This is a genomic window from Paenibacillus sp. PastM-3 (genome assembly GCF_029893965.1).
Lineage (GTDB): Bacteria > Bacillota > Bacilli > Paenibacillales > Paenibacillaceae > Paenibacillus_AQ.
Map to the genome: position 1 here is coordinate 1 of NZ_JARXXP010000028.1, position 57,671 is coordinate 57,671.

Genomic DNA, 57,671 nt, shown 5'->3' on the forward strand with positions numbered 1-57,671 from the left:
TTCTTACATGACTATTCCAACTCCCAATCTGTCAATGGATGAAAACCAGTGAACGAGTGAGCAAACAAGAGAAAATATTAATTTATAGTGGGAGGCACCTTACATGAATTGGAGCAACCTATTCAGCAGCAGCTACCAGAAGCAGCCGGGCCTCTCCGCTGCGGAGCTGGAGTCTTTTACAGCCGGCTGGCATCAACCGCTGACAGAGAGCGAGCTGAGCGAGATTGTCAGCAGGCAGCGCAATCCCTTCCCGGCAGCGCATCCGCTGTATGCGCAGTATACCCCGTTTGACCCGGAACTCTGGTCGATCCCGCAACATCCGCTGCCTGCAAGCTACCTCGACTTTCTGCGTTATTCCGATGGCGGCGAGTTCGGGAACGGTGACCGGTATTTTCAATTCTTCAGTGCAGGAGAGCTGCGTTCCATGATGCTGGCCTATGAATTTCCGGAATATATGCCGGGAGCTGTGCCGTTTGCGATGGACGGAAGCGGCAATCATTATATCTGGGATATGCGCAGCCCCGCAAACAGCGAAGGGGAGTATCCGGTTCTGGTGTCCCATTCCGGCAGTCTCGGCTATGAAGACTCTATTGTTATCGCACAATCTTTCCTTGAGCTGTGCAGCGGAACGACTGCGGTGGATGATGAGCTGAACGGTTAAATGAAGCGGCTGGCAAGTTGGACACTGGACAATCAAAAGGCCTGAAACTGCCCGGCATTATGCCAATACAGTCTCAGGCCTGATTCTTGCTCTAAACTACCGGTTTCAGACTGCCGCCTGCCCCTTGCGGATCACAATAAAGCAGGTGCTGTCCGGCAGCGGCACCGCTGTTCCGTCTTCGTCCATCACGCTAATCCGGCCGCGCAGAGCCTCGGTGTAACCCTCCTGTAGATAGTGACGGAACACCTCAATTTGCGCCCGGCCGCCTAATTGCTCGCGGATAAAATCTTCATACTGCGAAGGAGTGAAGTAGCCGAACTGCTCCTGCACCTCATGAACGTAAGCTTCCGCTCCCCAGGTATAAGTGTATAAAAATTCCATCGCATCATTCACCGGCATCAGCACTTCATGCTGTCCGGTAATCTGGTACTGAATTTCACGTCCGGCAAAATCCTCCGCATACCGCTTCAGCCACTCCAGTCCGTTCTCCTCCAGGAAGCGGATTCTCCGCTGCTGCGTCTCCGGCTCCGTCATAATCCCGTCACGGATAATAATCACTCCGCCTTCGGCCAGCACCTCAAAAGCGCTCACCAGCGCTGCGGCAACGGTCCGGTGATTAAACTTCCGGCCGTCCATCGGGACATAAGAGTACAGCTCATGCAGAATCGACGAGAATATAACCGTGTCTACCCTGCCCGCGTCCATATACTCCTTCAGATTCAGCGCATCGCCCTGCAGCACCTCCCAGCGCCGTCCTTCCCGCGCCTTGCGCTGCTGCAATGCCTCGATCACATTGCTGGAGATATCAATGCCGACCGGTGTAACCCCGGGCATCCGTTCTTCGATCAAATCGAGCAGCACACCACCGCCGGGTCCGATATCCAGTACAGTGTTGCCGGTAATATAATCAAGAATAACGGACTTATAATCGGCCGTGTCATTCATCTGGCTCAGATAGCTGTCCTCATTATGGAACCGGTCGAAGGCATCCCTCCGCAGCTCAAACAGATCGAACAGCATCAGCACCGCCCGCTCATACAGCACCGACTTCTCGGCTTCCATACAGAATTCAATCAGCTTCTCGGCGGCAGGCGAGAACTCGAAGTCGAAAAACACCGTATCCGGCAGATGCCCCTGCCGCCGCAGCCGGTGCACCAGATGCGGATTGCCCGGCTCAAGCATGCCCTCCGCAATATCCTGCCAGGTCAGCCCGGACAGATATTTTTCGATAATCCGCTTCTTATATACGTTAATCTTCTTGGTGCCCTTGTAATCGTAATAAATCGAATTCATCACCGCTTCAAAGCTGAGATGACCTAAGCCCCCGCCGTTGCTGTTGCCGCCGTTGCCGTTGCCGCCACTGCTGCCGCGGGCAGCCAGCGCCAGCACCTTCAGAAACTGCTCCAGCGAGAAGGTCTGCAGTGCCGATTCCGCATACCAGAAGGTGGCCGGCTGCAGCGCTTCAAGCCATTCTGCAGGTAGTCCCTCCTGCTCCAGACGGCTCCATTCCGCTGCAAAATCCTCCCCACGGAGAATCGGGCCGGACCGCATGCGCCGCAGCCGCTCCTTCATCGGCAGCGGCTCAGCCGGCTCGCCGGAGGCGACGGCTGCGATCAGCTCCATGATCTCTGTGCGCACATCCTGCCACAGCACCGGCGAGACTGCACCGATGATGCAGTGGTTCAGCGCAAACAGCAGCCTTTCCAGCTCATCTGCGGTCAGCAGCCCTTCTTCGGCAATGGCTGCCAGCGGCTGGTTGACCTCCGGCGGAACCTCGCCGCGGATCTGCTGGCCGAGCAGTCCGTGCGTCTCGATCAGCCGGTGCACAATGACCAGCGTTTCCGCATGAGGTGCACCCGCCGCCCTGAGAGCAGATGCCTGCGGCCTTCCGGTGACATCAAACGTCTCCCCTGCGGTGTGCTGCCAGTATAACTGGGCAGAGCCTATGTTATGGGCAAAGCAGTTTATACCTTCCTCCTGCCACTTCCTGCGCTGGCGCGGCGTTCCTCCTTTGGCCGTTTCCGACCAGATCAGCGTCTCCTCGGCCAGCTCCTTAATCCAGTAAGACAGCTGCAGGCTGTCGAGCAGCCTGAGACTCCGTTCCACATAGTCCAGCACGGGATTGCGCTGATCCAGCTCCTGCAGTGATTCCACCCGTTCCAGGTTAACGATCGGCATTTCGGCAGACACAATAAGATTAAGCCATGCCGGCCCGGCCGAAGGCTGCAGCCGGCCTTCGCGGTAAGCTTCAATGGCTTGCAATGATTTCAGCATGGGAGGCCCCCTATGTAAGATATAAGTTAGTACTTACTATACCATAGCCCCGCTTCCCGCCGTTTGAATCAGACGCAGCCAAAGGTCTTACCCCGTCCCCGTTACAGAACCCCTGTACCGCATCATCTGCCTCTCTTCCGTTTTCCTCTTTTACCCCAGTAGATCCCGGCCGCTGCCAGGACAACCAATCCTGTTATGAGCACTATTGTTACCGTTAGCCTGCTGCCGCTCCCCGGCTCAGAACCGGCTTCCTCTCCGGCAGGTGAAAGTGCGGAAACCGCCGGCTCCTCCGGTTCGGCAGAAAGCTGCGGAGCCTCTGACGGCTGTCCTGTCTCCTGTACTGCCTCCTCTGCCAATGCATCCTCAGCAGACACCCCAATAATGGAGAAACCCTCCTTGGTTATCGTATAAGGAACGATTTCCCCGCTGCGGAAATGCATCCGCAGCTGCATCTCCCCGTCCTTCACCCCGCTCCAGAAGGCATCCGTGAACTTGATTTCACCGGTCTTGTAGTCCGGATAGAAATGGCGGATGTATTCTTTATACGGCGTCCACTCATCAGGACCGGCATTGCCGCCGCCGGTATAGACCGCTTCCAGCGTAGCCAGACTGTCCCCGTTGAACAAGACCGGCAGGGAATAGATTCCTTGCGGTCCCTGCGAGCTTCGCAGAACAGGAGTATCGTAGCGGATCAGCTTAATGGGCCAGTCAGCTCCGCCACTGAATTTCGCGGTCAATACCGCGTTCACCCCATACTCCTCCGTGAGCAGTCTCTCCATCAGTGAGGAGGTGAGTATTAACCGCTCACCCTCCAGCCTGTAGTCCGTGCCCTCCGTAAGTACCTTGTCACCGGCCCGCAGCTCGCTGAAGGTATTGCCGTTCATGTTCAACTCCAGTGCCGTATCCTGAATCGGCGAGTCTTTTCTAATGTAGAGCGAATCGCTCTGCGCATTGGAGGAACGCCCCTTCCAGCCCTGCACCATTACCTGGTGCAGCTCCTCATCCACCCATTTGAAGGTGCGCCTGTCGAAGTGCTGTCCGTTGTCCCAGAGCAGCAGCGGCATTTTTTTCTCCCGGGCATAGTAACCGATGTACTCAAAAAACTTCAGAATCTCGCCATGCTGCACCGTCTCCAGTGATTTATCAAAACCCAGCAGGCCGTATTCGCCGACGATAACCGGAATGCCCTTCGATGTAAAGATGTCGTAGGCCCGGTCGAAGGCCTGAATCAAATCCTGCCTGGCGGTATCATCAAAGGTTATAGCGCCGGCTGTGTTCACACTGAACGCATAATATCCGTAGTAATGGAACGTTGCAATCAGCCGCTTGTCCTGGAGCTTCGTTATAGTCTTGGACAGCTCCAGCAGTCTGGCTTCAGTTGGAGCAGCAGTCAGTGTAGAGAGCACAAGCGGACGCTTGCCGTTATTGCCGCCGGAGCTGCGGACGATGCTGTGGAACGAAACGTTCAGCTCATCCAGCATCGTGAAATATTCCGGCTCATCCTTGCTCCAGTCATCCGAGTAACGCGGTTCGTTGACACTCTCGAACATCAGCGTATCCGGATAATCCTTGAAATACCCGGCAATCTGCGTCCAGGCGGCATTAAATCTGGCCATCACTTCATCATGCTCTGCGGCCATGTTCATAATCCAGTTAGAATCGTGGTGAAGGTTAATCATCACATGCATTTTCGCCTCCAGCGACCAGTCGACTACCTCCTGAATGCGTGCCATGAAGGCCGGATCAATGGTATAGTCCGGGGCATCCCCCATCCGGTGCCTCCAAGTAATCGGAAGACGGATCGTCTTGTAGCCCTCGGCGGCAAGCTGGTCAATAAAAGCCCTGGTCACAGGCGGGTTGCCCCAGGAGGTCTCATCTCCGCTGGCTTCAAAGGTGTTGCCCATATTCCAGCCGGGACCCAAAGCTTCCACATAAGCCTGCATCGGAGTATTCCCTGCCTTGGCGTGAACAAACGGAGCTGGCCAGGCCAGGGCAGCAGCCAGCAGCAGGATGATCAGGCTGAACGGAGGTTTATTTTTCATTGTACGCACCCTTTCCTGCAAAGCAGTGTTATCCGATAATACCGCTCCGCTCCACGCTCTCCACGAAATACCGCTGCACAACCAGATACAGCAGAATCAGCGGAATAATAGCCAGCAGGATGCCGGTGTCGATAATCATCGCTACGTGGTTCGGATCAGCCTTAACCGCAGACCCGCCCCCGCCTGCCCCCAGCATACCCGGAATCAGGGCATTGGCCTGAGCCGCCAGCGAGCTGACCTTGGTAGGCATCAGCGCCATTTCACTCATAAAGAGTGAAGTAAAGAAGGTATCGTTATACTGCCACACGAAGCAGAATAGGATGACGGTAATCATCGGCGAGACCGCATTGGGCAGCATGATCCGCAGGAACGTTTTTACGCCGCCCGCGCCGTCGATCAGGGCTGCTTCTTCAATCTCCTTCGGCATCCCCTTGAAAAACTGGCGGAAGATATAGATAAAGAGGCCGGCCTTCAGACCGATCGCGGTTGCCGAGGTAATAATGGAAGGCCAGTACGTATTAAGCAGATTAAGCCCGGACTTGCCGGTGATCAGATGAATGATCCCAAGAATGTCGAAGCTTCTGAAATGCAGGTACATCGGCACCATCAGTGTACTGGTCGGCACCAGCAATGTCAGAATGACAAGTGCAAACAGAAGGTTGCTTCCCGGAAAGTTAAACCGGGCAAAGCCGTACCCCGCCAGGGCACAGGAGGCCGTGGTCAGCAGTGTCGTCACGACGACGAACAGCAGCGTGTTGCCGAGCAGCGGGAAGTAATCCAGAATCTGCATCGCCATTCGGATATTGTCCATCGTGAAATGAACGGGAATCATATAAATCGTCGGATTGTAAATATCCGCCTTATCCTTGAAGGCAATGGAGAACTTCATCAGCAGCGGATAAATAATGATGAAGGATATCCCTGTGACAAGCGCATAACGGAACACTGCGTACAGGATATCGACTGCCCTGCCTCTCACCTTCTGGATTCTGTAGTGCTGGGCTTCTTTACGGACAGCTTGCGGGGACTGCATGCCGTATCCTCCTTTGCATAAATCAGTTGTAATGCACCCGTTTGGACAGCACGTAGCCCACAATGACCAGGATAATGCTGATAATCAGCGTGTAAATCCAGGACATCGCCGCACTCAGCCCGAAGTTCTGGGTGGTGAACGCCGTGGTGAAGATCATTTTTGTTACCGCGCTGCCTGAGAAGGAGTCGATTATCGTATAGATTACGTTAGTCAGAATGAGCGGGCTTACGAGCGGGAAGGTGATTTTCCAAAAGGATTCATAGGCGGTCGCCCCTTCAATCTTCGCCACCTCATACATCGCTCCGGGAACAGACTGCAGGGCGGCAAGGAAAATCAGAATCTGCACACCTGAGCTGGTTATAATCTCATAAATCCGCAGAATGGCATCCACAATGTAGTCCACGAACGACAACGGCAGACCGATGTCGCTCAGAATCATCACCATGGACATAACGTTGTACTGGGAGCCCGATTGCCCCAATTCATTCACTGCGGTCGCATCCCCGACCAGATTGATCAGCCCCGAGGCTTCTGCAGCCGATATGGCATTGGAGGCCAGAATAACCGGCAGGAAAAAGATGGCCCGGGCAACGATTCTCCCCCTGAACTTCTGGTTCAGCAGCGTTGCCGAGAACAGGCTGAAGAACAGGATCATCGGCACATTCAGCACCATATCCCAGACCGATTCGGTCAGGACGCGGTTGAAGGTTGCATCGACAAACAAAGCATTGTTGAAATTGGCCCAGCCCACTCCGTCCAGCGTAAACCCCGCAGGATCAACGGTTAATTTGCTGAAGCTGAATTGGATCGACCGGAGCAGCGGGGCTGCGAACAGGAATATAAATCCGAGCAGCCACGGTGCTATAAAAGCAATGCCCAGCAAGGAGCGCTTATGCTGCAGGCTCAGCTTGTTTCCGTTCATGACGGTTCACCTTCAATCACATATTGTCCGGCACCGACAGCTATTCCCTGTACGGAGACATCCTTGCCGGTGTAGTTGACATAGATAGATATACCGTTGCTGTACTGCACCTCCACAACACCCTCCTGATGGCGTGTATGGTTTACAATCTGCGCATGCTGTACCGGAGAAAGCACCTCATTCACTTCCTTGTACATGGAAACCGCCTGCTCATACCAGTCCAGATAGGAGGTTGCATACATGCTGTCAAAATGCGTGAATTTCAGCTTCGAGGACGGCTCATACGACCATGAAAAATAAGGCGCTGACCCTAGCTCGATGGAATGGAGCAGCTGAGTGTGCATATCCTGCTCATCGCTCAAATTGACCGGTGCTCCGGTGTAGCTGATGAAGCCGTGAACCACCATCTGGTAAAAGGGCACCGTTTCATCCGTAAGCGCAAACCCGCTGGAGGATTCAGGAACATGAATCAGATGGTCGGCATAAGGCCAGGCGTAGGCATTGCCGCCAGAAACCATGGTCTGGTCCACATCCTGGCTGATTCTGTCCAGCTGCTCCATCACAATGGCTTTGGCTGTCTCCCGCTGGATCACCCGGCTGGCCCGGAAGTCGGAGCTCAGCACATTGCCTAGATCCCGCAGAGACACGCCTTCCATTCCAAAGCCGGCATACTTATCCATAAAAGAATCCACATAATAGGGCAGCTTGGCTGGTGATAACAGGTAGTAGCCTCCAAGTGTCATATCCATCCGGTTCAGCGCCCGGTTATAAGGATACAGCTGTGCTTCTTCCCGCGTGACAAACCTTGCCGCATCGGAGGAGGGGGTGAACCCGCCGTCATTGTGATAAATCTGCTGGAAGGCTACATCCGGGAACAGCGTTCCGCCGTCCTGTGCCAGCTGGTCCCGCAGCGCGGTCAGCTCCGACCTGCTGCCAAGCACGCTTTCCGTCTTCAGCTTATCCGGCGTGGAGTGATTCACGCCTTTGCCGGACCAGCCGGTGTACCGCATCAGCAGGCGGCCGATGCCGTCCTGCTTCAATTGCCCGGCAATCAGCGCAGCCTGCCGGAAGGAGGTCATCGAAATCTCGGAGCGGTAAGGCACGCCGAGCAGCGATTTCTGCTTGTCGACAGCGCCCAGCATATCCAGGTAGAACGGAATGCTCTGCTCTTCGGCCAGAGGCGTGAGCGCCTTCTCCGCAACCAGCTTATCCCGGTACAGCTCAGCCATCCCGGAGTAGCTGGCCTTATCCCCGCTCAGGAAGCTGTAGCGGACCTGAATATCGCCTTTGTAGATTTCTTCGCTAAGCAGCTGTATTTCCTGGATGGTCGCTCCGGTATACAGCTCAAGCTCATCCTCGCCTCGCAGGGAGTAGCTGCTGTGGATGAAATTGTAGGAATTCTTTTTGCCGCTGATATCGGCGGCAATGCTGGCGATGGCATCGCCCTTCTCAATGACGGCGAACCATGCGCCATCCCCCGCCTTCATGCCGAAGACCGGCATCCGGGCATTCTGGCTGACCTGTCCGCGACGGTAGCTGTTGTCATTGGGGTCCGGCCCGTACACGCGCTGCACATACTGCTCTTCCTTCACCTTGCCGTTGTTCAGACGGATCAGGCTGCCGGAGCCGTCAGGAACCAGCATATAGCCGTCCGTCAGCCGGTCTGCAGCGCCGAACATGTTAAGCAGCTCCAGGCTGCGGATCTGATATTGCCCGCTCTCCTTGACCTGGTTCACAGGAACGGTTACGACCAGCGAGCCTTCCTCCAGCCGGTATTCCAGCGGAACAACAAAATTGGGCTTGGACGTTCCCGATCCCCCGCCGATTCCGTTCTCCGCATTGTCCTGCGCCAGATCCTCGGCAGAATAGCCCGCCAGCACAAAGGCGGCGGTCATTTTTTTGAGCACCAGCGGTTTAGAGACCTGGGCATCGATCCGCTCCATGATGTCCGGGCTGCCTTCTTTGGGATAATAGCGGGTTGCAACATATTTGGCAGTCGATGCATCCAGCTTGGACAGCACCTTCTCCTCCAGCCGGGCCTGGCTGATATATCGGGGCAGCGCATCAATACCTGCCGAGGTGTCACCGATGGTATAAGTGATCCGCAGCCCGTTCTTCAGACTCTCGGCTGTGAACTGCTTGCTGCTGATGCTCTGGGCAAAGTTGGTGTAGGACTCCAGAGTCCCTACAGCGTCACGGAACAATACGGTCAGCTGCGAGGACAGCAGCTCCTTCTCAAAGCCCGAGGCCAGCGTATCCTCATTGCGGCCTTCCGGATTGCTGTACCAGATCTGACCCGTCCGCTTATCCTTCACCGCTATCTCAGTCGTTTCAGCGTTATAGTACAGGGACAGCTCTGCATCGTCCGCTGCCAGGATCATGCCGGGCACACCGCCGGTGGAATCGGGCAGCGCAGCCAGCTCGCTTCCGGCCTCAAGCTCAGCCGTCACTTCCATATAGGCGGAGGCTTCAACGGCTTCCGCTCCGCGGGAGCTGAAGTACAGTACAGCCGCGGCAAGGACACAGAGGACTGCGGCACAGGCCAGCACCGCAGCCGGTAATTTTCGGTTTTTCACAGATGCGGCCTCCTTCATGTGCGGAAAATCAATTCACGGTAAATGTTGATAAAGAACTCGATAATCTGCTGAAGCATGCTAAGGACAAGGGTTCCGAGGAAGACTACGATGCCCATAACCACTACCGTCAGCACCATCGTGACAACCGTTTTGAGCACAGTGTACTGGTGAACGGTCATAATGCCGACGAACAGCAGCGCGATGAACCAGATGGAGGCCACCGACATCATCAGATAGTAGAAGGCCGTTTCTTCCTCCGCCATGAACCGGCTGGCCACCACCATCGGAGTATAAATAATGACAATGGGAACCAGCGCATAGCCTGTAGCCATCATGATTTCTTTGAATTTTCCCTCACCGTCCATCAGCGTTGTAATGGCCCAGTTGGACAGGCACCACAGGAAAAACGGAAAAACAACGGTAAACAGCTGTGTAATGCTGTTTAGATGGCGCGGGTCATTGTAATTGACCAGAAAGCCTGCGAACTGATTCTTCAGGATCATGGAGATCACCACAAGCAGCAGAATAGTCAGTGTTACCCGCAGCTTTCCTTTACCCTCATATTTCATATCCCAAAAGCTGTCAAACGGATGCACAATGAGGTGCAGCGGGAATTTAATGAAATCCTGCCTCATGGGCGTTCCCCTCCTTAAGGTTGTTCGGAGCCTGCCTGGAAGCCCGGGAGTCCCGCTTTCTTCTCCAGAAGCTGAATATCCGGTAGGCGATCCATACGGCAGCCAGCAGCATTACTGATGTCAGGAAGGTTCCGAAGTGCTCCTGCATCACCTCTCTGCGGTACCGTTTGAAGGCTACGGAATAACCGTCCCGGTCCATCCCGAGCTTGAAATATTTCATCGCTTCCTTGTTGTTCTTCTCCATCAGCAGCGACTTGCCTATGCCGATATACGCGATATCATAGTTGGCATTCAGCTTCAGGACTTCCTTCCAGACGGGAACCGCCTGTGCATCCTCGCCGTTGTAATGATAGCCGACCGCCTCATTGACAATGCTGCCGAACCGGGTCGGCTTGAAGATCACGATATTGCCCTTTCCCCGGTCCAGCACGAGCTGGCTGCCGCCGGCGTACTCGATGGCTGCCGGTATTTTGAACGTCCCGGCCTGGTTGCCCTTGCCGCCGTATACATACAGAAGATCCCCTTCATCGTTATAGGTGAACACCTTGCCCTGATTGGCATCAAGCGCGCTGTACATACCGTCCGGAAGCACCTTGATATCGGTGAACTTGGACGGTCCAACCGATATCCGGTAACGGATATCCCCCAGCACATCGAAGTAGCCGAACCGCTTCAGCACATCCTCACCGGAGGGATTAAGCCGCTTGACCGGCTCCTTCGAGCCTGGATCAATATTGGTCGCATACAGGAAGCCTTTGTCATCCACATCAATATTGGAGAATTCCGTAGGGACGAACAGCGCCATCTGCGCCTTCTGCGCCTTGGTGGAGAACATCCGCCAGATGTATTCGGTATAGTCGCGCTTGACCTTATTCGTGCCGACGTAGCCGATGAACACCCCGTTCTCGTCAAACTGCATGATCCCCTCGAAAATACCCTTGGCGATAACATAGACCCGTTCCGCCTGGTCCACCGTTACCTTGACCGGGATAAACTTGAAGTCCGCCGGCAGAATATCCGACTCCGGCCGCTCAATCATCCGCAGCAGCTCCCCGTCCGGGGACAGAACGACAATGCGCCCGTTGTCCGTATCCGCCACGAACAGATTGCCCTCGTCATTAACATACAGGCCCGACGGATTCTTGAAGGTTTCTTCCTTTCCTCCGTTGTCAAAGCCGGTGATGACCTTATCGACCTTCCAGCTGCTGTCCAGGCAGATAATCCTGGCATTCCCGGTGTCCACGATATAGATCAGCCCGCTGTCCGCAACGACCATGTCTGCGGGGTCAAGGAAATCCCCCACCCCGAGATCCTTGCCTGTAAGGGTGCGGTCGGGGATGTATGCTGCCGGAGCAGGCACGGCTTCCTCCCAGTAATTATAGTTATAGCTCTCATATGGCACGGCCTCGGCATACACCGGCGCGGGAGCCGCACAACTTAGCAGCAGGGATGCCACTGTCCCCGCAAGCAGCCACTTTTTTGCAATCAACTGCCTTCCCCCCTAGTCCTTCATTCCCGAAGTAGCCATTGTCTCAATAATCCGGCTCTGTGAAAAAACAAACAAAGTAATCGGCACGCTCATCAGGATCAGCGCCACCGCCGCCGCAGCACCGGAACGGGCAATACCACCCGCTACCACCTGGCCTGCCGCGAAATGAAGCGATTTCAGCTGTTCGCTGTAGATGAAGCCGTTGCCGTCGCTGCCCCACAGAATCTGAAACAGCAGAATAATCAGTGTCAGCCAGGCCGGCTTGACGTTAGGCATAACGATCGTCCAGAAGATGCGGTATTCGCTGGCACCGTCGATTTTGGCGGCCTCCAGCAGCACATCCGGAATCTGCTCCATGAACTGCTTCATCAGATACAGGCCCAGAGAATAGGCGAATGCCGGTATAATGACTGCCCAGTACGTGTCGATCAGCCCCAGCCAGGACATAATCATATAGTTGGGCATGGCCGTTACGGCCGGCGTGAACATCAGCGATAGAACGACGATGGTGAACAGCACTTTTTTGCCGGGAAAATGATGCTTGGCCAGCGGATAGGCCGCTGCCGAGGCGAATATGACGTGTCCGATAATGCCTGCGCCTGTAATAAACACCGTGTTAAAAATATACCGGGAGAACGGCACCCACGAATTGCCGAGCAGGTTAAACAGGTCAACAAAGTTGTTCAGCGTGGGATTGCGGACAAACAGGGTCGGCGGGAAAATAAAAATCTCATCCAGCGGCTTGAACGCATTATTAATGGCATAAACGAGCGGCAGAATCATAAAGGCCCCGAAAAGTGTAAGTAGGGCGAATAACGAAAACGTGCCCCAGGCTGAACGATTCACCCGTTTTTGGGGCATCCGGACTGCGCGTCCGAGCCGCCTTCTGGCATTAACCTGAAAGGGGATATTCATGATTATTCACCCACCTTTCTAAGAAGCTTTTGGATGACAAGGTTCGAGGCGACCATGATCAGGAACAGGACGGTAGCAATTGCTGACGCGTACCCCATTTCAAATCTTGTGGTGCCAAAATCAATCAGATGCGTGACGATCGTCTCCGCCGCATAGTTCACACTCGGGAACCCGGCCAGGGCAATCGAGACATCGGCTACGGCAAAAGCGGTCGTAATCTGGATTACCGCGCCGAACATCAATTGCGGCCGCATCGACGGAAGTGTGATGTACCACAGCTCCTGCCAGCGGTTTTTGATTCCGTCCACAGCTCCGGCCTCATATAAGGTTCCATCCACCGTCTGCAGCCCGGCAATAAAAGCCAGGAAGCCGGTTCCCAGACTGAGCCACAGCTGCACCAGGATGATAATCGGCATAATATAGCCTTCCGTCTTCAGCCACAGAATCGGCTCCAGAATGAAGCCGAACCGCAGCAGCAGGCCGTTCATAATCCCGTACCGGTCACCGGAGAAGATCATCAGCCATATAAAATAGACGTTTCCTGAAATGGAAGGCGCATAGAAGACAAGCGTCATTACCGCCCTAAGCTTGGGTGACAGCTCATTGATGATCCACGCGAACACAAAACAGGCAATGTAGCTGATGGGCCCTGTAATCACTGCGAACAGCAGCGTATTTTTGAGGGCGATCAGGAAGACGTCATCCTCCAGGAACAGGCGGGTATAGTTCTGCCAGCCGATAAACTTCGGAAACTCTAACATATTGAAATATGTGAAGCTGAGCACAATCGACACCAGGACAGGCAACACCGTAAATACGGCGAACAGGATCATGTACGGTGCCATTAAAAAATAGGAATGCTTATTGGCTCTTATCTCATGCCATTTCAGGCTCCACCAATTCTGCACGGCTTGCTCCTCCCCCTTGCTGCTATAGGCCAAACTCTTTGCGCTTGGTGCTGATCTCATCCTGGATATATTGAACGTAGTCCATGATGGATTCCCGTGCCTCCACATTGCCGACTACCGTCTTGTAGAAGGCATTAAATAAATGCCTTCCCGTAAAATATCCGCCCGGCACCTCAGGCACACCCTCGGCCCACTCAAACTGGGCTTTCAGATTATCGTAATCGGCAACCGGCCAGGGCAGACTGTCCAGCGCCTTGATGTTGGCGGTCGGATAACGCGCGGCGGCTCCCATGAGGCCTTCCATTTCGCGCCCGAACACGGTCTGCGTCTCCTCACTCGTCCACCATTTCATGAACGCCCAGGAGGCATCCTTGTCTTTGGCCTTCTCCATCATAATGACGCCGCTCCCCCCGCTGGAGACCGTCCGGTCGATCGTGTCGTCCTCCTTCAAGGTGCCGGGTATCGGTACAAAGCCCCACATACCCCGGATCTCAGGAGCGAAAACAGACAGCTGGTTGTATACGGTGTAATCCGCTATACCGAAAGGCATTTCCCCCGTGCGGAACCGGTTCGCAAAGTCATATTCGCGCTCAAGCTTGTAGTCGGTGTAAAACTCCGTCCACTGCTTGAAGGTCTCGATACCGGTCCGGGAATCCAGATCCGACTCCTGTCCGCCATCACGGTAGAACTGCCCGCCGTTCTGAAACAGCAGTGCCGCGTACATGGAGTTGGGCGGAATATTCTGCCCCTGAATCGCGGACTGGGCGACTACCGGAAGCCCGAACTGCATATGATTTTTGCTGAGCACAGCCAGCAGAGTCGATACATCCTGCCAGGTCTGCGGCACCTCCAGGTGGAGCTCCTCGAGAATATCCTTGCGGTAGAACAGCATGTTGAAGGTCTGCGTCTCGGGCAGGGCATAGGCCCCGCCATCATACCGGAAAGGCACCATCGCGCTGTCGCGGAAACGGCTCTCTACTTCGCTGTAGTCTGCGAACTGCGTCAGATCCGCCGCCGCATTGCGCATGGCAAAGTTAACAGGAAGGTCGGTACCGATCTGCATCGCCACATCCGGCCCTTGCCCGGCCAGCGTCGCCGGCAGCAGCGTGGACATGTTCACCAGCTTCAGATTCACGTTAATGCCGGTCTCCGGCGTAAAGGTCTCGTCGATCATCGCCTTCATCGTATTGGCCTGATCCCGTCCGCTTCCGATCCATACCGTGACAGACTTCTGGTCAGCTTCCTCGGAGACGTTGCCAATCTGGTTATAATCGGTGAAGAAGGAAGCAAGGAACGTTGCCGCCTCGTGCTTGATCTTTGAGCCGATGCCCATTCCCTTCTTGGGCAGCTTCATATCCGGCGAGGCCACATACAGCGCATCAATCTCCAGCGGCTGCTCTCTGGCCTGCTGAACCCATGTGCCAAGGCCGCCGGTATTCGTCTTGTAGGCGGTAAGTCTTCTCGGGATCGTATCCGGGTCCTCGATCAGCTCACTGAGCTGCTGCGCCATCGTCTTAAGCAGCGCTTCCTGGTCGCTGGACTGTCCCGACAGCTCTACCAGACGTTTGGCGACACCCCTCAGCCGGTCATGCTCGGTCCCGAATACCTCCAGCATATCCGGCACCTTTTTATCCAGCTGGTAATCGCGGTATTCATCCGGCTTCGTGCCGGTAATCATCAGAATTTTGCGGTACATCGAATTGAGGTTGTACAGGCTTTCCTCTACCTCACGGATCAGCGGAGCGAACTCGCCCAGGCTGACCTCAAGCCGCACCACATGCTTGCCTTTTTCAAGATGGTACAGATAGGGTTCATCTCCACCCATCACATCAATCCGGTAGCCGCTTTTATAGCGGAAAGGAACCATGGCCATTTCGGCAAACGGCACCACACCATCAATGGTCAGTTTGCGGGTGGAGTAAATCCCCCTCACAAAATTTTGCTGTGTTTTAAAGGCCATCTTGTATAGTCCTGTCTCAGGAATAGCGATTTCCCATTCGATCCACTGGCCGGGTATCCGCCAGTTAAATCCGCCAATGGTGTTGATTCTGATCTTGGAGGAGCTGTAAGGGTGAACCGCAGAGCTAGAGCGCTCACTGAGCGGATACAGGGTCGGCGATGATTTCGCTGCCGCTGCCTCTCCCTCAATGACCAGCAGCTGATGATTTGCAGGCTGTGCACCGGCGGCATCCAGCTGCTGTTTCAGCTCCTCATAGGACTGCGGCTCCGGCTGCTTGTACAGCTTCAGCTGCCTGATAATAACCGGCTCTCTGGAAGACTCCAGTGCCAGCGTATGGGTCCCCTTGGAAAAGTAAAATAAAAAGGGCTCATTCTCATACCCGTCAGAATCCTGAAACGGCTTCTCGCTCCAGCGCGGCTGCTCAAGCTGTCTGGGTCTCAGGTCATTGCCCTGATTATCTCTTTTCAGCTGATCCAGCTGATTCACCCAGATGCGGTCAAACTGCAGAAAAGCAGCCTCACGAAACGGCAGCTCTCCGTCAATGTACAGTGCGCGCTCGATTGCCGAGCTTTTGCCTGCTACCGGATAATACAGCATGGACAGATTGTAGAGCCCGGCTTCAGCGACGCTGACCGTCCATTCCACCTTGCCCGACTCACCGGTGAGCAGGGACTCTCCGGCCATTCCCTCGTAATCAGACAGCTTGCTGATCCCGCTGTCCTCAGCCAGGCTATAATCCGCAGCCTCAATAATAATTTCCTGCTCCGGTCTGGCAGCATCCTTATGCCCGGCCAGATAAGCTGCGTACTTATCCTGGTTAAAGGCTGCTGTTCCTTCTGCAGCGGCTGCATCATCCGGAATTTGTCCGGCTGCGGATGCTGCCTGCGCATTCTTTGTTGCCGGTACTGACTGATCACTCGCATTTGCCTGTACGATCAAGCCTGCCGGAAGCATAAGTAACAAGGCTAAAGCGGCAAGCGTTATATTCTTGGCCAGTTGAAAACGGCTAGTTTTACCGGTCACCAGAAGTCCTCCTTACAGCAGAAGCCGCAGTTCCCCTTGTACGGAAAGGCTGGCATGCTGTGGTGAAATCTTACCTGTATGCAGCAGGGGGAGCCCGCAGGCTCCCCCGCCGCAAATGCGGCCCAGGCCGCTTCTGTTACTTGCCCAGCTTGGCAATGGAAGCCTCTGCTTCCGGTTTATACTTCTCGGCAGTCGCAGTAACCGACTGATTATCTACGATAATATCCTTCATAAAGCCGTAGGTCGGGAATTCAGGATAAGCGGTTTCCAGCAGAATCTGGCCTGTGTTGTTGATATGGTCATGCAGCATTGCTACATCTTCTTCATGGGCATAGATGCTTTCCAGCCATTCCTGGCTCGGGAAATCGCCGGTTTGGGTAATGTCATACGTTTCCTCGAACGCCTGGTACACAGCCGACGGATCTTTTACACCTTTAGGAATAAAGAAGGCATTTTTTCCGTTATCCGCATACGTCACCTCAGGAGATCCTGACGGGCCGTTAGGGAACGGAACGACACCGAAATCAAAGGTCAGGTCGCCCAGATTCCATACCGGAGCCGGGAACATCGCCACATCGCCGTCTTTGAAGGTGTTGAACTCGTCATAGCCGATTTTGTCGGTGCCTTTGACCTTCATGACATTCTCCACATTGTAGAGCCGGTTGATGAATTCAGCGGTTTCAATCACCTTCGGATCGGTCAGGCCTTGGGTGCCTGTGGCTTCGTCAACAATTTTGCCTCCGTTGGCCGCAGAGAAATTGCGGAGGATGTCGATAGCCCAGCCCGAGAACCCGTAGGTGTCAATTTTGCCGTCATTATCGGTATCCTTGGTAGCCTGCTTGGCGATTTCGATGAACTTATCCCAGTTCCATTGTCCGCTCGCGTATACCTCCTGCAGGTCAGGCAGGCCCAGCTTCTTGAACAAGTCACGGTTGTAATGCAGGCCCGCGCCCCCTGTTCCCGGCTCCGCAAAAGCGTAGTATTCATTGTCGATCTGCGGGGCTTTAACCAGCAGAGTAGCTTCGTTGTTAATATTGGATTCGGCAGTTGTATACTCGCTGACCTTCATCAGCTGCCCCTTAAGAATGGCCGGCCATGCCGAGTTGTACTCCATAATCACGATGTCGGCAAAGGGCTCTCCCGTAAGCGCAGTTGCTGTAAACTTCGGCATATATTCTTCAAACGGCACATTCACGAATTCAAATTTGCAGTTGTATTTCTGCTCCACTTCGGCAATCTTGGCCAGCCGTTCCTTCTCGGAAGCGGAATTTCCCGCCGGCTTGAGGTCCCACCAGGCAGCTACCTTAATAACGCGTCCGCCCATATCCACCGGTGCTGCTGTAGGCTCTGCCGTTGCTTCTGCAACCGCCTCGGTTGCAGCCGGCTCTGCAGTCGGATTATTTTTGGGATTGTTCGCCGCATTATTCCCGCCGCTGCAGGCTGTAAGCAGAAAAACCAGGCACAGCAACAAAACGGAATACCCCTTTACTCTTTTCATTCGTATAACCTCCCATAATTAAATTAAAGCGCTTACAGACATGTATAAAAAAATAACAACATTCCAGAAGCATCGTTCTTTTCGGCATACCACCTTTTCTTTTGTTATTATTTTTGTTTTTATTTTGCATAACAAATATTACCACCCGTTAGGCAAACGGTCAATCCTATTTTGACGTCTTTTTAGATTTAACACGCTTTCATTTTCTAATTTATGTATCTAAACCTAATTTAATGAATGATCTTACTCCTTTTTATTAATTTAACAATAACAAAAATAACATACAACAAAACATAACCATCAAACAAATCTCTATCGCTATTCATTTAAATCTGTTCGTTTTTATTTTTATCCCCCAAAAAAAAGATGTGTGAGTCCGGCCTTCTTCATGTAGAATTGTTAATACGGCTCCCTTTTGACAAGCTGACTAATCTGACTAGAGTGGGATGATTTTATGCGACGCAAAGTAACGATACAATCTATAGCGGATTTCACAGGACTCTCCAAATTTGCAGTTTCACGGGCCTTATCGAACAAACCCGGAGTCAGCTCCCAGACCCGGGATACGATACTCAAAGCCGCCGGCCAGCTTGGCTATTTCAAGGACTCTCTGCCGGCAAAGGCTCCTGGCGGACCGGTGGATCTGGATATGCGCAAATGGTCCGGGACCATTGTCATTCTGTTCCCTAACGTCCGCTACCAGAATCCGAAATCCTTATACTGGGGTCCGGTGTTTAACGGTATCTCCTCCAGGCTGGACCAGCGGGGCATCAACGTGGTGACATTAACCGAACCCAAGGGAGACTCCCTGTTCTCCCTGCTGCATCCCGAGGCCATAATGGGTGTGATCACAGTCGGTTCGATTTCAACCCCAATCCTGCTGGAGATCCGCAGTCTCGGAATTCCTGTGATGATGGTGGATCACGCTGATCCCGGCTTCAAGAGTGATTCTATTTTTACCGATAACATGACTGTCATGAAGGAGCTGATGAGCCTGGCCATCGGCAAAGGATATACCAACTTCCAGTTTATCGGCAACATCCGCGATGCTGAAAGCTTCTACGAACGCTTCCTTGTCTTCCGTGCGGCACTGGAGGATAAGGGAATCAGACTCAGCCAGATTCCTGCGCTGATCGGTCCTGAGATTGACCAGTTCAGGGAGACTTTCGCCGCCGCAGTTACCGAGCATGGCCTGCCTGACATCTTCATATGCGCCAACGACACCTACGCGTTGTTCGCGATCGAAACCATGGAATACATGGGCCTGCCTGTTCCCGCCAATCTGACCTTCACCGGCTTTGATAACACCTATCCTTCACTGCCTCTGCTGGCTACCGTTGATGTCAATAAGGGACAGCTTGGTATGCGGGCTGTCGACCAGATGCTGTGGAGAATCCTTAATCCCGGCACAAGCTTTGAAAAAATCCTGATCCAGGCCGATCTGATTATCAAAGGCTGACACTCGGATCAGGATTCCTGTCCGCAATCAACACCAAAAAACCTCTCTTCAGCGGAATGGATGGTCAAACTCCATTTCACCAAGAGAGGTTTTGTTGTAGACAGACAAAATAAATTGAACTGGTGATATTTTATAGCATTGGGCCTTACGATATATGTATCCGCCTACTCTGCAGTTCAAAAGGTTAGCGTATCATGAACAGGCCACTGAACCACCGCTTCTTCCCCTACCCGCAGATCAAGCTCTTTTCTCGTATTCTGCAGCCGGACAATAAATTGCTCATCGAGAGATTCGATGGCAACTCCGATGAGATAGGAAGAACCGGAATAGTTAATGAAAGTCACTTCACCGGCCACCGCATTGAACCCCGCCTCCGGTACCGGCTGATCATCCACACCTTTACGCCGGACAGAAACGGCCTCCGGCCGGACCATAACATAAGTGGGCGCGCTACCATTCCCGGTTTTCTCCGCAGAAATAATGTTTCCCTTCGACAGCTCAAAGCGCCAGAAGCCTTCCGAAGCCGTGACATTCGTGATCGGGTACAAGTTTGATTCGCCCACAAAATCAGCCACAAATGGGTCGACGGGGTGCATATAAATCTGCTGCGGCGTTCCGATCTGCACAATGTTCCCGCCATTCATGACCGCAATACGGTCAGAGATGACCATTGCTTCCTCCTGGTCATGGGTAACAAAGATACCCGTAAAGCCAAACTTCCGCTGCAATACGCGGATTTCAATTCCCAGCGCCTGGCGCAGCTTGGCATCCAGATTGCTCAGCGGCTCATCAAACAGTACAAGCGGCGGCTTAAGCACAAGGGTCCGCGCCAGCGCAACCCGTTGCTGCTGTCCGCCGGACATTTGCGCGGGGAACCGTTCTGCAAATTCATTCAGCCGCACAGAATGCAGAGCCGCTTCCACCCGTTCTCTGATTTCCGATTTGGGCACACCGTGACGTTTCAGTCCAAAGGCCACATTCTCAAAAACATTTAGATGAGGGAACAAGGCATAATTCTGAAAAACAAGCCCGATGTTCCGCTTATGCGGGGCAATCCGTGTCAACTCCTTGCCGTCCAGCCGGATGGAGCCCGAGGTTGGATCATGCATGCCGGCAATCATCCGCAGGGTCGTTGTTTTCCCGCACCCGCTCGGTCCGAGCAGCGACAACATCTCACCGCTCTCCACAGTAATATTCAGTTGGTTCACTACAGGCTTTTGCCCGTAATTTTTCACTAGATTTTCGATGATTAATTGGCTCATGGTTGCGCCTCCCTGCTATGTCTTTTTGCCCCACCGTGTAAAGCCGATACCCAGCAGTCCGATCAGAATCGTACCTGCAATAATAATCGAAGATACCGCCGCCAGCGAGGGAGACAGGTTAAACTGAATGTCCGAATAAATGGTCATCGGCAGAGTCTTAATGCCTGGACCGGTAAGGAATAAAGCAATAACCAGTTCATCAAAGGAAAGCACCAGACTGAGGAAAGCACTGGCCAGCAGCGACGGTCTGGCAAACGGCAGCGTCACGAGGAAAAAGGTCTTGATCGGCGAAGCGCCCAGAATAATTGATGCCTCTTCCACCGACCGCTCCATCCGCGAAAATCCGGCCAGCATGGTCCGCACAACATAAGGAATAATCAATATGATATGGGCCAGCAGCAGTCTCAGGAAGAACATCCGTACCCCAAGATAACTGAAGAAAATCAGCAGCCCGATGCCAAACAGCAGTGTCGGAATAACCAGCGGCGACAGAAACAATCCCTGCAGCGCATTTTTCAATCGAAATTCAAACCGGGCTATAGCGTAGGCAATCATTGTCCCCAGCGGGAGTGCGAAGACAGTGGTTAATACAGCCAGCTTGATACTGGTCAGAAACGGCTCCGAATACCTTCCGCCTGTAAGTACCTCCTCATACCATCTCAATGAGAAGCCCTGGGGAGGAAACACCAGAAACTCACCGGAATTAAAGGATGAGATCAGGATGACAAGCAGCGGCGCCATAATAAACAGATAAATCAGCGTATTCACTATAGTAAGCAGAGGGAATTTCCTTCTCATATCAAACGACTCCTCCCGGCTTCCTGCCGCTTAGCATCCGTCTGTAGAGACTGGTTATCCCAAGCATGGTCAGCAGCAAAATGACGCCCATAGCAGAAGCATAAGGCCAGTTAAGCAAGTTGATTGTCTGATTATAGATTTCTGTGGCCATCAGCTTCACCTTGGCTCCGCCGATCAAGGAAGGGGTGACGAAGAAGCTTAGTGTAATCGAGAAAACAAGCAGTGTACCGGCAATAATCCCCTGTTTGGACAGCGGCAGGGTGACGAACCAGAATACCTTTGTTCTCGAAGCCCCCAGGTTGGCGGCTGCACTTTCAAGATTGCGGTCCATACCCTCTAATACGGAATACAGGACGAGCACCATATAAGGGAGCATGACATGCACCAAAGCGATAATTACACCGACAGGGGTATACAATAATTCAAGCGGCTCACGAATCAGCCCTATTTCGAGAAGAAGCTGATTCAGAATTCCTTTGCGGCCCAGTATAATAATCCATCCGAAATTGCGGATCACGGCGCTTGTCAAAAGAGGGAGCGCGATCAAAATGAGCAGCAGAAAACGGTGCTTGGGCTGAGCCCGGGATACGCCATAAGCCAGGCTGTACCCCAGAATCAGACAGATAAAGCTTACAGCGATACCGATATACACCGAACGCCAGAGCATTTGCAGATAATACGGATCTGTGAAGAATCTTGCGTATTGCTCCCAGACGAATGCCGCTTCCATGGCCCCGGACGGGTCCGTACGATAAAAGCTGAGTACCAGCAGCCGGACGAGCGGAAGAACAAAGATCAGCAGAAAAATAATCAGCCCGGGAGCCAGCAGGATCCAGTAAGGGGGAATGCGTTTCAGCACGGCATTGCAGCTCCCTTCAATAGTATTGTTACAGTGCTACTGTGAAATCAGTTTGCTCCACTTCTCCATCCAATCCGCCTTGTTGTTGTTCACCAGCTCCAAATCAAGCCGGATCAGGCTGTTAAACGTTTCTTCACCATTCGGAAGGATGGCCTTCAGTTCGTCAGACAATTCGGTTTCAGTATTGGTCGGGGAATAACCTCCGCCCTCAGCGGTCAGCTGCTGTATCTCCGGACGCAGCAGGAAGTCGATATACTTCTGGGCCAATTCCGGATTCTGACTACCTTTCACAACTTGTGCCGTGATATAAATACCAACGGCTCCTTCAGCAGGAATTGCGAAGCCGATCGGAATTCCCTGCTTGCCGAACGTATAGGCATAGCCGGAATCGAACGGCGCAATGACCGCCTCATCCTGGGCGAATAAATTCCCGACCTCGGGACTGGATTTGACGATGGCCGCGGTACTTGGCAGCAAAGTCTCGACAGCATCGAGTCCCGGCTGGATGTTATCCTCTCCGCCGCCGTTCATCTTGGCGAGAGCTACCAGGAACTGGTTTCCATAAGTGTTCGAGATATCAACCAGGCCGACTTGTCCCTTATACTCATCTTTCCATAAATCATTCCACGAGGCTGGAGGGGTGGGGATCGCGTCGTAATTATAAATCATGCCAAGAGCTTCATAACCAAATGTAGGCCCGTAGCCGTCTGCACTGAGCGCTTCAGGGTAGAGATTATCCAGGTTCTCCATCTGCTGCGGATCAAGCTTCATAATCAGATCCTCTTTGGCTGCAATCTGCTCCTGACCGCCGGAGAACAGCACCACATCAATGGTTTGATTGTTTTTCTCCGCACGAATCTTGGCCAGCGCATCTGCCGAATACAGGGTAACGACTTCAACCTCGGCATTGTATTCCTCTTCAAATTGTTCGATGTAGGCACGCTGGGTTTCTTCAATCGCCCCACCGAAAGAGGTGACTACCAGCTTACCGCCGGAAGGCTTGTCTGTGGCTGCCGCCGTTGTAGCCTCATTACCTGAACTGCACGCTGTCGCCGTCATCAGAAGTGTCAGTATACCTGCCGCAGCTTTTCCATAGAACCATTTCCGCATCATACATATCCCCTTCTCGTTTGAGAGTATGGTAACTTCCCCGTTATTTAACCGTTTGATCGTTCATTCCAGTTACGGATATACAAATTACGCGCATTTTCCGATAAAACCATACCTGCCGCTGTATACGCGTATTCTTCATCAATAATTCCTTCTGTCACCAGATCCGTCAGCATTGTACCGAGCTCTTTCTTGATCATCCGGCCGCCCAGCCAGCTGACTTCGGGAATCGTAAAGCCGTCGGAGCCGTACATTACCTTTGTAAAAGGGGCCATCTCAAAGATTTGCCGGAGCTTCGGCTGCACTCCTATGCTGCTGAAGGGGATCATGGAAGACAAATCGAGATACACATTATGATATTGATTGACCAGATAACCGGCTTCCTCGACAAACGGATACGCGGTATGAATAAAAATAATTTTCACAGCCTGATAGTGCGGATCGCTGACAATATTGTGCATCAGCAGCGGACTCGCGAGCTTCACATCCAGTAGCGGGGCATCGCCTGCACCCGAATGCATCTGAATCGGAATGTCATATTCCATGCACAGCTCGAACGCGAGCAGCACCAGATAGTCACGGACATCTTTTTCAGCTTCGGTGTTGTCAGGCGATTTCAGGAACTCACTGTAGCTGTCTGCAGCCTGAGTCTTGCTGATCTTATTTATTTTCAGTCCGGTATGGTAAGCAATCACAGTCTTAAAAGCAATCGTTCCCTGATTCTCCACCTCGTCCCTCAACTCCCGGATGTAGGTCTCTTCCAATTCCTCGAAGGGAACCTTCTCCTCGAACAGCCGATGGTATGTAGCTTCCACCCGGTGAATGCGGCGGGTCGGAATCGACGACGAAGTCTGGTGGAACCAGTCAAGCTCCTCCTGGGCTAAGCGGGATCCCATAACCGGGAAACCGTAGTCCACCAGCAGTGATTCCAGGCCTATATCCTTGAAAAGCATATCAACATATTCTTTGGGATTAGCCTTATAACGCTGATTGCGCTGCAGGATCAGTTCATCATCTGACACGCGGGGATCAAGCCCCAGCAGCTGAATCATCTCTTTACGGACTATTTTGAATAACAGGGTGTTTCGGGTATCGCGGCTCTTAGGGGGTATCAAGGAGAGGGTGAAGCAATTATCGAAGCTCTTCTTCTCCCGGGTCGGCATGAATGGATGACAGTGGTCGTCAATAATGGGCAAGCGGCTGATATCAATCGTCATGTGGTAATCCCCCTTAATCTTCTGCAAACAAATTGTTTTTGTTATTGTATACAATAATACGTACACGGAGATCTCTTGTCAACAAAAGTTACACATGGGATGTGAAAAGATATTTTTATCAGATATCAAGTGAGATAACATGACATAAAATAAAAAAACCATTCATTCCCCTCCCCGGCGGGAGCGTAACAAATGGCTTGTTTATATGATACCTATGCCGTAAGCATTTAAATGAATCTTTATAGATACCTACAACGTATCTTTGTACCCATATTTAACCAGATCATTTCTGGCTCTGTTCCAATTTTGCTGTGTGTAATACCTGGCTTTCTCGGAGTCTCTGGCAATGATTGCCTCGAGTATAAGTTGATGCTCCTCTGTTGCTTTATCCAAATTGACTCCCGCCACAAACTGTGTCTGGATCTGGTAGGTTTTGTGGAACAGTTTTTCTACATGGTAATTAAGCAGCTTATTCGGACACATACGGTGCATGGTACGATGAAATTCGATGTCATGCTCCTTCCACTGATGGAAATTGGACAGGCTTTTCTGCTCATTCATCCTGCCTACCAGCTCCGTAAGCTGGCGAATTTGCTCAGAAGAGGGCTGTCGTGCGGCTAAGTAGGCGATCATCCCCTCAACGGCCTCCATCATCTCGTAACATTCCCTTACATCTTCTGCAGTAAGCACACTAACGTACGCACCTTTCCGGGGATAGACGGTCACAAAGCCTTCCACAGACAATAGTCTGATCGCTTCTCTTACCGGGGTCCGGCTCATATTCAGCTTCTTGGCGTATTCTTCTTCTATAATGGGCTGGCCTTGGTTTAGCTGGTTCTCTTCGATGTCCCGAAGAATGCTGTCGTATGCAATTTGCGCTTGGTTCTGCTTGCCCATATACACAGTCTCCTTCACCGGTCATAATTCTCATAACAATACGCTGATTATAATACTATCAGAATATACCATCTGTAAAGTTAGGTCATCACCAGCAGAGGGTTCCTTCTCAACCAAAAAAAAGCGTGGACGCCCTGCGGCGCCCATGCTTCCTTGGCTTGTTCACTATTCGAATGAACTAAGAACACCGGCAAACTTCTTTTTTTCCGGGTATTTATACGTCTTCAGCTTGCTCGTCTTTTTCCCCAGGTCGACAATCGATTCCGCAAACTTCACGGCCGCGACCACGCCGTCGAACACCGGAACGCCCAGTTCCTGCTCCAAACGGTCCGCGAATTCGGCCATGCCCGCACAGCCCAGCAGAATGGCTTCCGCATAATCTTCCTCCACGGCCCTTCTGCCTTCCTCGGCGAGGATTTCCATCCCTCTGACCGGGTCCCGCTCAAAGTCCAGCACGCCGAGCGGAGTCGTACGGATTTGCACCACACGGTGATCCATGCCATATCCGGTTACCAGCTCCTCCAGCATCGTCTTGATCCGCGGCAGCACCGTGACAATCGAGAAACGCGCCGCCAGCATGGAAGCCATATACAGCGAGGCTTCGGCGATGCCGATGACAGGCGCCTTCGTCAGTTCTCTGGCCGCCTGCAGGCCGGGATCACCGTAACAGGCGATGACATAAGCGTCTATGCCTTCGGCTTCGCCTTTTTGAATTTCCTGCAGCACGCCGGGAATCGCCAGATATTCGTCATAATAGGACTCGATAGACACCGGCCCCATCTCCGGACTTACCGCTAATATTTCCGTCCCGGGCCTCGCCGCGCTTTTGGCCGCATGCTCGATGCCCCGTGTCATTTCCCATGTTGTGTTCGGATTGATCACCTTGATCTTCATCGTCTCACCTGTCCCTTTCTCATTGTTTCATGTTTTGGAATTTTTATGCCATTACTCGTCCGCGGCGCGGATAAGGGGTGCCTGCTGCTGTGAAACCGGAGTGACGACGGATCGCATCAGGAGCGTGTAAGCCACAAAGCCGACCCCTACGCCGAGAAACCAGGAAAACGTATAAAGGGAATGAAGCGCGGGGATGACCAGCCCTATAAAAGAAGCGAACAATCCCAGGAACAAGGCGATGAAGGCCCGGGGGTTCCAGCCGCCCGAATAAGCATAAGCCCCGGTTTTGGTATAAAAGCTGTCGACGTCATACTCGCCTTTACGGACGAGATAAAAGTCGGCGATCATGATCCCGGCAACAGGCCCGAGTGCGCCGCCCACTGCCCCGAGCGCGCTGAAGATCGCGCCTGAATTCTCAATCCAGAGCCAGGGGACAAAAAACAATCCCAGAATCATGGAGATGATGCCCGCTCTGACAAAGTTTAATTTTCTGGGCATCAGATTAATCAGATCATATGCAGGGGATACAACATTGGCGGCGACGTTGACGGATAAGGTGGCAATCAGCAGGGAAAATGCGCCCAGAATCAGAACGATCGGATTATCGAACTGAATCAGCAGCTCCACCGGGTCCCAGATCGGCCTGCCGAAGGCGATCACGGTCCCGGAGGTGATCACGATGCTCATGATCGAGAAGATGATCGCCGTGCCGGGAAGCCCGACCGCCTGCCCGATGATCTGATCCTTTTGGGAGCGGGCAAAACGTGTGAAATCGGGGATGTTCAGAATAAGCGTGGCCCAAGTGCCGATGAGTCCTGTGACGGACAGGAAGAAGACGCTCCAGAATTTACCGCCCGTCAGAGTTGAAGGTTCCGAGAACAGCGGTCCAAGCCCGTTGGCCGTTGAGATGGCCCATACGACCAATCCCAGGCCTAGAACGATAACCAAGGGGCCTGCCCATAGCTCAAAGAATTTGATCCGGTTCATACCGTGCGACACTACGTAAACATGCAGGAACCAAAAGATAACGAAAGAAATCGCGTCATTCAGATTCATACCGATTACGCTGTAGGCCTCAAGGCCGTTCCAGCCGGGAATAAGCAGACCCAGGACAGCCCCGACCGCCTTGCAGCCAAGGTACGTTTGTACGCAGAACCAGAATATCCCGACAAACGCCCGGATAAGCACCGGAACATGAACGCCTTTATATCCGAAGATTGCCCGGATCAACACGGGAAAAGGCAGCCCGTATTTCGCTCCCGCTACACTGTTCAACCACATGGCGGCGATGAGAATCACATTGGCTACGAGTACTGTAGCCAGGGCCTGCCACACATTCATGCCCAGTCCCAGCAGGCTTCCTGCCGTTTCGTACGCCACAATGTTATGCACCATTCCCATCCATACCGTCGTGTAATTCAACCATGTCCAGTCCCGCTTCTCTTTTTTTACAGGGGCCAGATCTTCGTTGTAAAGATCCGGATCAAACGCATCGTTCTTCACGGAAAGCTCCAGCTGTTGGTTCATTCTCATTCCTCCTAAAATGCAATCAGAATTTTAGGACAACGTACCCCATAAACGATGCTGTTCAGAAGCTGTAGGACTGCGGGCGTTGTACTATTGCATGGCGTAATGAAGAGTCACACGGGAGAGCAGCTCCGTCCCGAGGGCAATGTCTGCGGTCTCGGCAAATTCCTCGGGATTGTGGCTGATGCCGTTCTTGCAGCGGACAAAGATCATGCCCATGTCCGAAATACTTGCTATGAGCTGGGCATCATGTCCGGCGCCGCTGACCAGCTCGGGACATTCCAGCTGCATAGCCTTGGACTGTTCCTTCATGACATCCACGATCGCCGGCGTACACTGAACGGGCTGTACATTCAAACGTTCGCGGAAGCTTACCTGCAGTCCCCGCTGCTCGCAGATACCGGCGGCACCCTCCTTCACCTGCCGGATCACCTCGTCTCTGCGGGCTTCATCGACATCGCGGATATCGACCGAGAAGACCACGCGGCCGGGAACGATATTCGAACCGCCCGGTTTGACCTCTACATGCCCAACTGTTCCAACAACCGGCTTCCCTTTATAGGAAAGACATACCCTTTCCACAAGCAGGGCGATTTCGCTGGCTCCCAGAAAGGCGTCCTGGCGCATTTCCATGGGCAGCGTGCCTGCATGACCGGCCTTTCCCTGAACGACGACCTCCATCCAGGAAGGTCCGGCGATGTCGGTCACAATGCCGACAGGCGCCTTCATTTTCTCCAGAACCGGTCCTTGCTCGATATGCATCTCCAGATAGACGCGAATATCGCTTTGGGCCCGAACCGCTTCCGCCTTGATCTTCCCGGGGTCGAGACCCATCCGGGCCAGGGCTTCGGAACGGGTGATTCCCTGTTTGTCCTTTAACCCGAGTTCCTCTTCTGTGGTCGCCCCGATCATGGCCCTGCTTCCGAAGAGCCCGCTCTGGAAACGGGAACCCTCTTCTTCACAGAAGGCGATGACCTCAATCGGGCGCATCGTCAGGATTCCTTCTTCTTTTAGATGCTGCACTACTTCGATTCCCCCGAGCACGCCGATGGTACCATCATATTTCCCGCCATTGACCACGGAATCGATATGGGACCCGATGACCACCGGATGCGCCGTCTTGTCCATCCCCTCAACACGGCCGATCAAATTCCCGGCCGGATCAAGATGCACGGTCATTCCGGCCTGCTCCATCCAGGCCGATACGACAGCCTGGGCCTGCCGGTCTTCCTCGGACAAGGCGATGCGCGTAACCCCTCCGTCCAGCGTGCGGCCGATATTTCCGAGTGTTTCAATACGCTCTGCCAAACGCTCAGCATTAATCATATTTCAGTTCTCCTTGTTCTCTCTGTGTAGTCTTTCATTACTTCGATCCGCCGCCGCGATGCAGTTTCAGGGAGTATTCACACCCCCGCCGATACTGTTTTTCATCGAACGGTTCAGGCTGGCGCGCATCAAAAAGGTATAGGCCAGTCCGCCAACCACAATACCGACAAACCAGTTGTAGGTGTAGACAGCCGCTAGAGCGGGAACGAACAGCCCGATGAGTGCGGCAACAACACCGATTCCGAGCGCTATGAACGCCTGCGGATTCCATCCGTTTGCATAGCGGAACTCCCCTTCTTTGCTGAAGAAACTGTCCACGTTGTACTGTCTGCCGCGAACCCAATAATAATCGGTGATCATAATGCCGGCGACCGGCCCGAGCGTTCCGCCGATAGCACCCAAAATCATGTAAATGGTACCCGCATTGTCAAACCATAGCCATGGCGCGAAGAATAATCCGATAATGATCGAAATCATGCCTGCTTGCACAAAATTCAATTTGGACGGGAGCAGATTGACCAAATCGTAGGCCGGCGAAACGACATTCGCGACAATGTTCACGGAAAGCGTTGCGACAAGGAGTGAAAAGGCACCCAGCAAAATGACGAACGGATTCTTAAACTGCAGCAGAATCTCCACCGGATTCGTGATCGGTTTGCCGAACGCAACGATGGTTCCCGCCGTAATCAGAATGCTCATGAAAGCAAACACCGTCATCATAACCGGCAGCCCGATCGCCTGCCCCAGCACTTGATCCTTTTGGCTGCGTGAATATCTTGTCAAATCGGGAATGTTCAGCACCAGCGTTGCAAGTACACCGATCAGACCGGTAACCGATAGAAAAAAGCTGTTCCAGAAGGGGCCGCCGGACAATGTTCCTTGAATGGCGAACAGCGGCCCAACGCCATGTGCCACCTTGATGGCCCAGCCGACCAGCCCGAAGCCGAGCACAATGACGAGCGGTCCGGCCCACATTTCAAAGTGCCGCACCCGCTCCATCCCATGGGAAATGACCCAGGCATGCAGCAGCCAGAACACCGCGAAGCCGATCCAATCCTGCAGACCCATACCGAGAAACATGATGTCTCCCAAGGAAGCCCAGCCGGGGTAAAGCACCGTTATGATCGCGCCTACCGCCTTACTGCCGGCGTAAGCCTGGGCCGCAAACCAGAATATTCCGATAAATGCCCGGATCATCACCGGTATATGCGCCCCGCGGTATCCGAATGAGGCGCGGATCAAGACCGGGAAGGGCAAACCGTACTTGGTGCCTGCGACACTGTTCAGCCAGACTACCGCGATCAGCACGACATTGGAGAGAATGACGGCGCCCAGCGCCTGCCACACGCTCATGCCGATGCTGAGCAAACTTGCCGCAAGTTCATAAGACACAATATTATGAACCATACCCATCCATATCGTGGAATAGTTGATCCAATCCCAGGTTCGTTTCTCCTTCGGAACCGGAGCCAGATCCTCGTTATATAACGAAGGATCCGGCTGGGAAACCCGCACAGCTGCCGAATCCATAGCCTTCACCTCTCCTTTAACTCAATGATCAGGAACGAAGTCGTCCTGTCGCTTCCCAATCGATTTCCCGCCCCGAGATCACAACTCCATAATCCCGTTCGGCGCTTTCAAGTGAAATATATCCGTCGAGCACATCCGACAAGACCGCTGCGGAATCGCGTTCCAGCGGGTTGCCGTAACCGCCGCCTCCGGGACCGATCAGCATCAGCGAGTCGCCTTTTTGCGCACGGTGGTGCGGAATTTTCGAAGGGAGCGGTGTTTCCTCCCCGCCGGGCGAACGCAGGATCAGCTGGCATGCTGTGCCATCGTTGCCGCCGGAGAATCCCCACGGTTTGTACTTCTGGCCGTCCCCCTCAACCGAAAATCCCCCGTTCGCAAGAAACATAACTTCCCGGACGGACCCGATGCCGCCGCGGAATTTGCCCGCTGCTGCGGAATGGTCGAACAGCTCGTAGCGCGTCACGCGCAGCGGGTAATGGGATTCAATATCTTCGATCGGATTATTGCGGGTATTGGCATACAGTGTATCCACGGCGTCCATGCCATCTTTTTCATACCGTCCGCCGTAGCTGCCTTCCATGATGTCCATGTACACCCAGTACTGTTCTTCCTTCAGTCCGCTGTAGGCCACAACATTCAGGTTGCCGATTCCGGCGCTGATCTTCTCCGGCACGATTTGCCCGAGAGCATGCATGAGTGTATCGGCCACCATGTTGCCGGGACAGAAACGGGCGATCGTCGGTGCCGGGAACGAGGGGTTCACCAGCGTACCCTTCGGCGCAATGATCTGTATCGGTCTCATTAATCCCGAGTTTTGCGGAATATGCCCGAACAGATCGGAGTCAAGCAGTACCGAACGCAGTGTAAAATAGACAGCGATATCCACAGTGCCTTCCAGAGGCATATTGATCGGTCTGTCGGACACTTGAGGCGAGGTTCCCGTTAAATCAACGATGACATCGCTGCCTTTAACCGTAAGCGCCACGCATAATTTCAGGTCCTTCTTCTCGGGATCGGGACTGTCCAGAAATCCGTCAATATAACCTTCTGCCTTGTAGGTGCCATCCGGAAGCTTGGCGATTTCATTGCGCATCATCCGCTCGGAATAAGCCATCAGATCTTCGCTGGCCGCCAGAACGGTGTCCAGTCCGTAACGTTCCACGATTTCCAGGTAACGCTCCGCTCCAATCCGGCAGGTCGCGATTTGGGCTTCCATATCGCCGACAACCATATCCGCGGCGCGCACATTATCTTTGAGCATCTGCCAGATCATTTCATTGCGCACACCCTGGTCGTATACCTTGACCGCTTTGAACTGCAGTCCTTCCGCATACGCATCCACGGCATCAACGATTCCGCACGAACCGGGCGTCAACGCTCCAAGATCCAGATGATGCGCCGTGGAACAGGAGAATCCGATCAGTTGATCTTCGTAATAGACGGGGACAAAAAAACCTACGTCCGGCTGATGCGATGCACCATAATAGGGCGAGTTATGCATAATGACGTCGCCGGGACGGAACACATCCCCCCGCTGTTCCATTAATTTCTTGATCCCCCGCATATAGCCAGGGATGGGACCGGACTGCAGCGGCGTGCTGGTCGTTGACTCGCAGAGCTGCTGCCCTTCCGCATCGAGCAGCGCGCAGCCGAAATCCTCCGACTCGCGGATGATGCTGGAATAAGACATGCGGGCCAGCTTATAGCCCATTTCAATTGCAACATTCTCGAGTGCTCCCCGCAGAACCTGTGAGGTAATCGGGTCGATCGCTTGACGGTTTTCCAATTTCTCCATTCTATTTACACCTCCGTTTTGATGATCATATTTCCGGTTGCTTCCTGGACGATGGTGCAGTCCGGCGGGATGATGGTGGTCGTATCTTTTTGCAGCACGACGCACGGGCCGTAGAATACAGTGTCTACCGGAAGCAGATCCCGGCTGTAGAAATTCGTATCCACCTCTTGCAGTTTTCCATTGACGCGGAACATGGATTTCTCCGTTTTCACCAAAGCTTTACTCAGTGAACTTCCTTGTCCGGCCAGCGGACGGCCGATTTTCGGCATGGCTCCAATTCCCGTCAGCCGCAGGTTCACGATTTCAATCGGGCTGCCCTCAAAGGAATGCCCATACTCTCTTTCGTGAAACAGATGAAAGCTACTCCATACATTTTCAATATTATCTGCACTTAACGGCTCATCGGGCAACATGACGCGCAGCTCGTATCCTTGACCGATATAGCGGCAGTCAAAATATCCGTGAACTTTAACATTCTCATCTGTAAATCCGGCCTGCTCAAGCTGTCCCCGGATTTGACCTTCCAGCTTCGCAATAATCGCGTTGACCCGTTCGAGGTCCATCGTCGTGCTCTGCAGGAACAAAGTCTGAGTCGCATCATATTTGAGATCCGTAGTCAGCAGGCCGGTGGCTGAAGTAATCCCCGGATGCGGCGGAATAATGACCTCCGGCACACCCAGGATTTTGGCCACCTCGACGGCGTGCATCGGACCGGCTCCACCCAGAGCCAGCAGGCTGAACCCGCGGGGATCATAGCCTTTTTGCACAGTCTTGGCGCGGATCGCATTGGCCATGTTGTTGTTGACAATGGTCAGCAGTCCCTCAGCCGTCTCCTCCATCCCCAGTCCCAGCTGTGCGGCCAGGTCGCTTAAGGCGCGCACGGCGTTGTCCGGATAGATTTGCATCTCGCCGCCGAGGAAATTGTCCGGGTCCAGATGGCCCAGCGCGACATGCGCATCCGTTACCGTCGGCTTTTGTCCGCCGCGTCCATAGGAGGCCGGACCCGGATAGGAGCCTGCGCTGCGCGGACCGACCTGGAAGGCGCCGCCCGAGTCAACAAGGGCGATGCTTCCGCCGCCGGCACCGATCGTATGAATATCAATCATCGGAATTTGCACCGGAAATCCGGCAATCCAGGTGTCCCGCGCTGAGGATTCTCCGAATCCGTGCTCGGTAATGATAGCGATGTCGGCGCTCGTCCCGCCGACGTCGAATGTAATTAATTTGTCCCGTCCCGACAAATTGCCGGCCCACTGGCCGCCCAGAACACCCGCAGCCGGACCCGACAACAGGGTCAGCACCGGTTTTTCCGACATGGTGCGCGCTGTGGCGACGCCGCCGCTGGAAGACATAATATGCAGATCGCAGGTAATGCCCGCTTCCTTGAGCCGCTGCTCCAGCCGATCGACGTAATTCTGTACTTTGGGCCCGACAAAACCGTTTAGGGCCGCAGTCGTAAACCGTTCGAATTCACGGAACTGTGGGGAAATCCCTGAAGATGTGGTTATGTACATATCCGGATCTTCTTCACGGATAATTTCCGCCACGCGGTCCTCATGCTCCGAGTTCAGGTAAGAGAATAACAATCCGACAACCACTGATTCGATGCCGTCTGCCTTGAATTGTCTGACAATTTCCCGGACCCGCTGTTCATCCAGCGCGGTTTCCACCTCGGCCTGGCCGGCAACCGGCACAAGCCGTTCCTTTACCGCCATCCGGTTTCTGCGCTCGATCAGCGGCCGGTCCTGCCACGGAATCTCTTGGGCGATCGAATAATTCTGCGGACGCTGATGCCTTCCGATATGGAGAATATCCCGGTATCCTTCCGTAGTAATCATGCCCGTTTTGGCACCGTCATGCTCCAAAATGGAATTTGTCGCAATGGTCGTTCCGTGGAACACATGGTCCAATGAACTCAAGGGGATTCCGTTGCGCTCACAAATGGCTTTCACCCCGGATATCATCCCGATGGAAGGATCCTCTTTAGTGGTCGGTACTTTATGAATGTGAGAGGTTCCTTCATCCGTATCCGTGAAAATAATATCGGTAAACGTTCCTCCGACATCGATCCCGATCAATTTCATTCTGTACTCCTCCTTCTGCAAATTCATAAATAAGCAACATGTTATCTAACATTACATAAATGAAGCTTAATCAAGACTGTAGAAGGATTATATTACACAAAATCGCCAGAATGTTCGGTATATCCCAAAAAACACAGCTCATTTTTCGGTTAAAAACCGAATGCCTACTGGTTTCAGGTGAATTATTCTGTTATTATGTAAGGAAACCGAACATATTGATCCCGCCGACCAATGCTGCTTCTATATCGGCATCCTCTATTCCGGGTTGAGTCTCCCTCCTTGTCAAACGAAAGAAAGCTGGTGAACCGTAATGCTTGAATCTACCGAGGAAAGTTCCGTCTCCGAACTGCAGCGGCGTTTGACGCAAAATGAGCTGTTGATTGATGCCGCCCAGTACCTGACTTCCAGTCTGACCCTGGATGATGTCATCACCCGTATTCTGGACCGGGCCCTGAACGTCATCGAAGCGGCGGATGCCGGCGTATTATTCATCTACGACAAACAGCTGGACCGCTTGAAGCCGATGGCCTGTTCCGGGTTTGTCTGGGACAAGATGAAAAACGTCATTTTACAGCCCGGCGAATCGATGACCGGAATAACGCTCAAGAGCCGAACCCCGCAAATTTTCCACAATTTCGAAACCGTGCGCCGAAATACGGATTTGATGTCTCCGTCCAACAAAATTTCTTACGAGGAGTCCTTGCAGCCGATTATTCAATCCGCTGGCGAACAATTCAAAATTCAAAGCGTGATGTGCGCTCCGCTGCTCATCAGGGGAGAATGCATTGGCGTCATGACGATTGATAATTTTACGCGCGGTTCGTTCACCGATAACGACCTGAGCCTCCTGATCACGCTGTCCAATCTGGCTGCCATCGCCCTGGAGAACGCCCGGCTGTATGAAGAGGAAAAAAGTAAAAAGGAAAAGCTTGAGGAATTGAACGGGGTCATTCAATTTCAAAACCGCCAGCTGAACCGGATTAACATGACTCATGAACGCTTGATGAATCTCATCCTCAGCGGAAAGTCGACCCCCGATTTCGGAACAGCCGTTTACAACATGCTTGAAAGGCCGGTCATTCTTTATGACAGCTTGTTGAATGTGCTGACAGACCATCCGCAGGCCCATTTCGGATTCGATATCGATACGCCGCCGTTTATTGAGGAATTTCAGCAGGTTTTGAAGACGTGGGAGCCCTGCCGCGTGCAGCCGGACAAATCCGGCGTCTCGGCCCCATTCATGCTGTTTCCCATCCTGACCTCGAATGCGATCTTTGGAGTCCTGGCTGTTTCGGAATCCGGCTCCCTGCTCAGCGAGCAGGATATTGTTCTTGCGGAGCAGTGCTGCCTTGTCCTTGCGATGGAACTGATGAAACGGGAAGCCGTTTACGAAACCGAGCAGCGTGTCAAAGGCGAATTCCTGGATGAGCTGATGTCGGAGAAGAACGCGGGGACCTTGCGGGAACGCGCCAAAACCTTGGGGCTGAACGCGGACGACTCTTTTGTATTCATGATCGCCGATGTGGATTTTTCAGCATCCAGCCTGCAGGGAGACCAGTTGAAAACCGCTCAGCGGCATGTCCAAAACACGATTGAAACCGAACTGATGAACATCAATCCGTATAGTCTGGCTATCTGCAAACTGAATGCCTTTGTTATTATTTTGGCTTTGCCCAAGGAGATCGATCACGGAGCGGCTTTAAAAAGAAGCAGGAGCACCGCGGCGCAAATCCACCAAAGACTGCTGAAGCTGCACCAGGGAATCCGCTGCTCCATCGGGATTGGGCGGGTCTGCCGCCACTTCGAGGGTTTTATGCAGTCGTATCAGGATGCCAAACAAAGCGTGGCTTACAGCAAACGCAAGAAAGAGATCAATATCATTAAAGATTACGTCGAAATGGGCGCCGCCCAATTTATCCTGGATCAACCGCAAGCTCATCTGCTGGAATTTGTATACGGCCTTCTGCAGCCGCTGCTGGACTACCCCTCACCCAAACGGGCTGAATTGCTGAAAGCTCTGGATGCGTATATCCTGTGCGGCAAACGCCATAAGGAGGCCTCCCATCTGCTGGATATTCATCCCAACACATTCGCCTACCGCATGAAACGCATCGAGGAAATACTGGACCTGCAGCTTGATCAGTATTCCGTTTTCTTTGATCTCCAGTTTGCCTGGCAGGTGCTCGATATGTTTGACCTGAAAAACCAGCTGCTGGAGAGAACATGACCCCCAAGGTATGCAAAAAAGAACCGGGATCTGGCGATCACGGCCTCCGCTTACCTTAAAGGCAATGATCCATTCCCGGTTCTGTTTGTGTCATGCAAAATAATATTAAGTCCCGAACCGCTGTCTGTATCCGCACTTGCGGCACAATTCCTCCACGGCCTCCCTGCGGGAGAAGCCGTAGAACAGATTGTTCGCCCGCTCACCCTCGACAATCTCGGAGAACGGCTTCTCATGCAGATTGCCGAGGTTGATGACGCCCTCGCCGTCCAGACAGCACGGGACCACCGTGCCGTCGACCAATACCGCTGCCTGGCTGCGCAGCGCATGGCAGAAGCCTTTGCCGTCATCCTCCGGCTCATGCAGGGCCGGCCATCTGAACTCGTGGTCCTGGTTCAGATAGACGCGCGGCGCAATCTTGACGCCGCTGCCGGGAACCACCTTCTCTTCAATCCGGTAATCCAGATTGAAGGCCTCCTCCAGCACCGCCAGCGTCTCGCGGTTGCGCATCCGCGTCACGTTCGTCTGGTTATCCTCCGTCAGATTCCACAGCCGGAAGGAGATGATCACGCCTTGCGTCGAGGCTTCGCGGACAAACGAGATAATCTCCCGCAGATAGCCCTCGCGGTTCTCGGAGCCCTCATGGCCGTCAAAGCTGTGCAGCGAGAAATTCATCTGGCGCAGCGCCGGCTTGCCGAGAATCTTCGGGCCTGCCTTGTGAATCAGCGTCCCGTTCGTTGTGATGTTGACCTTGAAGCCTTTGGCATGGGCCGCATCCAGCAGCTCGCCGATCTTCGGATGCAGCAGCGGCTCCCCCTTAACATGAAGATAGATATGATTGCTGTGCGGCTTGATCTCATCCAGGATTTTGTTGAAGGTGTCCAGCTTCATAAAGTTTTTCGTCCGCTCCGTCGGCGGGCAAAAGCTGCAGGCCAGGTTGCAGACGCTTGTAATCTCGATGTATACCTTTTTAAATGTCTTCAAGTGCTGCTCCCCATTTCACTATAGATCCGATGCATAGCGGAGGCCGATCTGTCGTCTGGCTTCCTCCATAATTTCCGCTACCGCCAGTGAATTTCCGTGGCTGTTGATGCTGCTCTCGCGCTGGCCGTTTTTCAGCAGCTCAATGAATTCATGCGCCTCATAATACATCGCTTCGTACACCTGAGGCACAGTAAGCTCCTCTACCGTTCCGTCGCGGTAATGAATTTTGACCTGATACGGCTGGTTGATCTTATCAATGACCATGGTTCCATTCTCCCCCTGAATTTCAGCAGGCAGATAGGAGTCGGTAATTTTGGAGTGCATGATTACGCCATCCATATCAGGATAGCTCATAACCATGCTGCCTTCGCCGTCCACACCGGAGGACAGCATATGCCCTGCCGCCTTCACCGCATCCGGCTTGCCGAACAGTGCCACCATCGGATACAGGCAGTAAATCCCCAGATCCATCAGCGAGCCGTTGGAATATTCCGGGTTAAAGGCATTCAGTACAGTCCCCTGGCGGTAAGCATCATATCTGGATGAGTATTGACAATAGCTCGCGAAATAACGCCGTACTGTACCCAGCTTATACAGATTGTCTTTGATTACGCTGAAGTTCGGCATCATCGTCGATTTCATCGCTTCCATCAGCAGCACATCATTCGCACGGGCCGCCTCAATCATAAGCTTCAGCTCTTGGCTGTTGGAAGCGGCCGGCTTCTCACAGAGAACATGCTTGCCGTGATTCATGCAGATGATCGCCTGCTCGGCGTGCATGGAGTTAGGACTGGCTATGTACACAGCGTCCACTTCCGGGCTGGACACCATTTCGTCCAGATTCGTATAAATCGCAGCCCCCGCATATTTAGCGGCAAAAGCCTGGCCCTTTTCCTCTGTACGGGAATACACCGCAGTCAGAATAAAATCCTCATTTTCCAGTCCAGCCTGAATGAAACGGTCTGTAATCCAGTTGGTGCCAACGACCCCGAAACGAATTGTCATGAGTGATCCCGTCCTTTTGTCTTATTAATCTATAACTGCTATTTTCTCATTCCATGTCAGGGATGTCCACTTTTTGAAGGGTAATTTCCGACAATTTCCGCTAGATTTCTTATGTGAAAAAATGCACCTGGCAAACTGCCGCATTCCGCCCGGTAAATGGCCGCCAAAAAGCAGCTGTCAGCAGAATGCCCGGCATTTCCCACCGCTATTCAGCAGTGCCTGCGGGTACCCCGGACAACAAAAAAAGCCCGCTCATTTTCAAGAACGGGCCTTTCGTATGCTTATTTTCTTTTTATCCGAAAAAATCCTGCAGCTCACGCACAATCTCCGCCTTATCATGCTCCACAACCGTCATATGCTGCGGCATATTGAACAATGCAGAAATCTGTACCGGGAACTCCTGCTTAATGCCTGTCAGCGCAATCGCCTCGTCGAATTTGGCAGGATGTGCAGTAGCGAACGTAACAGTAGTTTCATCCGGTCCGCTGAACGCCTCATAGGCGGCAATCCCGCAGGCCGTATGCGGATCAAGCAGGTAGCTGTACTCCTGCTTATATTTGGTGATGATGTCCAGACACTGCTGATTCTTCGCCCCAAGCGCCGCGAAATCTGCCTGGACCCGAGTGAACAGCTCACCGTCCACTGTAATTTTACCGTCCGCTGCAAGCCCTGCCATATACTCCGACAGCTTGGCCGCATCCTCATCCAGCAGATAATACAAATACCGCTCAAAATTGCTCGCCACCTGAATATCCATCGAAGGGCTGTAGGTGCTTGTAAATTCGCCTGGTTTGTATTCGCCGGTCAGGACGAAACGTTCAAGAATGTTGTTTTCGTTGGTGGCGATGATCAGCTTATTGACCGGCAGGCCCATCTTTTTGGCCAGGAAGCCGGAGAAAATGTTGCCGAAGTTGCCCGAAGGCACGCTGATATTGATCTTCTTGTCACCGCTGTTCTCAATCTGCAGGTAAGCATAGAAGTAATAAACCGTCTGGGCCAGAATACGCACGAAGTTAATGGAGTTAATCGCCCGCAGATGGTATTTCCCTTTGAAATCCAGATCGGCGAACAGCTCTTTAATCACCTTCTGGCAGTCGTCAAAGTTCCCTTCCACAGACAAATTGAGCACGTTGCTGTCGTCCACAGTGGTCATCTGCAGCTCCTGTACCTTGCTCACTTTGTTATGCGGATGCAGAATACAGATTTTGATGCCTTCTTTGCCGCGTACGCCCTGAATGGCCGCCGCACCGGTATCCCCCGAGGTTGCCCCGAGAATATGGATAATTTCACCGCGCACTTTGGCAATATAGGAATACAGCTCACCCATGAACTGCAGCGCCACATCCTTGAACGCAAACGTCGGCCCGTGGAACAGCTCCAGCACGTACAGGGAATCATTCACTTTATGAAGAGGTGTCACTTCCGGCGCGCGGAAATTGCCATAGCTGGTATAAACCATTTCTTTGAGATCGTTATAAGGAATTTCATCATTGGTATAGTATGAGAAAATCTCCAGGAACAGCTCCTGGAAGCTGAGCTTGCGCCATTCCTCCAGCTTATCCGCAGAAATAACCGGAATCTTGATTGGCACCATCAGCCCGCCGTCATCCGCCAGTCCCATCAGAACTGTATCAATAAAGCCTCTAGCTTGCACTTTTCCTCTTGTGCTTATATACTCCATACCTGTCTCATCCTCCTGGACCCCTCTTTATTCACTCTATACAGAACTTCCCTATATATTAACACGTTTAAGCGTTAAAGTCCGTTACTTCTGTGTCAACTTTGGCGAAAAAATACAGATGACCGCCTTACCTCTTCTGCAGCTCTTTCCAGACGGTTTTGTTGCTGTATTTTGTCTCTGTGCTTACGTCTTCTCCGAACCATTCAGGGGCGTTAAAGCTCTCTGCTTCCTCCAGTGAATCGAACTCCACCTCAATTACTGTGAGCTGAAGCTGGGTGTAGACGTCGATCTCTACGGTGATGCCGTTCCATACCGCTGTTGTGCGTGTTTTGACCAGGGGAATGGCCTTGACGGCATCGATCATCTGATTATACAGGCCTTCCGAGATGTCATATTCAATCTCCTTGCGGCTGATCCCCTTGCCGTCCTTGAACGTATGCGTAAACGCAACCTCGCCCGAATCAAGATCGGTAATTTTGCGGACCCGCAGCTCCTGCCCGTCCTCAATCGCCAGATATGTCTGGTCAATGCTGTGCCGTGTAATTACTTTGAGCTCTCCGCCCTCAATCAGCTGCTCCGGATATTCCGGCAGCAGGAATTTGAGTTCAATCTCCATAGCCATGCTGTCTCTCTCCCTCTATACGCTGTACGGTATGCGCTCTGCGATGTTTTATATTATTTATCATCATAGGGGCAGGTCATACGTTAGTCAATCGGTGAGGGAGGAAAGTTGCGGGGGGGTAGTTCTCTCTTCGCCAGTTATCTACTCCCTCGTCGCTGCTCTTCATTTAACTTATATCTCTAAGTTACATCTAACTAGGTGGATTTTCGCCACTTAATCCGGTCTTTTTTCACCATTGCAGATAAATAGGTGGAAAAAGGCCATCTATTTTTGACCGCAAACCCCTTTTGACACGGAAACTGTGGAATTAAGTGGTGTTTTTCCATTTAGCATCCTCATATTCGGTAGTTAGACCATAAATAAGTGTCGAATTTCCACTTAGCTCGGTTAGCGCTCTCTTGTAGATCCAACTCTTAACCACACACTCAGGATAACTGCACTTTGTACAACTAAAAGGGTAATTTTCAGCATTATTCTCAGAATAACTGCGCTCTGTGCAACTAAACCGGTCTCTTATTGCAAAAAGGGGCATCCCGTCTGGGACGCCCCTCCTATATCACTACCTAACCCAACGGCAGCGCCTCTTCCACATGCTCACCCAGCGGAGCGGCAGCGCCTCTCATGCTTCACACGGCGGAACGCCAACAGCTCACGCTTCCCCCAGCGGGAACAGCAGCGGCACTACCTTGCCCGCCACAACATCGATCAGGCCGTAGTCCGTAATCTTCAGCGCCGGGCTTACCGGCAGTGAATGCGTGCTGATCGACATGATCGGGTTGTAGTGGTTGTAGCCCAGCGACTCCATCGCTGTGCGCAGCCCCAGCACGCGCTCCGCTGTCTCGGCGAGCGGCGCCTCGGTCAGGATGCCGCCGACCGGCAGCGCCAGCAGGGCCAGCACTACGCCGTCGCAGACGACGCAGAAGCCGCCCTGCTCGGCAATAACCGTATTGGCGGCGAGCGCCATATCCTCGGCGTTGTGACCGACGACGAGCAGGTTGTGGTTGTCGTGCGAATACGTGGTCGCAATCGCACCGCGCTTGATCGTGTCGCCGCCGATCAGGCCGTAGGCGCGGCCGCCGGTTTTGCCGTACCGCTCAAAGGTGGCGATCAGGCCGCAGCCGGTGTCCTGCCACTGCAGCAGGCCGTCCTTCACTTCGGCCTCCACATGCTTCTCTTCGGTAAACGTGGACACGTTGTTGACCGTCATTACACGGGCGCCGTAGCGGCCGTCAGGCAGCTCCGGGCGCACAGCGAAGTCCGCGGCGCTAAGCGGCGCAAGCTGCACGCTCCGGTAGAAATGCGCCGGGAAGCGCGGCGCAGGCGCAGGCTGTGCCTGCGGCCGGCTGCGGTCCCACACCTGCGCGCCACGCTTGTACACCGCCTCAATCGTGAAGCTGCTGAGGTCAGACAGCAGCAGGTAGTCGGCGGTTTTGTTCGGCGCGATCACGCCGCGGTCGTCCAGCTTCATCCGCCGGGCCGGCGTGTAGGTGGCCGCATAGACAGCGGCCTCCGGTGCCATGCCCATGGCGATGGCCTTGCGGACGAGATGATCCAGATGGCCGGTCGTCGCCAGCGAGTCGGTCATCACATCATCGGTCACGAAGCAGAAATGCTCGCTGACCGGATGCTGGATCAGATAGTCGACGACCTCCGGGGTCATCGACTTCTCCTGGATCTCGATGAACATCCCGGCGGCAATCCGCGCGGTCAGGCCTTCAATGCTCTGATGAGTATGATCGGAATCGATCCCGGCAAAGATCAGCTGATGCAGATCGAGGTCGAGCAGCTTCGGCGTATGCCCTTCGATAACCAGACCGGGATACTTGCTGCGGACGTGCTGGAGAATCCGGTTGCTTTTACAATCGGGATCACGGATCACATCGACGAAATTCATCACCTCGCCCAGGCAGATCATCTGCTCCGTCGCCATCAGCTCATCGATATCGGCAATTTCAATCGAGCCGCCCGTTGTTTCCAGCGGAGTAGCCGGCACGGAGCTTGGAATCGCATAGAACATATCTACCAGGCAGTCCTTGCTGGCCCGGATCATCTCATGCACACCTTCAACACCGAACACATTGGCCATCTCATGCGGCTCGGGAACAATCGTCGTCACCCCATGCTGCAGAATACCGTAGGAGAACGTCTCCGGTGTGATCATCGTGCTCTCAATATGCAGGTGGATATCAATCAGCCCGGGCACCAGATACTGCCCATTGGCATCAATCGTCTCTGCAGTCTCGAACGTTTCCGCACCAAGCTGGCCGACATAGAGAAAACGCCCGTCTTTTACAGCAACATTCGCCGTCTCGAACCGTTTATAGTAACTGTTGTACACTTTAGCGTTCAGTATAAGTTGATCTGTAATCATCATGTCTGCTCCTTATGAAGCGCTACTGCACCAGCACCAGCTTCTCTTTTGGAAAATAAACCGTAACCCGCTGTCCCTGCACGAATGGCTGCTCCATCTCCTGATTCACCGTGAACACACCCAGCTCCGTCTCCACCTGATACTGGTAGCTACGGCCCAGATACGTGCTGATCTGCACCGTTCCCGGCAAAATGTTACTGGCCTTGCCCGGCTCCGGATTAGCTGCAAACAGCTGCAAATCGTCAGGACGGATCGCTCCGAGCAATCCTGTGTTACCGAGTCCCTCCGGCCGTTTGGCCGCCTGGAACTTCAGCGCCCCTCTGCTAAGCTCAATATCTGAACCCGTATCATTCCGTCCGTCAAAAGCGATAAAGTTCCCGAACCCGATAAACCGGGCCACGAACTCGCTGGCCGGGTATTTGAAGATGGCCGACGGCTTGTCGAGCTGCTCGATTTTGCCATTGTTCATAACCGCCACCTGATCGGAAATCGAGAAGCATTCCTCCTGGTCATGGGAGACATATACGGTCGTGATGCCCAGCTCCTGCTGGATGCGGCGTATCTCTACACGCATGTTCACCCGCAGGTTAGCGTCGAGGTTACTAAGCGGTTCGTCGAACAGCAGCAGATCCGGCTCAATGACGAGCGCCCGGGCAATCGCTACCCGCTGGCGCTGTCCGCCGGACAGGGCTGCCGGAAGTCTTTTCTCAAAGCCGCCCAGACTGACAATCTCCAGCATCCGGGTTACCCGCTTCTTCACTTCCGCTTCCTTCAGCTTGCGCAGCCGCAGGCCGAACGCCACATTATCAAACACCGACAGATGCGGGAACAGCGCATAGCTCTGGAACACGAAGCCGAAATTACGCTTTTCGACCGGAACCTTGGTATAGTCCTTGCCGCCGAACATAAAAGCTCCCGCTTCCGCATTCAGAAACCCGGCGATCAGGCGCAGGGTCGTTGTTTTGCCGCAGCCGCTGGGGCCGAGCAGGGAAAGCAGCTGCCCTTTTGCCAGCGACAGATTGAAATCCTCCAGTATCAGACGGTTGTCATAAGCAACCGATACCTGCTCAAGACTTAAAAGTGACATTGCGTTATGCCTCCGTTATCCTTTAATTGGCTATCTTTTGGTAAAATAAGCGAATCCCATCAGCCGCTCGATGACGAACATCAGCGCCGCCGTCAGCACCATCAGAATGACGGAGATCGCGGCAATTGTAGGATCGAAGTAATTTTGCACATAGGTCAGCATTTGAATCGGCAGAGTACTGATCCCCGGACCGGTCATGAAGACGGAAATATCCACGTTGTTGAACGACTCCAGAAAAGCGATCAGAATCGCCGCCAGAATCCCCGAGCGGATATTGGGCAGTACGATTTTGAAGAACGTGTACAGCCTCGAGGCTCCCAGGCTCTGCGCCGCCTCCTCCACCGCGAAATCGAAATTCTCAAGACTTGAAGCAATAACCCGGATAATAAACGGCAGCATAATCACCGTATGCCCGATCAGCAGACCGGCCACAATCGGCAGCCCGTAGACGACAATCAGGTAGCGCAGCAGCGTGAAGCCCAGCACAATCCCGGGAATCAGCACCGGCGACAGGAAAATCGCATTCAGCGTATCCCGCCCGCGGAACCGGTAACGGCTCAGCGCATAGGCCGCCGGCACACCGAGCAGGAGCGCCAGCAGATTGCCGAGCAGCGAGATGATAATCGAGGTTTTGAAGGTGTCCATAAAGGCGCTGACCTCAAAAATATTCCGGTACCATTTCAGCGAAAAGCCCTCAGGGGGAAATTTCAGGACCGTGCCCGGCTCAAAGGAAGTAATCGAGATGATCACGAGCGGACCCAGCAAAAATATAAAGACCAGCAGTGTGTACAAGGACAGCACGCGGTTGCCTTCCTTCATGTTCTCACCCCTTCGGATTCAAGCGGTTGGCCCAGGCATTCATCAGCCCGACCACCACAAATGTAATAACAATCATAATAACCGCGATGACCGAGGCCGCCTGCCAGTCGTTCAGCGTCATGGCGTTCTGGTACAGGAAGGTGGAAACCACCCGTTCCTTACCGCCGAGCAGCGCAGGCGTTGTATACGCCGTAAGGCTGCCGACAAAGACGAGAATGCCGCCGATAATCAGGCCCGGCACCGTCAGCGGGAAGGTGATTTTGCGGAATGCGGCGAACGGGGAAGCCCCCAGACTGCGCGCCGCCCGCACCAGCTCGTGATCCAGATTTTCCATAACCCCGAGCAGGGTGATAATGATCAGCGGCAGGAACAGATGCACCAGTCCGATCATCATCGCCGTCGGCGTATAGAGGATGTCGAGCGGCTTATCGATCAATCCGGTGTTGACCAGGAAGGAGTTGATCAGCCCTTTTTTGCCGAGGATAATCATCCAGCTAAAAGAACGTACAACAGGACTTGTCAGCAGCGGAAAAATCGACAGTGCCAGCAGAATGCTCTTCTTGCGGGCGCTTGCCCGTGAGATATAATAAGCCGCCGGATAGCCGAGCAGCATGCAGACCAGTGTCGTCACCACACTCACCCGGAGCGTAGTCAGCAGGATGCGGTTAAAGTACCCGTCCCGGAAAAAATGCAGATATCCTTCGAGTGTCAGCTTCCCGTCCTGCACAAAAGTGGAGGCAATGGTCAGCGTAATCGGGACCAGCATGAAGGCCGCCAGGAACAACAGACCCGGCAGCAGCAGGTACAGTGCTTTTTTGTTCATTCTAATGACTCCCGTCCTTCTTCTGCTATTGGTTCAGGCTGTTAAAGCTATTGCTGTTCAAGCTGTTAATGAAGCATTCCAGAAAAGCGGGCGCATCCACCTCCAGGCAGACACCGGCGTTCGCTGGTCTTGCCAATCGGTTCTGGAAATCGCAGACGGTCTGCCCGTCACACAGGTCACTTCTTGTCTCAACATCCACATAATAATCATACACAGTAACGAACGAGCGGTTCAGTGCCACACCCACCGCAAGCGGATCATGCAGTGCACAGGCCTGCACACCGTTCCGTTCCCAATATCGCGTACGGTAATCCGCCGTACTCTTCTCCACATAATCGCGGATGACCGGATTCTGCAGCTTCGCTATATCATCTGCGCTTAACAGCGCCTTGCGGGTCACATCCAGCCCGACCAGCGTCAGGCGGGGGAACCCGGCTGCCAGCACCAGCTTGGCCGCCTCCGGGTCAACATACATGTTGTATTCCGCCGTCGGCGTAATATTGCCGAAGCCCTGTACCACGCCGCCCATTACAATCACCTCGGCGGCATGCTGCGTCAGCTCCGGGCACTTGAGCAGCGCACGTGCCAGGTTGGTCAGCGGTGCGGTCATAATCAGCGTGACCTCTCCGGGCTGATCCAGCACCTGGCGGATGATAAAGTCCTCCGCCCGTTCAGCTTCAGCCTGCTTCGTTACGGCCATATCGGCCAGCGCCCCGCCGATTCCGTCCGAGCCGTGTACACGGTGTTCGAACAGGCTATCCCGGACCAGCGGCTGGTCCGCCCCGCGGAAGACCGGAATCTGCCCGGACACGCCGAGCAGCTCCAGAATCTTGCAGGTGTTCAGGGTCGCCTGATCCAGCGAGACATTGCCGCTGACCGTGGTGATCCCGAGAATATCGAGTTCTCCGCTCGTCACAGCCAGCATAATCGCGAGCGCATCGTCCACTCCTGTATCTACATCGAGAATGACCTTTTTACGCGCTGTCATCCTTAGCCGCCGATCTCACGGTTGAAACGGTCGGTCCACTCAGTGATGTGCTGGTTCACAAACGACATGTCGAGCTTGCGCAGCTGGCCGATAACATCCGCACCATAAGTCACGCCCGCCGCTTCTTCAGGTGTCAGCATTACGTTCATGTTAACCGGGGAATCCACTTTTGCTTTTGCAGAAGCCGCCTGCACCTCTTCACTCAGCTGCCAGTTAATGAATTCTTCAGCCAGCTCTATATTGTCACTGCCTTTAACTACGTTAACGGTGTTCATTACGGCATAAGCGCCTTCGGACGGTGCCACGAATTTGGCATCAGGCACAGCCGCCTGCAGATCCTTGAAGTACATTTCCATGATCGGGCCGCCGGCGATTTCCTCCTGGCCGAACATGTTTACATACTCCGAGGTCTGGCCGTAGTATTTCACAACATTGCTGTCCAGCTCTTTCAGCTTTGTGAACGCTGTATCTTCATTGAAGTCTGCGTTACCAGCAGCAAGGGATGCTGCATCAACGATCATCGGGCCTGCTGTAGCCGTAATTGCCGGCATCGCCAGGTTTTTATCAAACTTGGTCCAGAGGTCACTCCATGCAGTAACCTCTCCCGAGGTCAGAGCCGGATTGTAGGCAATGCCCAGACGTCCGATCGTGTACGCGGGACCGTATTCTGCACCAAGCGGCGCTTTAGCGATATCATAAATGTTCTGGAGATTCGGAATTTTGCTGCTGTCGATCGTATCGAACAGCCCTTCGTTAATCGCCTGCTGCGCGTAATAATCGGACAGATAGACTACGTCCACGTCGGAGCTGCCCTGGCGGATTTTGTTCAGGCGCTCGGCGTTGTTGCCGATTTCCACGACGATTTTGACATTATGCTCTTTCTCAAACGGAGCGTAGACTGCTTCCTTGAAGAAGTCTTCCGAGAAGCCCCAGGTGGAAATGACCAGTTCAGTCGGTTCCCCGGACGCTGTATTTCCCTGTGCAGCCGTATTATCAGCACCTGTGTTGTTTGTCGCCGCATTGTTTGCGCCGCAAGCCGCCAGCATCGAAGTCAGGGCCAGTGCAAGGCCGGTAGTCATGATCTTTTTCATTAGTAAATAACCTCCCAGAAATGTTGGTATTGTCTATTTTTTCAATAAAAAAAGAAAAGCATTCTTGTAGGAACAAGAACACTTTTCTTTGTGTAAACAAAGTCAAGAGCTACCCGTTATAGAAGGACGGTCTTCGCTTAAGATAGATCAAAAGCAAAAATCCGCAGATATTAAGATGAAGCTGTTATTCTCCGGCCAGTATCATATTCGTAAAAGCCCACTGGGTCGGTGCATCGTAATCTCTGAGCAGAACCTCAATCGTCAGGCCCATCTCTTCTTCAAGCCTTTCCTTAAAACGCTTCTTAAACAGCAGCGACATCCGGAAGTCCACTTCCTGCTTAAGCTCCGGCGCCTCGCCCTCCAGGGCGGTTGACCGGGGAGATCTGCGGTGCTTGGCGTGAAAGGTAATGACCCGCTGATCGACAGATACGCGGAGCAAGGTCGTCCCGAAGCCAAACAATTCCTTGGAGATCTCATTGTAGATCTGGCACATCTTCTTCTTCTGCTCGCTGTTCTCCAGTTCTGCCATGAAACCACCTTTGAAAACCAGAATATCGTACAATCACATCGAGATTAATTGCTATTATACATAGTTAAAGTATTTTCGGCAACAAAAAAACTAAAACTAACATGAAAGTAACGCTAAACACGAACGTTGATAAGTAGACGAGTGTTTTTGCCTCTTATTCTGCCGTTTCGCTCGCGTGTGCTGGAATCAGAGGCATTTTCGCCTCTCATTTCGGCGCTTCGCCTGCGGGTGCTGGAATCAGTAGCATTTTTGCCTCTCATTTTTTATTATCTCCCAAGTGAATTAATAAAAGCCAGGTTTCCCTGGCTCACTTATCGCTATTAGATTTAGTTAATCTCCTTGTTTAATTAATTCCATTAGTCCTGCGCCTTTAAGTGGAAGCAGCCGCTCACATAATCGCGCTGGATGTCCGGCAGCGCCAGCCCGGCCTGCATCAGCCGGTCACCGCCGAAGACTTCACCGCTGTCCAGCACCGTGTAATCGAGGTCCGGGTTCAACCCGCGGACTTTCAGCGTCCGGCGTGCCGGGTAAGGCACAGCCATCACCCGGAAGTAATAGACAAGCGCCTCACGCTGATCGTCCGAGACAAACATCCATGCCGTTTCGTTACCCTCGAATGGACTCTGCAGGCGGTACAGGTTACCCTGCTGCACGAGACTGCGGATTTCTTTGTAATTCGCAACCTGCTGCTTCACCAGTTCCTTCTCCTCGTCGGTGAACTTCGTCAGGTCAAGCTCGTAGCCGAAGTTACCGGACATCGCGACATCTCCGCGGAACGACAGCGGTGTAACCCGGCCGACCTGATGATTCGGCACTGCCGAGACATGTGCGCCCATCGCGCTTATTGGATAGACGAGGCTGGTGCCGTACTGGATCTTCAGGCGTTCCGCCGCATCCGTATCGTCGCTGGTCCAGGTCTGCGGCATGTAATAGAGCATGCCCGGGTCGAACCGGCCGCCGCCGCTGGAGCAGCTCTCGAACAGAATATGCGGGAAATCACCAGTCAGGCGGTCGATCAGCTCATACAGTCCCAGCACATAGCGGTGGGCAGTCTCAGCCTGACGCTCAGCCGGCAGTTCAGCCGAGCCGATCTCCGTCAGATTGCGGTTCATATCCCATTTTACATAGGCGATAGGTACGCTGGAGAAAATTTTACTTAGCGCATTATAGACATAATCCCGCACCTCGGCACGCGTCAAATCAAGCACGAGCTGCCAGCGCGCTTCCGTCCGCCGGCGCCCTGGCACATGCAGGCACCAGTCCGGATGCGCGCGGTACAGGTCACTGTCCGGAGAGATCATCTCCGGCTCGACCCACAGGCCGAACTGCATTCCCAGATCATTGACCCGCTTAGCCACGTCGGCTAGTCCGCCAGGCAGCTTGCGCAGATCTTCGGTCCAGTCGCCGAGTGAGGAGTTGTCGGCATCGCGCTTGCCGAACCAGCCGTCATCGAGTACAAACAGCTCAATGCCAAGTTTCGAGCCTTCGGCTGCAATGTCCACCAGCTTGTCAGCATTGAAATTGAAGTAGGTTGCTTCCCAGTTATTCACGAGAATCGGACGCTCTTTATCACGGAACGTCCCCCGTACCAGACGTGTGCGGTACAGGCGGTGATAGATCCGCGACATGCCTCCGAGGCCCTCAGCAGAGTAAACCATTACCGCTTCCGGTGTCTGGAATCTCTCTCCTGGAGCCAGCCGCCAGGAGAAATCAAACGGATTCAGCCCGATGCCCAGCCGGGTATGGCTGAACCCGTCCACTTCGGCTTCAATAGCGAAGCCGCCGCTGTAGACCAGGGAGAAGCCATATACTTCTCCCTGGTGCTCGTCGGTTCCAGGCTTGGCCAGCGCAGCGAACGGATTGTGCTGATGGCTGCTCATGCCCCGGCGGGACTGCAGTGCCGTCGTGCCCTGCTCCAGCCGTCTGCGGGTGAGATTTCCTTCCCGCGACCAGCCGCCGGACAGATAGATCAGGTCAAACTGGCCGTCTTCCGGGAAATCGACGGAAGCGCTCAGCGCGCGAAGCAGATCCAGTGGGGCCTGCCCGTCATTGACCAGCTCCACCGAGCGGGCAATAACATCCGTGTCGCGGTACACGGTATAGCGCAGGATTACGTTCAGCGAGGCATAATCATCGCGCAGCGTAATCTCCAGCGTATCCGCTTCATCCGGCGATTCCACATATACAGACGGAAGCCCGTCAAGCTGCGGCTTACCTGCCAGCACCCGGTATCCGGTGTACTGCAGCTCTGTAATCCGCGTGCCGTCTTGCAGCTTGACTTGGTAAGCCGGCACACGGTAATCTCCTGTGCCGTACTGCGGATATTCCTGCGGAAGCCGGTCAAGCGCAGTGCCCACACCCAGATGCGGCAGTCCGTCCAAATTGCCTTCATGACGCAGCTTCTTGCCCCAATATATGTGCATCGGATAGTTATTATAAAGGCCGATAATATAGCTCATACCCTTACTCTGCAGATGAAAGATTCCCTTGTCTTCCTGTACCCAAATCGCCATTTTCTGGCTCCTTCTCCCTAATAATTAGGTATGTTTTATCTCACTCCGCCAATTTGTCTGCGCCAGGTGAATGTAGTGGGAAATAGAGGGATTTTTCCCTCTATTTCGGCTCTGGCGGCCCCCTTCAGCCCCAATTAGTGGGATTTTTCCCTCTATTTCGGCTCTGGTGGCCCCCTTCAGCCCCAATTAGAGGGATTTTCCCCTCTATTTCAGCTCTGGTGGCCCACTTGAGCCCCATTTAGAGGGATTTTTCCCTCTATTTCAGCCCTGGGTGGCCCCCACAGCCCCAATTAGTGGGATCTTTCCCTCTAACTCACTACTCTGCACAAGCAGACCTCCGACTTGCGCATCATCATGGCGAAGGCGCTTCGTCTTACTTCACATAATCCGCCATTGACCGGACTTCCAGTCCTTGCGGAACAGCGGGAGTGAAGTCCGTCGCACCAGCACCAGCTTTCGCCCCATTCATTACTCCCGTACCTGTAGCCGCGGCTTCCACTCCAGCTCCAGCCCCAGCACTTCCTCCGGCCTCCAACCCGGCACTGCCTCCGGCCTCTAACCCGGCACTGCCTCCGGCCTCCAACCCGGCACTGCCTCCGGCTTCCAACCCGGCACTGCCTCCGGCTTCCAGCCCGGCACTTCCTCCGGCCACAGCCCCTGCCGCCTCGTGAACCCCACCACGCCGCAGGAACTGCACCGTCTTCACCTCGCCTGGAAGCAGGTCAAAATAATTATCCGAGAAGATACCTTCCTGCTCCGCAGTCAGGTACACACCTCTGGCCAGCACGTCGCTGCTGACGGTGAAGCTCAGGCCGCCGCTGCCCGGCACCTCAGCCACTGTCAGAGCCGGCTGCTCCAGCTTCAGCTCCTTCGCCGCAGCGAAGTAGTGCTCCTTGCGCTCAAGCAGCGAACCGTCCGCCGCCTCCAGAGCAGCTACCAGCACCACTTGCTCCGCAGCATAGCCCGCCAGCAGCTCCATCACCGGCACAGCGAACACCACCGCTGACGAATCAGCGGCCAGCTGCACAGGCTGCTTCCACTCCTTCAGTACCGCTCCGCTGAAGTCATGCAGCCGGACCACCAGCTCCCCGGCCAGCGCTTCCCGCAGGTCAGACACTGCATGAACCTGCAGTTTCTCCCCGTCCATCGCCTCCACAGAGAGCAGAACATCCTTGAAGCTCCGGCGCGCAGTATACTGCAGCGCCTTCCAGCGGCCGTAGTAGTCCATCCCGGCCCAGGAAGCCACCGGCCAGCAGTCATTCATCTGCCAGTACAGGGTGCCCATGCAGTAAGGCTTGTTCCGGCGGTGGCTCTCAATGGCCATCCGCATGGCCTCTGCCTGAAGAATCTGGCTCATGTACAGGAACGACCGGAAATCCTTCGGCTCCGGCAGATAGATGTCCATATATTCCTTGATGATCTGATTACCCCGGCCGTTCTTCTGGTGGGCCAGCATCACTTCCGACTCCAGCTCCATGTCCTTCTCTTCCGCATAGGTCAGCACCGATTTCAGCTCAGGGAAGGATTGGAAGCCGTATTCACTCATGAAGCGGCCGACCTTAACGTTATAGTTCTCAAACGGCTCGATTCCGTGCCACACGCCCCAGTAATGAACATCCCCGTCACCTGCAATCCGTACAGCGTGCTGGTCGATATCATTCGTGAGCTCACGGAGCGGAGAGGACGGCCAGTATTCCATGCCCGGATGATGGGCTGCTACCGCCTCCGGCAGAATCCGGTGGAAAATGTCTTCATAAGCAGTCCACAGCGTCTCACGGATTTCAGCACTCAGCTTCTCCTTCCAGCCCCAGCCCTTATTCTCCTCGAATTGCGCCCAGGCAGAGTCAATCTCGTTATTGCCGCACCAGAGAGCAATACATGGATGATTGCGCAGCCGTTTCACATTATAAGCTGCTTCTTTTTGCACATTCAGAAGGAACGCCTCGTCTCCCGGGTACATGCTGCAGGCAAACATGAAGTCCTGCCACACCAGCAGGCCGTATTCGTCACACAGCCGGTAAAAAGCCTCCTCCTCATAAAAGCCGCCGCCCCACACCCGCAGCATGTTCATATTCGACGCTGCCGCTGATGCGATCTCATAGCGGTAGCGTTCTTCCGTTACTTCCGTAATAAAGCTGTCATTCGGAATATGGTTGGCACCCTTCGCAAACACCGGCACACCGTTAAGCTCGAACTTAAATGAAGCGCCTTTCGCATCCGGTTTGCGGATCAGCTTGATTTCCCGCAGACCGGTCTTCACCTCAGCGCCAGCGAGCACAGCCCCGTTCTCCAGCAGCTCCGCCCGGAACGTAGTTAACTCCGGCGCTCCCAGCCCGTTACACCACCACAGGCGCGGCTGATTAATCACCAGTTCAAGCTCCGCTGTGCCCTTACCCGGTTCCAATGTAACTTCCCGCGTCCACTCCTGCCCTTCAGCAGTAATCCGCAGCGTTCCCGCCCATGTCTCCGGCGTATCCACTTCCACTATTGCTGTCACGCGTGCCGACGCCTGTTTAACCTCATCCTGCCGGATGTACACATCGGCAATTACCGCAGCACTCCGTCCGGTAAGCACCGCTTCACGCCAGATGCCGCTTGTCAGGAACCGCGGACCCCAGTCCCAGCCGTAATGATACGGCGCTTTGCGGGCAAATACACTGATCCTTTTCTCCTCAAGACCGCCAAGCTCGGACTGGTCATTCGGCGCCGGCAGATCATAACCCAGTTTCTCCAGCTTCGGCAGATCCTCTGCCACCACAGAACGGAATCTCACCACAATCTCATTTTCACCTGTCCGCAGCAGATCCTTGACATCCACCGTCCACGCCAGGAACATATTATCTGCAGAAAGCGTATGCACATTGTTCACGTAGACATCAGCATACGTATCCAGTCCGGCAAAATTAAGCTCCGTAACCGTCAGGCTCTGCCAATCCTCATCCAGCTGTAATATCGTTCTGTACTCCCAGTCCTTTTTGTCGATCCACTGCAGCTCATGCTCATTCTTTCCATAAAAGGGCTGCGGAATCAGCCCGTTGCGCAACAGGTCCGTATGCACCGTACCCGGCACAACTGCCGGAAACCATTGTTCCTCACCACAGGCCCTGAATTCCCAATCTGTTAAAGCAAGCTGTTTGTGCGTCATGAGTCCTCCTAAAAGTTTTGTCAGCATTCCCTTAAGCTTTGTAAGCGTGCATCCTGCTCTCGTTAATCAATAAAAGATGGCGTTTTCTTAACTGTGTACGATAACCATTGTATTTTGTTATTATATTGTTAGCAACAATCTAATTATAATCCCAGAAAGAAAACAAATAAAGACAATAAATAATAATTCAATACATTTCTTAGGCCGGAAAATCACGTTATAATATCCATGTAAACGCTAACAACAAAACGAAAAGGGGACAACGCAATGAGAAACAAGTTATTTTCGTTATCTTTTGTTATCATTATGATACTTTCACTATCCCTAACAGGCTGCGGTTCAAACAACAATAACAACACCGCTACAGCCACAGACGAACCCGCAGCGACTGCCGCTCCTGCCGACACCGGCGGAAATGCAGCGGCAACCACTGAACCGGCAGCCCCAAGCGGCGCAGACATCAGCGGCAAAATCACCTTCCTGACCAACAGAACCGATATGATCGGCAAAGAGTATGACGAATATGTTAAGCGCTTTAATGAAAAGTATCCGAATATCAAGGTAGAATTTGAAGCCTCACAGACCGACTACAACCAGCAGGCAAAAGTCAGAATGGCCAGCGGCGAGCTTCCTGACGTCATGTTCATCCCGACCATCCCTAACTCGGACCTGCCGAAATATTTCGCACCGCTTGACGATCTCGGCCTGACTGACCAGATTACCTTTAAAGATTTCAAATCCTATGAAGGCCAGCTGTACGGGATCACCACCGGTAACTCCACTACAGGGATTGTCTACAATAAAAAAGCGTTCGCCGATGCCGGCATCACTGAAATCCCCAAGACCTGGGATGAATTCCTCGCTGCCTGCGAAAAGCTGAAAGCAGCCGGAGTTGTGCCGCTCGCTTCCAACTTTAAGGACAAATGGCCGCTGAACGACTGGGTATACTCCGTTCCCCGCATTATCGACGGCGACCCTAATTTCCCGAACGAAAAGCTGACCTCCGATACTCCTTTTACCATGGACAACGGCTACGGCAAATCGCTGAGCCTGCTTAGAGAGCTGAATGAGAAGGGCTATCTGGAAAAAGACATCAACTCCACCAACTGGGAACAATCGAAGAAGGACATCGCATCCGGCAAATTCGCCATGTATTACCTGGGCAACTGGGTCATCAACCAGGTTATCGGCGCAGGCACAACTTCGGACAATGTAGGCTTCTTCCCGCTTCCTTATGACAACTCGGGCACAATCACTGCACCGCTGAGCCCTGACTTCTTCTATGCAGTAGCCAAGAACAGCAAAAATGTAGACGCTGCCAAAGCCTTCGTCAAATGGATGATCGAAGACTCCGGGTATGAGGATTTTGCCGGCTTCATCTCTCCGCTTAAGGGCAAAGAATCCAACCTGACTCAGCTAAAAGAATTCCAGGCTACCGGCGTAGTCCTGCAGGAAGGCACTGTGGATGACGCCAAGGTTACTGAAATCACCAACAAAGCACAGCTCGACCTGCCGGCTATGGCTCAGGAATTCGTTCTGGCCAAAGATCCGCAAACCGTCTTCGACAAATGGAATAAAGCATGGGCCAAAGCCAAAAAAGACCTCGGCTATTGATCCTGTAGACACGCTGCAGCTTAGCTACGCATAAACTCCGGCGCAAAATGGATTATGCCTTTCTGGGTAATCCATTTTGTCGTCATACCCATGAAACGCTTTTACGGAAAGAAGGTTGAAGACATGTTCGGCACATTATCCTATAACAAACAAAAGATGATTATCATCATTTCCTTTCTGACCATTCCGCTGCTGCTTCTGGCAACGTTCACCTACTACCCTGCCCTTAAGCTGGTCTATTTCAGCTTCACCAACTGGGACGGCTACAGCCCGGAGAAACCGTGGGTCGGCCTGGACAATTACCGTGAGGTGTTCGGCAATCCGGATATTTTCAAGGTGTTCACCCATAACTTTGCCTACTTTGTGATGGGGATTGTCCAGAATATCATCGCCATCTACTTCGCTGTCGTACTGAGCAGCAGGCTGCGCGGCAAAAACGCCTTCCGCATTATGCTCTTCCTGCCTTATATTATGAACGGTGTCGCGGTGGCTTTTATGTTCGGCTATGTTTTTGATACGACCAACGGCTCCCTGAACCTGTTCCTGAACAGCATCGGACTGACCGGACTCGGCCAGACCAGCTGGCTCGGTACCGAAGGGCTGGTTAACTACTCGCTCGCTTCGACCGGCTTCTGGCGGTTTATGGGCTATAACATGGTCATCTACATCGCATCTTTGCAGGCTATTCCAAAGGATATATATGAAGCGGCCAAAATAGACGGTGCGGGCTCTTTTCAGACACTATGGAGAATTACCCTGCCTAACATGAAGCCGGTCATCCAGCTTAATCTGTTCCTGACTGTTACCGGCGCGCTCGAAGTATTCGATCTGCCGTTCGTCCTGACCAAAGGCGGCCCGGCCGGCGCCAGTGAGACTTATGTGCAGAAGGTCGTCGATACGGCATTTGCTTTTAATAACTACGGCCTGGCTTCGGCGATGAGCATCATCCTGCTCTTCTTTGTGGTCATTGTGCTGCTGGTGCAGCAGCTAGTGCTTAGCCGGGGAGGAGACAAATAATATGACCCACAGCAAATTCCGCACTGTCGATTTCTTCAAATACGTCACGCTCCTGATCGGGGTATTTGTCGTCCTTTTCCCGCCTTATGTGGTGATCGTTAATGCCTTTAAATCTACGGATGAATTCAACACCAGCAGCTCTATGGCTCTCCCGAAAAGCTTCCTGAACTTCGATAACTTTATCGCCGTGTTCCAGCGCGGGGGTCTGCTCAGCGGCTTCGGCAACGTGCTGGTGATCATCATAATTACATTGACCCTGAACATTCTGTTTGGCACAATGGTGGCATACGTGCTGGGCCGCTTCAATTTCAAACTGAAACCGCTTGTATTCGGAGCTTACCTGGTTGCCACCATCATTCCGAGCATCACCACCCAGGTCGCCACCTTCGGTATTATCAAAAGTCTGGGACTCTACAACACGCTAGGCGCTCCCATTGTGCTCTACATCGGTGCCGATGTGATCC

The 57,671-nt window shown here is 53.4% G+C and carries 42 protein-coding genes (1 of these 42 running past the window's edge); 6 read left to right on the forward strand and 36 right to left on the reverse strand.

Annotated features, from left to right (window positions below):
• Positions 1–103 precede the first annotated feature (103 nt).
• Positions 104–661 carry an SMI1/KNR4 family protein gene (locus M2108_RS26260; protein WP_277472323.1) on the forward strand — a complete coding sequence of 186 codons (558 nt, stop codon included), beginning with the start codon at positions 104–106 and terminating at the stop codon, positions 659–661.
• A gap of 105 nt (positions 662–766) precedes the next feature.
• On the opposite strand, the gene M2108_RS26265 is transcribed toward M2108_RS26260, so the two are convergent.
• The 11 genes from M2108_RS26265 to M2108_RS26315 all read right to left on the reverse strand — a co-directional run bounded on the left by M2108_RS26265 (position 767) and on the right by M2108_RS26315 (position 17,936).
• A complete protein-coding gene (locus tag M2108_RS26265; protein WP_277472324.1) occupies positions 767–2,935 on the reverse strand; it encodes a class I SAM-dependent methyltransferase in 2,169 nt (722 codons plus the stop codon).
• Positions 2,936–3,057: 122 nt separating this feature from the next.
• Entirely contained in the window at positions 3,058–4,977 is a 1,920-nt protein-coding gene (locus tag M2108_RS26270) for a cellulase family glycosylhydrolase (protein ID WP_277472325.1), read from the reverse strand.
• 28 nt (positions 4,978–5,005) lie between these two features.
• Positions 5,006–6,010, reverse strand: coding sequence for a carbohydrate ABC transporter permease (locus M2108_RS26275; protein WP_277472326.1), 1,005 nt, complete (start codon positions 6,008–6,010; stop codon positions 5,006–5,008).
• A 22-nt stretch (positions 6,011–6,032) separates the two neighbouring features.
• Positions 6,033–6,932, reverse strand: coding sequence for a carbohydrate ABC transporter permease (locus M2108_RS26280; RefSeq protein ID WP_277472327.1), 900 nt, complete (start codon positions 6,930–6,932; stop codon positions 6,033–6,035).
• Positions 6,929–9,508 carry a DUF5696 domain-containing protein gene (locus tag M2108_RS26285; protein WP_277472328.1) on the reverse strand — a complete coding sequence of 860 codons (2,580 nt, stop codon included), beginning with the start codon at positions 9,506–9,508 and terminating at the stop codon, positions 6,929–6,931. The genes M2108_RS26280 and M2108_RS26285 overlap by 4 nt, the downstream gene beginning before the upstream one ends.
• A gap of 14 nt (positions 9,509–9,522) precedes the next feature.
• Entirely contained in the window at positions 9,523–10,143 is a 621-nt protein-coding gene (locus M2108_RS26290; RefSeq protein ID WP_277472329.1) for a YIP1 family protein, read from the reverse strand.
• Positions 10,124–11,632, reverse strand: a complete 1,509-nt coding sequence (locus tag M2108_RS26295) for an SMP-30/gluconolactonase/LRE family protein (RefSeq protein WP_277472330.1) — start codon at positions 11,630–11,632, stop codon at positions 10,124–10,126. The genes M2108_RS26290 and M2108_RS26295 overlap by 20 nt, the downstream gene beginning before the upstream one ends.
• A 12-nt stretch (positions 11,633–11,644) precedes the next feature.
• Positions 11,645–12,547 carry a carbohydrate ABC transporter permease gene (locus tag M2108_RS26300; protein ID WP_277472331.1) on the reverse strand — a complete coding sequence of 301 codons (903 nt, stop codon included), beginning with the start codon at positions 12,545–12,547 and terminating at the stop codon, positions 11,645–11,647.
• Between the two features lie 2 nt (positions 12,548–12,549).
• A complete protein-coding gene (locus M2108_RS26305) occupies positions 12,550–13,455 on the reverse strand; it encodes a carbohydrate ABC transporter permease (protein ID WP_277472332.1) in 906 nt (301 codons plus the stop codon).
• A 22-nt stretch (positions 13,456–13,477) separates the two neighbouring features.
• Positions 13,478–16,369 (reverse strand): extracellular solute-binding protein, encoded by a 2,892-nt coding sequence (locus M2108_RS26310; protein ID WP_481856950.1) that lies wholly within the window; start codon positions 16,367–16,369, stop codon positions 13,478–13,480.
• Positions 16,370–16,574: 205 nt separating this feature from the next.
• Entirely contained in the window at positions 16,575–17,936 is a 1,362-nt protein-coding gene (locus M2108_RS26315) for an ABC transporter substrate-binding protein (RefSeq protein WP_277472334.1), read from the reverse strand.
• Positions 17,937–18,390: 454 nt separating this feature from the next.
• Here M2108_RS26315 and M2108_RS26320 point away from each other — a divergent pair, with 454 nt between their 5' ends.
• Positions 18,391–19,395: a LacI family DNA-binding transcriptional regulator gene (locus M2108_RS26320; RefSeq protein ID WP_277472335.1), complete on the forward strand. Its 1,005-nt coding sequence runs from the start codon at positions 18,391–18,393 to the stop codon at positions 19,393–19,395.
• A gap of 176 nt (positions 19,396–19,571) precedes the next feature.
• On the opposite strand, the gene M2108_RS26325 is transcribed toward M2108_RS26320, so the two are convergent.
• The 12 genes from M2108_RS26325 to M2108_RS26380 all read right to left on the reverse strand — a co-directional run bounded on the left by M2108_RS26325 (position 19,572) and on the right by M2108_RS26380 (position 34,694).
• Positions 19,572–20,657: an ABC transporter ATP-binding protein gene (locus tag M2108_RS26325; protein WP_277472336.1), complete on the reverse strand. Its 1,086-nt coding sequence runs from the start codon at positions 20,655–20,657 to the stop codon at positions 19,572–19,574.
• A gap of 15 nt (positions 20,658–20,672) precedes the next feature.
• Entirely contained in the window at positions 20,673–21,455 is a 783-nt protein-coding gene (locus tag M2108_RS26330) for an ABC transporter permease (RefSeq protein WP_277472337.1), read from the reverse strand.
• A 1-nt stretch (position 21,456) separates the two neighbouring features.
• Positions 21,457–22,314 carry an ABC transporter permease gene (locus M2108_RS26335; protein ID WP_277472338.1) on the reverse strand — a complete coding sequence of 286 codons (858 nt, stop codon included), beginning with the start codon at positions 22,312–22,314 and terminating at the stop codon, positions 21,457–21,459.
• 36 nt (positions 22,315–22,350) lie between these two features.
• Positions 22,351–23,427 carry an ABC transporter substrate-binding protein gene (locus M2108_RS26340; protein WP_277472339.1) on the reverse strand — a complete coding sequence of 359 codons (1,077 nt, stop codon included), beginning with the start codon at positions 23,425–23,427 and terminating at the stop codon, positions 22,351–22,353.
• Positions 23,428–23,471: 44 nt separating this feature from the next.
• Positions 23,472–24,641: an amidohydrolase family protein gene (locus M2108_RS26345; protein ID WP_277472341.1), complete on the reverse strand. Its 1,170-nt coding sequence runs from the start codon at positions 24,639–24,641 to the stop codon at positions 23,472–23,474.
• Between the two features lie 249 nt (positions 24,642–24,890).
• Positions 24,891–25,538, reverse strand: a complete 648-nt coding sequence (locus tag M2108_RS26350) for a GntR family transcriptional regulator (RefSeq protein ID WP_277472343.1) — start codon at positions 25,536–25,538, stop codon at positions 24,891–24,893.
• A gap of 165 nt (positions 25,539–25,703) precedes the next feature.
• Entirely contained in the window at positions 25,704–26,432 is a 729-nt protein-coding gene (locus tag M2108_RS26355) for an aspartate/glutamate racemase family protein (protein ID WP_277472344.1), read from the reverse strand.
• A 51-nt stretch (positions 26,433–26,483) separates the two neighbouring features.
• Entirely contained in the window at positions 26,484–27,959 is a 1,476-nt protein-coding gene (locus M2108_RS26360; RefSeq protein ID WP_277472345.1) for an NCS1 family nucleobase:cation symporter-1, read from the reverse strand.
• 90 nt (positions 27,960–28,049) lie between these two features.
• Entirely contained in the window at positions 28,050–29,285 is a 1,236-nt protein-coding gene (locus tag M2108_RS26365) for a Zn-dependent hydrolase (RefSeq protein WP_277472346.1), read from the reverse strand.
• 66 nt (positions 29,286–29,351) lie between these two features.
• Positions 29,352–30,815 carry an NCS1 family nucleobase:cation symporter-1 gene (locus M2108_RS26370; RefSeq protein ID WP_277472347.1) on the reverse strand — a complete coding sequence of 488 codons (1,464 nt, stop codon included), beginning with the start codon at positions 30,813–30,815 and terminating at the stop codon, positions 29,352–29,354.
• A 28-nt stretch (positions 30,816–30,843) separates the two neighbouring features.
• Positions 30,844–32,610: a hydantoinase B/oxoprolinase family protein gene (locus tag M2108_RS26375; protein ID WP_277472348.1), complete on the reverse strand. Its 1,767-nt coding sequence runs from the start codon at positions 32,608–32,610 to the stop codon at positions 30,844–30,846.
• Between the two features lie 5 nt (positions 32,611–32,615).
• Positions 32,616–34,694, reverse strand: coding sequence for a hydantoinase/oxoprolinase family protein (locus M2108_RS26380; protein WP_277472349.1), 2,079 nt, complete (start codon positions 34,692–34,694; stop codon positions 32,616–32,618).
• Between the two features lie 310 nt (positions 34,695–35,004).
• Between M2108_RS26380 and M2108_RS26385 the strand changes: the two genes are divergently transcribed.
• The gene (locus M2108_RS26385; protein WP_277472350.1) at positions 35,005–36,921 is read left to right on the forward strand and encodes a GAF domain-containing protein; all 1,917 of its coding nucleotides are present in this window, start codon (positions 35,005–35,007) and stop codon (positions 36,919–36,921) included.
• 105 nt (positions 36,922–37,026) lie between these two features.
• On the opposite strand, the gene M2108_RS26390 is transcribed toward M2108_RS26385, so the two are convergent.
• The 13 genes from M2108_RS26390 to M2108_RS26450 form a co-directional block, all read right to left on the reverse strand.
• Positions 37,027–37,902, reverse strand: a complete 876-nt coding sequence (locus M2108_RS26390) for a radical SAM/SPASM domain-containing protein (protein WP_277472351.1) — start codon at positions 37,900–37,902, stop codon at positions 37,027–37,029.
• An 18-nt stretch (positions 37,903–37,920) separates the two neighbouring features.
• A complete protein-coding gene (locus M2108_RS26395; RefSeq protein ID WP_277472352.1) occupies positions 37,921–38,907 on the reverse strand; it encodes a Gfo/Idh/MocA family protein in 987 nt (328 codons plus the stop codon).
• Between the two features lie 292 nt (positions 38,908–39,199).
• Positions 39,200–40,588 (reverse strand): threonine synthase, encoded by a 1,389-nt coding sequence (thrC, locus tag M2108_RS26400; RefSeq protein WP_277472353.1) that lies wholly within the window; start codon positions 40,586–40,588, stop codon positions 39,200–39,202.
• Between the two features lie 127 nt (positions 40,589–40,715).
• On the reverse strand, positions 40,716–41,210 hold the full coding sequence (locus M2108_RS26405; RefSeq protein WP_277472354.1) for a CYTH domain-containing protein: 495 nt from the start codon (positions 41,208–41,210) through the stop codon (positions 40,716–40,718).
• A 649-nt stretch (positions 41,211–41,859) separates the two neighbouring features.
• Positions 41,860–43,581: an adenine deaminase gene (locus M2108_RS26410; RefSeq protein ID WP_277472355.1), complete on the reverse strand. Its 1,722-nt coding sequence runs from the start codon at positions 43,579–43,581 to the stop codon at positions 41,860–41,862.
• 22 nt (positions 43,582–43,603) lie between these two features.
• The gene (locus tag M2108_RS26415; RefSeq protein ID WP_277472356.1) at positions 43,604–44,668 is read right to left on the reverse strand and encodes an ABC transporter ATP-binding protein; all 1,065 of its coding nucleotides are present in this window, start codon (positions 44,666–44,668) and stop codon (positions 43,604–43,606) included.
• A 30-nt stretch (positions 44,669–44,698) separates the two neighbouring features.
• Positions 44,699–45,487 (reverse strand): ABC transporter permease, encoded by a 789-nt coding sequence (locus tag M2108_RS26420; protein WP_042172978.1) that lies wholly within the window; start codon positions 45,485–45,487, stop codon positions 44,699–44,701.
• A 4-nt stretch (positions 45,488–45,491) separates the two neighbouring features.
• Positions 45,492–46,310, reverse strand: coding sequence for an ABC transporter permease (locus tag M2108_RS26425; protein ID WP_277472357.1), 819 nt, complete (start codon positions 46,308–46,310; stop codon positions 45,492–45,494).
• A 25-nt stretch (positions 46,311–46,335) separates the two neighbouring features.
• Positions 46,336–47,298: a nucleoside hydrolase gene (locus tag M2108_RS26430; protein ID WP_277472358.1), complete on the reverse strand. Its 963-nt coding sequence runs from the start codon at positions 47,296–47,298 to the stop codon at positions 46,336–46,338.
• A gap of 2 nt (positions 47,299–47,300) precedes the next feature.
• A complete protein-coding gene (locus M2108_RS26435; RefSeq protein WP_277472359.1) occupies positions 47,301–48,389 on the reverse strand; it encodes an ABC transporter substrate-binding protein in 1,089 nt (362 codons plus the stop codon).
• 184 nt (positions 48,390–48,573) lie between these two features.
• Complete coding sequence (locus M2108_RS26440; protein WP_042172970.1) at positions 48,574–48,918, reverse strand: hypothetical protein; 345 nt, start codon at positions 48,916–48,918, stop codon at positions 48,574–48,576.
• A gap of 356 nt (positions 48,919–49,274) precedes the next feature.
• A complete protein-coding gene (locus M2108_RS26445) occupies positions 49,275–51,431 on the reverse strand; it encodes an alpha-galactosidase (RefSeq protein WP_277472360.1) in 2,157 nt (718 codons plus the stop codon).
• A 373-nt stretch (positions 51,432–51,804) separates the two neighbouring features.
• Positions 51,805–54,576 carry a glycoside hydrolase family 2 protein gene (locus M2108_RS26450; protein WP_277472361.1) on the reverse strand — a complete coding sequence of 924 codons (2,772 nt, stop codon included), beginning with the start codon at positions 54,574–54,576 and terminating at the stop codon, positions 51,805–51,807.
• A gap of 267 nt (positions 54,577–54,843) precedes the next feature.
• On the opposite strand from M2108_RS26450, the gene M2108_RS26455 reads away from it, so the two are divergent.
• The 3 genes from M2108_RS26455 to M2108_RS26465 all read left to right on the forward strand — a co-directional run.
• Positions 54,844–56,190, forward strand: a complete 1,347-nt coding sequence (locus tag M2108_RS26455) for an ABC transporter substrate-binding protein (RefSeq protein ID WP_277472362.1) — start codon at positions 54,844–54,846, stop codon at positions 56,188–56,190.
• Positions 56,191–56,313: 123 nt separating this feature from the next.
• Entirely contained in the window at positions 56,314–57,207 is an 894-nt protein-coding gene (locus M2108_RS26460) for a carbohydrate ABC transporter permease (RefSeq protein WP_277472363.1), read from the forward strand.
• 1 nt (position 57,208) lies between these two features.
• Positions 57,209–57,671, forward strand: the 5' portion of a protein-coding gene (locus M2108_RS26465; protein ID WP_277472364.1) for a carbohydrate ABC transporter permease. 371 nt of this gene lie beyond the right edge of the window; only the first 463 of its 834 coding nucleotides appear in the window; its start codon is at positions 57,209–57,211; its stop codon lies off the right edge, out of view.

What these genes read in the sequence shown, in the direction of transcription:
- M2108_RS26320 (WP_277472335.1), top strand. Translation starts at nt 18,391, where the DNA reads ATGCGACGCAAAGTAACGATACAATCTATAGCGGATTTCACAGGACTC.
- M2108_RS26350 (WP_277472343.1), bottom strand. Translation starts at nt 25,538, where the DNA reads ATGGGCAAGCAGAACCAAGCGCAAATTGCATACGACAGCATTCTTCGG.
- M2108_RS26360 (WP_277472345.1), bottom strand. Translation starts at nt 27,959, where the DNA reads ATGAACCAACAGCTGGAGCTTTCCGTGAAGAACGATGCGTTTGATCCG.
- M2108_RS26325 (WP_277472336.1), bottom strand. Translation starts at nt 20,657, where the DNA reads ATGAGCCAATTAATCATCGAAAATCTAGTGAAAAATTACGGGCAAAAG.
- M2108_RS26310 (WP_481856950.1), bottom strand. Translation starts at nt 16,369, where the DNA reads ATGCTTCCGGCAGGCTTGATCGTACAGGCAAATGCGAGTGATCAGTCA.
- M2108_RS26340 (WP_277472339.1), bottom strand. Translation starts at nt 23,427, where the DNA reads ATGATGCGGAAATGGTTCTATGGAAAAGCTGCGGCAGGTATACTGACA.
- M2108_RS26355 (WP_277472344.1), bottom strand. Translation starts at nt 26,432, where the DNA reads ATGAAGATCAAGGTGATCAATCCGAACACAACATGGGAAATGACACGG.
- M2108_RS26375 (WP_277472348.1), bottom strand. Translation starts at nt 32,610, where the DNA reads ATGGAGAAATTGGAAAACCGTCAAGCGATCGACCCGATTACCTCACAG.
- M2108_RS26395 (WP_277472352.1), bottom strand. Translation starts at nt 38,907, where the DNA reads ATGACAATTCGTTTCGGGGTCGTTGGCACCAACTGGATTACAGACCGT.
- M2108_RS26460 (WP_277472363.1), top strand. Translation starts at nt 56,314, where the DNA reads ATGTTCGGCACATTATCCTATAACAAACAAAAGATGATTATCATCATT.
- M2108_RS26425 (WP_277472357.1), bottom strand. Translation starts at nt 46,310, where the DNA reads ATGAACAAAAAAGCACTGTACCTGCTGCTGCCGGGTCTGTTGTTCCTG.
- M2108_RS26345 (WP_277472341.1), bottom strand. Translation starts at nt 24,641, where the DNA reads ATGACGATTGATATCAGCCGCTTGCCCATTATTGACGACCACTGTCAT.
- M2108_RS26430 (WP_277472358.1), bottom strand. Translation starts at nt 47,298, where the DNA reads ATGACAGCGCGTAAAAAGGTCATTCTCGATGTAGATACAGGAGTGGAC.
- M2108_RS26330 (WP_277472337.1), bottom strand. Translation starts at nt 21,455, where the DNA reads ATGAGAAGGAAATTCCCTCTGCTTACTATAGTGAATACGCTGATTTAT.
- M2108_RS26275 (WP_277472326.1), bottom strand. Translation starts at nt 6,010, where the DNA reads ATGCAGTCCCCGCAAGCTGTCCGTAAAGAAGCCCAGCACTACAGAATC.
- M2108_RS26455 (WP_277472362.1), top strand. Translation starts at nt 54,844, where the DNA reads ATGAGAAACAAGTTATTTTCGTTATCTTTTGTTATCATTATGATACTT.
- M2108_RS26405 (WP_277472354.1), bottom strand. Translation starts at nt 41,210, where the DNA reads ATGGCTATGGAGATTGAACTCAAATTCCTGCTGCCGGAATATCCGGAG.
- M2108_RS26270 (WP_277472325.1), bottom strand. Translation starts at nt 4,977, where the DNA reads ATGAAAAATAAACCTCCGTTCAGCCTGATCATCCTGCTGCTGGCTGCT.
- M2108_RS26415 (WP_277472356.1), bottom strand. Translation starts at nt 44,668, where the DNA reads ATGTCACTTTTAAGTCTTGAGCAGGTATCGGTTGCTTATGACAACCGT.
- M2108_RS26445 (WP_277472360.1), bottom strand. Translation starts at nt 51,431, where the DNA reads ATGGCGATTTGGGTACAGGAAGACAAGGGAATCTTTCATCTGCAGAGT.
- M2108_RS26440 (WP_042172970.1), bottom strand. Translation starts at nt 48,918, where the DNA reads ATGGCAGAACTGGAGAACAGCGAGCAGAAGAAGAAGATGTGCCAGATC.
- M2108_RS26410 (WP_277472355.1), bottom strand. Translation starts at nt 43,581, where the DNA reads ATGATTACAGATCAACTTATACTGAACGCTAAAGTGTACAACAGTTAC.
- M2108_RS26435 (WP_277472359.1), bottom strand. Translation starts at nt 48,389, where the DNA reads ATGAAAAAGATCATGACTACCGGCCTTGCACTGGCCCTGACTTCGATG.
- M2108_RS26265 (WP_277472324.1), bottom strand. Translation starts at nt 2,935, where the DNA reads ATGCTGAAATCATTGCAAGCCATTGAAGCTTACCGCGAAGGCCGGCTG.
- M2108_RS26260 (WP_277472323.1), top strand. Translation starts at nt 104, where the DNA reads ATGAATTGGAGCAACCTATTCAGCAGCAGCTACCAGAAGCAGCCGGGC.
- M2108_RS26420 (WP_042172978.1), bottom strand. Translation starts at nt 45,487, where the DNA reads ATGAAGGAAGGCAACCGCGTGCTGTCCTTGTACACACTGCTGGTCTTT.
- M2108_RS26380 (WP_277472349.1), bottom strand. Translation starts at nt 34,694, where the DNA reads ATGAAATTGATCGGGATCGATGTCGGAGGAACGTTTACCGATATTATT.
- M2108_RS26315 (WP_277472334.1), bottom strand. Translation starts at nt 17,936, where the DNA reads ATGAAAAGAGTAAAGGGGTATTCCGTTTTGTTGCTGTGCCTGGTTTTT.
- M2108_RS26370 (WP_277472347.1), bottom strand. Translation starts at nt 30,815, where the DNA reads ATGGATTCGGCAGCTGTGCGGGTTTCCCAGCCGGATCCTTCGTTATAT.
- M2108_RS26290 (WP_277472329.1), bottom strand. Translation starts at nt 10,143, where the DNA reads ATGAGGCAGGATTTCATTAAATTCCCGCTGCACCTCATTGTGCATCCG.
- M2108_RS26385 (WP_277472350.1), top strand. Translation starts at nt 35,005, where the DNA reads ATGCTTGAATCTACCGAGGAAAGTTCCGTCTCCGAACTGCAGCGGCGT.
- thrC (WP_277472353.1), bottom strand. Translation starts at nt 40,588, where the DNA reads ATGGAGTATATAAGCACAAGAGGAAAAGTGCAAGCTAGAGGCTTTATT.
- M2108_RS26450 (WP_277472361.1), bottom strand. Translation starts at nt 54,576, where the DNA reads ATGACGCACAAACAGCTTGCTTTAACAGATTGGGAATTCAGGGCCTGT.
- M2108_RS26280 (WP_277472327.1), bottom strand. Translation starts at nt 6,932, where the DNA reads ATGAACGGAAACAAGCTGAGCCTGCAGCATAAGCGCTCCTTGCTGGGC.
- M2108_RS26300 (WP_277472331.1), bottom strand. Translation starts at nt 12,547, where the DNA reads ATGAATATCCCCTTTCAGGTTAATGCCAGAAGGCGGCTCGGACGCGCA.
- M2108_RS26365 (WP_277472346.1), bottom strand. Translation starts at nt 29,285, where the DNA reads ATGATTAATGCTGAGCGTTTGGCAGAGCGTATTGAAACACTCGGAAAT.